Raw genomic sequence first — 57671 nt, forward strand, 5'->3', positions numbered from 1 at the left:
TTTGTTCCCGTAAACCAATACAAAAGAACTTTTAGGTTCGTTTTTCAATACCGATTTTAAGATGGATAATACGGGAGTGATTCCGCTTCCGGCTATAAAAGCGGCATAATTTTTTTGTCGGCCAACTTGTGGTTCAAAAATAAATTTTCCTTCCGGTTTTCCTACTTCAAGCACATCTCCAGCTTTAAGCTTTGTGTTAGCAAATTGAGAGAAAGCACCGTTTTTCACTGCTTTCACAGCAATTCGTAATTCCCCGCTGTCAGGAGCCGAGCAAATAGAATAGGCACGACGAATTTCCTCGCCGTCAAGTGTTAATCTTAAATTGATATATTGACCGGCAACAAAAGTATAATTCGCTTTTAATTCCTCGGGTACGTTAAAAAGTACGGAAACAGCGTCTTTGGTTTCGCGTTTTACTTCTTTTATTATTAGTTTTAAAAAAGATGGCATGTGATTATTTTTTTACAAAGATAGGAAACACATTAGGTTTCTAAAAATCAAAAGGATTGAAAATTTACATACCTAAAATGGTTATGTATAAGAATCTTATGTATATTTGATTTTTGAAATAAGAAATACCACTAAACTTGCAACGACTGAACCATGAAAAATTCTCAATTATACAAAGGAAGTCTGAATACCATTATTATGAAATTGCTGGAAGAAAACGGCAAGATGTACGGCTATGAAATCACCCAAAAAGTAAAAGGGATTACCCAAGGCGAGTTGAACATCACTGAAGGCGCTTTGTATCCGGCGTTGCACAAACTCGAGGCCGAAGGTTTACTGGATGTCGAGATTGAAAAAGTGGATAACCGCATGCGTAAATATTACAAACTCACGGAAAGCGGTCAGAAAGAAACAGTAAACCGACTTTCAGAACTGGAAGATTTTATTAGAAACATGCAAAGCTTAGTGAACCCAAACCCAAAACTGGAATTTTAATTTTTTGAAGATGAAACTAACTACTGAACAAATCGCTCAAATAGAAGAAACTTTGGTTTTTAATGGACTGATTTACGACGACATTAAATTAGAAGTAACCGATCATATCGCTTCGGAAATAGAAGAAAAAACAATCAATGAAGAAGTTTCATTTGAACTTGCTTTTAAAGAAGTTTTTGAGAAATGGAAACCGGAATTAAGACCAGCTTCCTATGGTTTATGGCTCGGTCGTAGTTATTCTGGACCCAAAATAATAATGGATAAAATGGCTAGGTATACAAAATCGAGATTTTGGTATATTACTTTAGGTGCAATTCCTTTGACTTTAATTGCAACAGCTTTTATTCACTTTTTTAATACCGAAACATTCATTTATTTTTTTACAAAAGCAATAAGAATTCTTTTTGCAACAGAAGTTTTTTTGGTAACAATAGCCTGGATAATAATTTGGAAATATAAGAGCAAAACCACTTTTAGTTATCTCTTTAAAAAAAGAAGTGTTCTAGTGTTTTTCCAACCTTTGTTGTTGGGTGTAGGATTAGTTCCTATTAAACTTATGAATATTGATGCAGATGTTCAAATGGGATTTATATATGTATTTTTTATGATCCTTTTGTTTTTCATGATTGATTTTGTTTTGGTATTTCAGCATATACGTGTGATTAAAAAACAATCTCTTTCCAAATCATGAAACTAACCGCCCAACAAATAGACCAACTCTACCTTTTTACCCGTCAGCATTATGTAGAATGGTATGATTTACAAACGGAATTAGTCGATCATTTGGCCAACGCTATTGAAACCGAATGGGAACAAAACCCCAAACTTACTTTTGACGAAGTTTTAAATAAAGAATTCAGGAAGTTTGGCGTTTTTGGTTTTATGGATGTGGTAGAAAGTCGTCAAGCTGCATTAGGAAAAAAATACAATCGCTTGGTATTTAATCATTTTAAAGCATTTTTTAGAGTACCAAAAATTTTATTAACAATAGGAGTCACCTTTTTACTTTTTAAGATTCTTAAAACAAGCATGTATAACAACTATATTTTCATTGCCATTTGTATTAGTTATTTCGGATTTATTTTTTTTGAATTCTATAAGATTAAGAAAATTAGAAAGATACAGAAAGAAACAAGTAAAAAGAAATGGTTGTTTGAAGAAATTATCAACCAATATGGTGTTTCTTCAGGAGCTTTTTCAGTTCCGTTTTATTTTTTTATTCAAATAAGCAGTCGTGCAGAAAGGTATTTATTAAATGATTACTGGCTTTTCTCTGTAAGTTTGATGTTGGTACTTTTTGGAATTTTAAATTATATTTTATTCAAAATTATCCCTTCTAAGACTAGAGAATACCTATTAGAAACCTACCCGGAATATAAATTAGAAAAACTGTAACGTTTTCTTATTTTGACTACATATTATAAAACCAAAATAACCAAACTATGATTCAAAAATTTCTTTATCTCGAATGGAAAGCATTTATCAGATCAGCTTCCTTCGCTACTAATTTGGCTTTGAAAATCCTGATGGGTCTCGTCGCCGTTTATTTCATTTTAATTTTCTTAGCATTAGGAGTCGGGGCATTTTATATTTTAGAGAAAATGAATCTGGATCCAATCGTTACCGTGAATCAATTCTTGATTTACTATATACTGATGGATTTAATCATCCGATTGCTGTTGCAAAAAATCCCCGTGATGAACATTCGTCCGATGTTGATTTTCCCCATAAAAAAATCCACTATTGTTCATTTCTCTTTAGGAAAAACCGTTTTGTCATTCTTTAATTTGGTGCATGGTTTTTTCCTGATTCCGTTTAGTATTGTTTTAATTATCGAAGGCTATGATGTAGTGTCAGTGGTCCTTTGGTATACTGCGCTGTTTTCACTGCTGTACATCAATAATTTTATAAATATTGTATTGAGTAATAAAGACAATTTATTTGCGATTTTCTTAGCAATAGCATCCGTTTTAGGAGGATTACAGTATTATGGACTGTTCAATATCACGGATTATACGACTCCGTTTTTTAATGCTATTTTCAATACGTATTGGGCTTTTGCCATTCCGGTATTGGCTTTAATCGCCATATATTATGTCACTTTCCAATATTTCAAAAAGAATTTATACCTCGATGCGGGATTGTCGAACAAACACGATGTTGCCAAAACAGAGGAGTTGACTTGGTTGAACCAATTTGGAACCATCGGAACCTTTTTGAAAAATGACATTAAACTAATAAAGAGAAACAAACGATCTAAAACCACCATAGGATTGAGCGTTATGTTCCTTTTTTATGGCTTTCTTTTCTTTACCAATGCAATTGAAGTATACAATAACCCTATGATGCACATTTTTGCCGGAATTTTCGTTTCGGGTGGATTTCTTATCACTTTTGGACAATTTGTACCCAGCTGGGACAGCGCCTATTACCAGTTGATGATGACGCAAAATATTCCTTATAAAGGCTATTTGAGTTCTAAATGGTGGCTGATGGTAATCGCGACAATAGTTACCACAACTATTGCTTCTTTCTATCTCTATTTTGGATGGCAGATTTATTTGACAATAGTGGTTGGTGCAATTTATAATATTGGAGTCAATTCCCATTTGGTTTTATTAGGTGGCGCGTATACCAAAACGCCAATCGATTTGAGTTCCGGTAAAGGTGCTTTTGGAGATAAAAAAGCATTCAATGTAAAAACCATGCTTATTTCACTGCCTCAATTAGGATTGCCCGTTTTATTGTATTGGTTAGGTTCTAAATTAGGCAATGCCAATGTGGGATTAGCACTAGTGGCGTCGATGGGAGTTATAGGATTTGCTTTGAAAGACAAGGTTTTTTCTTTGATTGAAAAAATTTACAAATCCGAAAAATACGCCACAATTGCAGCTTACAAACAAAAGAGTTAATCAAAATCGATTAAAAACAAATTAACAAATAACCGAATTAACCATAAGAAAATGATACAAGTAAACAACCTTTCAAAAACATACAACGGAACAACCGTATTAAAAATAGATAATTTAGAAATAAAAAAAGGCGAAAGCTTTGGATTAGTGGGCAATAATGGAGCCGGAAAAACCACTTTTTTCAGCCTTTTATTGGATTTAATCCAGCCTTCAACAGGGAATATTGTCAACAATGAGGTGCAAGTAAACACCAGCGAAAACTGGAAACCATTCACCGCTTCTTTTCTTGATGAAAGCTTCCTGATTGGCTACTTAACGCCCGAAGAATATTTTTATTTCATAGGCGATTTACGCGGACAAAACAAAGCCGATGTCGATGCTTTATTGGCCACACACGAAGAATTTTTCAACGGAGAAATACTTAAAAACAAAAAATATTTACGCGATTTATCCAAGGGAAACCAGAAAAAAGTGGGCATCATCGCCACTTTAATCGGGAATCCTGAAGTGATAATTTTAGATGAACCGTTTGCTAATTTAGATCCAACGACACAATTTAGATTGAAGAAAATCATCAAGGATTTAGCAGACAATCCTGATGTTACTGTGCTGGTTTCCAGCCATGATTTATTGCACACCGTTGAGGTAAGTGACAGAATCGTTACTTTACACAAAGGCGAAGTGGTTAAAGACATTCAAACTTCTGAGGAAACATTAAAGGAGTTAGAAGCATTTTTTGCGGTTTAAAATTCAATGTAACAGTTATAGACAAAACAGTTTACCGCTAATTCGTCAACTGTATTTATTAATTTGAGTGTTTAATCAGAGAATTAGCGGTTTATTTTTAGTCTGTCAAATCAAAAGGTATAGCATTCAAGCCTGTAAGAGTTTAATTTGGGCGTGACCCGGAAAAAAAATCCGGGTCGGGCTTTCACTCTCAATCTTTTTTATTCTTAAAAAAAAGAATAAAAAAGGATTTCCGTTACATCCCTCACGCGCGCATGTGACTCAAATAAACCCCGATAATTTTCACGATATCAAAAAGAAACGTATTTTTACCAGTAAGTATACTAAAAAGCATATTTAAAAGTTAATTGATAAAAACGTTTTCCATTGAAAGTCAATAGATTTAAACAGTTATTTTTCTTCTTATTTTTCGTTTTTTTAGTAGCCTGTTCTACTAAGAGAGATACTTTTATGTCCAGAAATTCCCATGCCTTAAGTACAAAATATAATATTTTATACAACGGTCAAGTAGGTTTGGACAAAGGGGTCAAGGAAATAAAATCCAACAGTGATGATGATTTCTGGAAACGTCTGCCGGTAGAAAAAATGCAAATTGTAGAAGACTTCACTTCCACCGCAACACCAAAAAACACGAATTTTGAATTGGCTGAAGCCAAAGCTACCAAAGCCATTCAAAAACATTCCATGAACATTGGCGGAAGAGAGAAGAACACTCAAATTGACGAAGCATATCTTATGCTTGGTAAATCCCGCTATTACGACCAACGATTTGTTCCGGCACTTGACGCTTTCAATTATATTTTGTACAAATATCCCAACAGCAGCAAGATTTATGAAGCTAAAATTTGGCGCGAAAAAACCAATATGCGTTTAGGAAATGACGCTTTAGTAATAAAAAATATAAGTAAATTATTAGAAGATCATGAAGTAAAAAAACAAGTTTTTGCTGATGCAAATGCGCTTTTATCAGAGTCTTTTTTGAATTTAGAAGAAAAAGACAGCGCAGTTGCTAAACTAAAATTAGCCATAGAGTTTACCAAAGTAAATCAGGAAAGAGCACGATATCGTTTTGTTTTGGGACAATTATATCAACAATTAGGATACAAAGACAGCGCCGCTAATGCGTATCAATCAGTGATAGACATGAACCGAAAAGCGGACAGAAAATTTGTCATTCAGGCGCATGCTAAAAAAGCAGAGTTATTTGATTATCAAAACGGGGATTTCAATTCCTTTACAAAAACATTTGATAAACTGGCCAAAGACAGAGAAAATCGACCGTATAAAGATTTAATTTTTCATCATATGGCGGTGTTTTATGATCAGAAAAACGATCAGAAGAAAGCCTTAGATTTTTACAACTTATCCTTAAGAACAGATTCAAAAGATTCCTATTTAGTAGCTTCAAATTACCGAAATTTAGGAAATATGTATTTTAGAAATGCTGAATATCCTACTGCTGCAAAATATTATGACAGTACATTGGTAAAACTCAATGACAAAACCAGAGAGCATAATAAAATTCAAAAAATTAGAAATAATCTGGATGAAGTGATTTTGTATGAAGGTCTTGCCAAAAGAAATGATAGTATTTTGAATGTTGTTTCATTGAATGAGAATGATAAAATTGCCTATTTTGAAAAGTACATCGTTAAACTAAAAGAAGAGGATGAAATCAAGAGAGTTTTAGAAGAAAAACGAAAAGAAAAACAAGAAAATATAGAAAGAAATAGTACAACCAGTTCTATTGATCCGGCTTCTAATCAGGAACCTGGAAAACCGGCAAAAAAATCAGCATTGCTGCCGCCGGCGATTACTAATGTTTCCTCACAACAAGCGGGTAGTATTTTCTATTTTTATAATCCTACTACCGTAGCTTTCGGAAAAATAGAATTCAAAAAAATATGGGGTGACAGAACCCCGAATGGCAATTGGAGAATATCATCCAGCACCGGAAATCCAACTGCGGTGGATCCGTTGAGTGATGATAAAGAAACTTTTCAGAAAGAATCAACTGCGGATAAAATGGTGGAGCAGCAGTACACCACGGATTTTTATTTGAAACAACTTCCAATAACACAAACGGAAATAGACAGTATTGGTAAAGAACGTAATTTTGCCTACTACCAATTGGGAATTATTTATAAAGAAAAATTCAAAGAAAATAATTTAGCCATCGCTAAACTGGAACAATTATTTAACAATAATCCAGAGGAAAAACTGGTTCTTCCATCGATGTATAATTTGTATAAATTATATCAAATCACGGATGCAAACAAAGCAGAAGAGATGAAAAAAAGAATATCGGCTCAATATCCGGATTCTCGTTATGCACAAATTGTAAACAACACAAGTTCAAATATGGCTTCTGTAAATGAAACGCCAGAAAATGTGTATACTAAATGGTATAAATTATACGAACAAGAACAGTTTGTTATGGTTTTAGAGAACTCAGACGCTTTGATTAATCAGTTTTCGGGAGATGAAATTGCATCAAAATTTGAACTGCTTAAAGCAAACGCCATTGGAAAACTGCAAGGAGTAATGGCATACAAAAATGCCCTGCAAGGAGTGGCTGATAATTATCCAAATAGCGAAGAAGGCAAAAATGCCCAAGAAATCTTGACGAGTCAAATTCCGTTTTTAGAGAAAATGGAGTTGAATACAACCGATTCAAATAATTGGAAAATTTTATATCGAGTAGGTTCACGAGAGGATAAAAATACAAAAGCAATAGAGGAAAAAATCAAAACGTTTATTGCTGCTGAAGACCTTCAGGGACTATATTATTCCTATGACATTTATACTGAAAAAGAAAATTTCATCACGATTCACGGAATAAAATCAGAAGTTTACGCTAAAGACATTGTATTTGTATTGAAGGATAATGTAAAATATAAATTGGTCGATCCTGCTATCGTGGTTTCGGGTGAGAACTACAAAGTGATTCAAATCAAGAAAAATATGGACACTTATTTGGCGCCAAAAAATCCATAAATATGTTTGATAAAAAGCAAAAATCATACACTGATCTTTTGGGTAAAACCAATAGAATTGTTGAAGGAACTACTATAAAAGGCGATATTATTTCGCATGCTGATTTTAGATTAGACGGAAACTTGATAGGGAATTTTCAGTCTGGAGGGAAAATAGTCATCGGCCCAGCCGGAAGCGTTATTGGAGATATTGTGTGTAAAAATGCGGATATTGAAGGAAAATTTGACGGAAAAATTCAAGTAACCGAAGTGCTGAATGTAAAATCAAAGGCAAGTATTCATGGAGAAGTTACCACGGGAAAACTATCAGTAGAGCCGGGTGCTGATTTTAGCGCTTCGTGTACAATGAAGACAAATATAAAAAATCTAATCCAGAACGATGGACAGCAATCCCAACAAAAAAAGAGCGAATAAATGGCTCGCGCTGATTAACATTCCGATTCAAATGGGAGCGATCATCTTTCTGTTTTCCTATTTCGGAGACTGGTTAGATGAAAATTATCCCCATCCAAAAGTATATTACAGTAAAGTTTTAGTAATGGTTGGCGTTGCACTGGCTTTGTATAATGTGATACGACAGGTAAACGAAATCAATAAAATGCAATAATTTTTCAAAAGAAAAATCAATAAAAACGAGCTATAAACGTCTGGATGGTCGTGTAAATTAAAATATCTTTGCGCCTTAGTGCCATTACGGCAAAAAACAAACACAATGAATTTAAAAAATTACAAACCACTTCTGCCTTTATTGGCACTTGCGGGATTGGCTTATGTTGTTCATCGGGTTGCTTTTTATGTATTAGACATAGATGATGCGACTTTTTATTATTCGATAGAAACCCTTTATATGTTGTTTCTGGGATTGTCTATTATGGTATTTGTGGTCTTGTTAAAAGTCAAAGAACGCAGTTTTGATAACGTGGGCATGTCGTTTCTTTTAAGCACCAGTATTAAAATGATTGTTTGTTATCTGATTTTAAAGCCTATATTGCAGGCTACAACACAAAACAATGCAATAGAGAAAAAGAATTTTTTTATGATGTTTATTCTCTTTTTAGCAATTGAAACCATATTAACAATACGTATATTAAACGAAAAGCAATAAATATGTTATTCAAGGAACAAATCCATCAAAAATAATTTTTTATATTCTTTTGAATATTAATAAAAGATGTACATTTGCACCAAATTTCAGAAACGTAATAAATTAAGATAATTAACTGTTATGGTGATTTCAAACAAACCACTTAGATTTATAGTAGCGACTTTAGTAGCCTGTCTTCCTTTAATGAGTTTTGCAAATCCTGAACAGGATTCTGTGAAAGTAAAAACAGAAGTTGCTCATGAAGTAAAAACAGAAGAAGCTCATGAAGGAGCTCATGCTGAACCAACAGATGTAAAATCTGAGATTAAGGAATTTATTAATCATCACCTTTTGGATTCTCATTCTTTTACCTTAAATGCGGATAAGGAAACAGGATCACATAATGGTTTTTCATTGCCTATTATTCTTTGGGATAATGGTTTGCAAGTATTTTCTTCTTCAAAATTTCATTATGGTGAAGAAACTGCAGAACATAATGGAAACTTCTATGTATTGCATCACGAAAAAATATACAAAACGGAGGCGGATGGAGCTTTGACAGAAGAGCACGGTCATCCAACAAATGTTAAACCATTGGATTTATCAATCACTAAAAGTGTTGTTGGTATTTTATTTGTTGCAATTTTAATGTTTTTCTTGTTTAAAGGCTTGGCAAAATCGTACACAAAAAACGGAGGAATTGCTTCTGGAGCCGGACGTATATTTGAACCTATCGTTTTATACGTTAGAGACGAAATTGCAATACCAAATATTGGGGAAAAGAATTATAAGAAATACATGAGTTATTTATTGACGATATTTTTCTTTATTTTATTTCTAAATATCTTAGGATTAACTCCACTAGGATTTAACATAACAGGAAATATTGCGATAACAGCATCACTAGCTTTGTTGACGTATTTAATCACAACTTTCTCGGCTAATAAAAATTATTGGGCGCACATTTTCTGGATGCCAGGTGTGCCAACACCTATGAAATTTATTTTGGCTCCAATTGAATTATTGGGAACAATCATTAAACCATTTTCATTAATGATACGTTTGTATGCTAACATTTTAGCAGGACACGTAGTTTTGATGAGTATCATCGGTTTAATGTTTATTTTTAAAAGCTGGATTGGAAGCAGTTTGTCATTTGGATTGGCATTTGTGCTAATGATTCTTGAAATATTAGTGGCTTTTTTGCAAGCGTATATTTTTACAATGTTATCTGCACTTTATTTTGGAGCAGGAAATGAAGAGCATCATCACGAGGAAGCTCACCATTAAGTCGAAAGTCAAACGTCGAAAGTTTAAAAGTCAGCTTGACTTTATGACATTAGACTTTACAACTTTAGACTATTAATAAGAATGTTTAATTTTTAATATATATATTATGCAAATTCCAACTATTGTAGGAGCAGGATTGATTGTTATCGGAGCAGGTTTAGGTATTGGTAGAATTGGTGGTTCAGCAATGGACGCTATTGCTCGTCAACCAGAAGCTTCTGGAAAAATCCAAACAGCTATGCTTATCGCAGCTGCACTTATTGAAGGTATTGGTTTCGCTGCGTTATTCGCATCTTAATTAAAGCTTAAAAAACAATAGTTGCAACGGTTGGTTGTGACTATTGTTTTTAAAATTAAAACATTAAAAATTGCGATTAAGCAATTCATACTTTAAAATTTATAATTAGATATAATGGATAAGTTAATAAATGATTTTTCGTTTGGTTTGTTTATTTGGCAAATAGTAATATTTGTTGGATTGATATTCATGTTAAAAAAATTCGCTTGGAAACCAATTCTTGATGCAGTTAATGATAGAGAAGAAGGAATTAAAAATGCATTACTTTCTGCTGAAAATGCTAGAAAAGAAATGCAAAATCTTCAAGCTGACAACCAACGTATTTTGCAAGAAGCAAGATTAGAGCGTGACAACATGCTTAAAGATGCTCGTGAAATGAAAGAAAAAATGGTTGCTGATGCTAAAAGCGAAGCGCAAGTTCAAGGTCTGAAAATGATCGAACAAGCGAAAGCAGCAATTGAAAGTGAAAAAAATGCAGCAATGGCTGAATTGAAATTACAAGTTTCAACGTTATCATTGAGTATCGCAGAAAAAATATTGAAAGACGAATTATCTAACAAAGAAGCTCAAACTAAATTAGTTGAGAAAATGTTAGGTGACGTAAAGTTAAACTAACAATTATGGCAAGTACAAGAGCAGCAATTCGTTATGCAAAAGCAATTCTAGACTTAGCAAACTCAAAAGGTGTTGCCGAAGTTGTAAATAACGACATGAAATCTATTGCTTCGACAATTAATGGTAATTTGGAATTGAGTACTTTTATTCAAAATCCGACCATGAAAGTGGAAGTGAAAGAGAAAGCACTGTTAGAAGTTTTTGCAGGTATCAATGGTGTAACTCAAGGGTTGTTTCATTTGTTATTTGAAAACAAAAGATTCGAAATTCTAGAAGCAATTGCAATAGAATACAGTAAATTATCTGACATTATGAATGGTGTTGAAGTAGCTCAGGTTACTACAGCGATTCCTATGGATGCAGCATTAGAAGCACAAGTTTTGGCTAAAATTGCAACATTATCGGATAAAAAAATTACAATAGAAAATATAGTAGATGCTTCAATCATTGGAGGATTTATTCTAAGAATAGGCGACAAGCAATACAATGCTTCAGTAGCCAACAGATTACAAGTATTAAAAAGAGAGTTAAGTAATTAGTTTTATTGCACATTTAAGTGTCTAAATTATAAATTAAGATGGCGGAAATCAAACCTGCTGAAATTTCAGCAATATTAAGAAAGCAAGTAGAAGGTTTTGAATCTGGTGCTACACTAGAAGAAGTAGGAACAGTACTTCAAGTTGGAGATGGTATTGCTCGTGTTTACGGGCTTTCTAATGTTCAATATGGAGAGTTAGTTGAATTTGACAATGGATTAGAAGCTATTGTTTTGAATCTTGAAGAAGACAATGTAGGTGTGGTACTTTTAGGACCATCTACAGGAATCAAAGAAGGTTCAACGGCAAAAAGAACGCAACGTATTGCTTCTCTTAAAGTAGGAGAACAAATGGTAGGTCGTGTAGTAAACACCCTTGGTTTTCCAATTGATGGAAAAGGACCAATTGGTGGAGATTTATACGAAATGCCTTTGGAAAGAAAAGCTCCTGGAGTTATCTTCCGTCAACCAGTTACTGAGCCATTACAAACAGGTATCAAAGCAGTAGATGCTATGATTCCAGTTGGTCGTGGACAACGTGAGCTAGTTATTGGTGACCGTCAAACAGGTAAATCAACTGTTTGTATCGATACCATCTTAAATCAAAAAGAATTTTACGATGCTGGGAAACCAGTATTCTGTATATATGTTGCAATTGGACAAAAAGCGTCAACTGTAGCAGGAATTGCTAAAATGTTAGAAGAAAAAGGAGCAATGGCGTACACCATTATTGTTGCTGCTAATGCTTCTGATCCAGCTCCAATGCAAGTTTATGCTCCTTTCGCAGGTGCTGCAATTGGAGAATATTTTAGAGATTCAGGTCGTCCGGCTTTAATTGTTTATGATGATTTATCTAAACAAGCTGTTGCATACCGTGAGGTTTCTCTTTTATTAAGAAGACCACCGGGACGTGAAGCATATCCTGGAGACGTTTTCTACTTACACAGTAGATTATTAGAACGTGCTTGTAAAGTAATTGCAGATGATGGAATTGCTAAAGACATGAACGATTTACCAGATTCATTGAAATCAATTGTAAAAGGTGGTGGTTCTCTTACTGCTTTACCAATTATTGAAACTCAAGCTGGTGACGTTTCTGCATATATCCCAACAAACGTAATTTCGATTACAGATGGTCAAATTTTCTTGGATGGAGATTTGTTTAACTCTGGGGTTCGTCCAGCAATTAACGTAGGTATTTCGGTATCTCGTGTTGGAGGAAATGCACAAATTAAATCAATGAAAAAAGTAGCAGGTACTTTAAAACTAGATCAAGCACAATTCCGTGAATTGGAAGCGTTTGCTAAATTTGGTTCTGATTTAGATGCCGTTACTTTAAATGTAATTGAAAAAGGAAAAAGAAACGTTGAGATCTTGAAACAAGGTTTGAACGATCCTTATACTGTTGAAGATCAAGTTGCGATTATCTATGCTGGTTCTAAAAACTTATTGAGAAATGTTCCTGTGAACAAAGTAAGAGAATTTGAGAAAGATTTCTTGGAGTTCTTGAACAATAAACACAGAGCTACTCTTGATGCGTTGAAAGCAGGAAAATTAACAGACGAAATTACAGATGTAATCGAAACTGTAGCAAAAGAATTATCAGCAAAATATAACTAATTTAGTGAAAAGTGAAAAGTGAGTAGTTTTGGCTATTCACTTTTCACGACTCACTCTTCACTACAAATAAAATGGCAAATTTAAAGGAAATCCGTAATAGAATTACTTCCGTTTCATCTACGATGCAAATTACATCGGCAATGAAAATGGTTTCTGCAGCAAAGCTAAAGAAAGCACAAGATGCAATCACAGCAATGCGCCCTTATGCCGAAAAATTAACGGAATTATTGCAAAATCTTTCTGCTACACTTGAAGGTGATGCAGGTGGAGAGTTTACTACACAACGTGAGATCAAGAAAGTATTACTAGTTGTAGTAACTTCAAATAGAGGTTTGGCAGGTGCCTTTAATACCAATGCAATTAAAGAAGCTAAAAACCGTGCTGAATTTTACACAGGCAAGCAAGTGGATATTTTTGCTATCGGTAAAAAGGGAAACGATGTTTTGAGTAAAACACTTTCAGTGGTTGACAATCAAAGCGCTATTTTTGACGATTTAACTTTTGATAATGTAGCTAAGATTTCAGATATGTTGACTGAGAAATTCGTTTCTGGTGAATACGATAAAATTGAGTTGATTTACAACCAATTTAAAAATGCTGCGACACAAATCGTTCAAACCGAACAATTTTTGCCATTAGCACCAATAAAATCCGATGTTCCAGTTTCAACAGGAGATTATATTTTTGAGCCTTCAAAAGAAGAAATCGTGTTGACTTTGATTCCAAAATCATTAAAAACACAATTGTACAAAGGAATTCGCGATTCATTTGCTTCCGAGCACGGAGCGCGTATGACAGCAATGCACAAAGCAACTGATAATGCAACGGAGTTGAGAAATCAATTGAAATTGACTTATAATAAAGCACGTCAGGCTTCTATTACTAATGAAATCTTAGAGATTGTTGGTGGAGCTGAAGCATTGAACGGATAAGAAAAATTTATTCAAATATATAAAGAGCCACGCATTGCGTGGCTCTTTTTTTGCTTAATTTTATAGTTTAAAACAATACTAGGAAGAATGCAATTAGAAATTAGAGAACTGACCACAGTAGAGGAAATGCTTGCTAACATTAAAGTAATGCGTTTTCTATATCCTACATTTACTTTAGAAAAATACGAATCGTATCTGGTCGAAATGATTCCGCATAATTACAAGCAAGTAGCCGTTTTTGAAAATGAGGTTTGTGTGGCGGTTACTGGATTTTGGTCTGGAACAAAACTTTGGTCTGGAAAATACATAGAGATTGATAATTTTATAGTTCATCCGGATCATCGTTCTAAAGGGTTGGGCAAAATGATGACGGATTATGTTGATGCGAAAGCCAAAGAAACTGGATGTACAATGATTGTTTTGGATGCTTTTACCGGAAATTTTACCGCTCATCGTTTTTATTATAACCAAGGATATGTCCCAAAAGGATTTCATTTTCTTAAAATTTTAAACGAAGAAGGATTAAGCTAAATAATAAAAGTATGAAAGGGTATAAAACAGTTGTTTTCTTATTTATAATTGCAATTAGCCTGACATTTTGTGCCATGAAACCAGAACTTCAAACGGAATTTCCTCAAGAAATAAAATCAGTCTTTTATCAGAAATGGGAAGACGGTAAGGAAAGCAACGGAACTCATTTTTATATTGAATTCAAAAAACCGCTTGCGGCAAACATCAAACTGGAGAAAATCTATTTTCAGAATCAAGAATCCGCTATAAAAGGAACTGCCAAAAATACCTTTGTAGCCCATTTTTACAGTGAAAATAAAAAAGAAGATTTGATTATGCACAGAGATTCTGCCAAAGAATATGGCAACAAAGCGCCAGTTATTCAAAAAACTAAATTTGATTTGAAGTCTAACGAAGCAGTATTAGAATACAAGAAAGACGATAAAACCTATTTTTTCAAAATAATAAATCCCAAAGAAAAACCTATGGGCACTTATCCACCAATAAAATAGCAAAGGTAAAATGAATTAGTTTCTGTAGTTGATTTTTCTGTTCCAAAACAAATATTCACTTCAGATGATTAAACCAAAGAATTCGTTATTTTTGTTTTTATAAATAGTAATAGACACATCATTTTGGGATTATATAAAAATCTTTTTAAACAGACTGCCATTTATGGATTGGCTACGGTCATACCAAGAATGTTCAGTTTTATACTGGTTCCATTGTACACAGATTTGCTTCCAAAAGCTGAATATGGGAAGGTTTCTATCATTTTTGCTTGGATGATCTTTTTTAATGTCATTCTTGCGTACGGATTTGAAACTGCTTTCTTTAGGTTTTATAATAAAGAAACAGACAAGAAATCAGTAGTGGAAACAACGTCCGTTTCGCTTTTTTGGACATCCATTTTGTTTTTATTCCTAGCCTTATTATTCCGAAATAAATTAGCCATTTGGTCTGGAATTGATGCGCAGTATATTACATATACCATCTGGATTTTAGTTCTTGATGCCTTGGTGATTGTTCCTTTTTCTAAGTTAAGAGTGAATCAGCAACCCATAAAATATGCCCTAATCAAAATTGGAAATGTTGCAATCAACCTGGTTCTAAACCTTTTCTTTTTGAGCTATTTACCGGTTATTGCACAATCAAATTCGGACAGTTTTTTAAGTTCTTTTTACTTAGAAGATTTTCAAATAGGTTATATTTTTGTTTCTAATATCGTTGCGAGCTTAGTTACTTTCCTAATACTTTCTCCTAATTACCTTTTGCTGAAATGGCAGTTTGATTACAAGCTTTGGAAACGAATGATGCAGTATGGTTTGCCTATTATGGTAGCCGGAATTGCATTTGCCATCAACGAACAATTTGACAAAATTTTGTTAGGGAAATTACTGCCTGCTAATATTGCTGAAGCCGAAGTAGGGGTATATTCGGCGTGTTATAAACTCGGGTTGTTCATGGTTTTGTACCGTACGGCATACACTTTAGGAATCGAACCTTTTTTCTTTAGCCACGCTGATAAGGAGGATGCGCCTCAAACCTACGCCACGATTACCAAGTATTTTGTCATTTTTGGCTCTTTTATTTTACTGTCGGTAATCGTTTTTTCGGATGTTTTAAAACGCATCATGATTCGGGATGAGTCGTATTGGGAAGCCATGAAAGTGGTGCCGTTAATCATTCTGGCTAACTTTTTCCTTGGTATTTACACGAATCTTTCCGTTTGGTACAAATTGATTGACAAAACCCACATTGGCGCCTATATTTCCATAGTAGGAGCCATAATTACACTCGCGTTAAATTACCTTCTAATCCCAACAATGAGCTATTACGGCTCAGCAATTGCCACGATTGCGGCCTATGGAAGCATGATGTTTATCTCCTACTATTTCGGAAATAAATATTATCCCATTCCGTATGACACTAATAAAATTGCCATTTATCTGGTATTATCTATAGGGTTTTCGGCAGTTTCATTTTATGGCTTCAGAGAAAATTATTATGTCGGAATCACATTATTACTCGCGTTCATGTATTTCATATACCACAACGAAAAAGAATTATTAACCAAAATTTTGAACCGAAAAAAGAGTTAGAATTTAACCTAATCATTTTTAGGAGCTATCTCCTGCTATCCGTTGCAATCTTTTTTCGGTAAAAACCTAAAAAAAGGATTTTCACTGCTATCAGGGCTAAAAAAATAAACAATGACAATAAACATAATCAACAAATCACAACACGCCTTGCCAAACTATGAAACCATAGCTTCAGCAGGAATGGACTTAAGAGCCAACTTGATAGAATCTATAACATTAAAGCCACTAGAAAGAGCAATTGTAAAAACAGGTCTTTTCATAGAATTACCTATCGGTTATGAAGCACAAGTACGTCCAAGAAGTGGACTGGCTGCCAAAAAAGGAATTACAGTCCTCAATTCTCCAGGAACAGTAGATGCAGATTATCGAGGCGAAATTGGTGTGATTTTAGTAAATTTATCCAATGAAGATTTCGTAATTGAAAACGGAGAACGTATCGCACAACTGATCATCGCAAAACATGAACGTGCCGAGTGGATTGAAGTGCAGGAACTAACAGAAACTTCTAGAGGCGAAGGTGGTTTTGGAAGTACAGGAGTAAAATAGTTTACAATATTCAGTCTCAGCTAGTAGTTCAAACTGAGCACAATCGAAGTGCTTTTAAAAAAATAAAAAATAAAAAATAAAACCTTGTGCACCTAGTGAAAACCTTGTGCACTTAGTGGTTAAATAAAAAATAAGATGAAAATAATTGTCCCAATGGCCGGTCGTGGTTCACGTCTTCGCCCACATACATTAACTATTCCTAAACCATTAATTCCTATCGCAGGAAAACCAATCGTTCACCGTCTGGTAGAAGATATTGCTGGCGTATTGAATCAAGATATTGAAGAAGTAGCCTTTATCATTCACGAAAGTTTTGGCAAAAAAGTAGAAGAGGAATTAATTGCTATCGCACAAAAATTAGGTGCCAAAGGAACTATTTATTATCAAAATGAAGCTTTAGGAACTGGTCATGCTATTATGTGTGCAAAAGATTCTTTGAGCGGACCCGCTGTTATTGCTTATGCAGATACTTTAATTCGTGCCGATTTCGATTTAGATCAAAATGCCGACAGTGTTATTTGGGTAAAACAAGTAGATCATCCGGAAGCTTTTGGTGTAATCAACTTAAACGAAGCGAATGAAATAGTCGAACTGGTGGAGAAACCAAAAGAATTTATTTCGGACCTTGCCGTTATTGGAATTTACTATTTTAAAGATGTTGCCGTTTTAAAAAACGAACTTCAATTAGTATTAGATAATAATATTATTCACGGTGGAGAATATCAAATTAACGACGGAATCAAGCAAATGATGGCAAAAGGCATGAAATTTGTTCCGGGTACAGTAGACGAGTGGATGGATTGTGGAAACAAAGACGTTACCGTAGAAACAAATTCCAGAATGCTAGGTTTCTTGCACAATGACGGAACACATTTAGTGGACTTTGATGTCAAGTTAGAAAATGCCACAATTATTCCGCCATGTTATATTGGGGAAGATGTGGTGTTGATAAACGCAACAGTTGGCCCTAATGTTTCTTTAGGAAAAGGATGTCATGTAGTAAACAGCAGTATTAAAAATAGTTTGGTACAAACGCACTCTCATATAAAAAATGCGAATTTAGATAATGCAATGATTGGTAATCATGCCAGTTTTGATGGTAACTTTACAAGCATCAGTATTGGTGATTATTCGGTTTTAGAATAAAAACGGTTCAATTCTTGTATGATTTAAAACACTTCAGGATTAAAACAACAGAATGAAAAAAAGCGCTTTAATACTTTTATTTCTGGTTTTGCACTGCAATTCAGCTTTGCTGTTGGCACAAACGGAACCCGAAGAAATTAAGCTCGATACTGATCAGTTTCAGGAATTTTTTTATGAATCATTGCTTCAAAAAGGAATCGAAAATTATGATAAAGCGGTAGTGGCTTTGGATAAATGCATTAAGATTAAACCGAATGATGCCGCTGTGTATTATGAATTAGGAAAAAATTATTTAGCATTAAAGGAATACAAAAACGCGTATTCCTCATTTGAAAAAGCCACACAAATTGATCCAAAAAACAAATGGTTCTGGGTGGGAATGTATGATGTGAGTTATGAAACTAGCAACTATAACCAGGCAATAGTAGTTATTAATAAACTGATAGAATTTGACGAGAAGTATAAAGAAGATTTGACATCGCTTTATATGGGAACCAAACAGTTTGACAAAGCATTGGACTTAATTAACGAGTTAAACGAAACATTTGGAAAAACGGACAGACGGGATTTATACAAAAGCCAGATTTTATCTGAAGGGAAATTTCAGAATTTAGAAGTTTCAAATTTGTTAGAGCAAATGGAAAAGAATCCAAAAGAAGAATCCAATTATATTAGTTTGATTTTTTTGTATTCTAAAAATAATGAAGAAGCAAAAGCTTTTGAAATTGTCAAAAAGCTGGAAAAAGCTTTGCCAAATTCCGAATGGGCCCAAGTGACGCTGTTCAAAAATTATTTGGATACTAATGACGGACCAAAAGCGATAAACGCCATGAATGTGGTTTTGGCCAGTGTCAAAATAGATTCTAAAATAAAGCACAGAATACTGAATGAGTTTTTAATTTTTGCAGATAAAAATCCTCAATACACAACTGATTTAGAGAAAGCGATTTCGTATTTCGATACTGACAAAGAAGTTAATGTAGCTAAGGAAATAGGGAAGTTTTATCATGCGAAAAAGCAATGGGTAAAAGCGATTAAGTATTATGAACAAGCATTAAAAAACGGTTCAGGAGATGATATAGAGACCAATTTGCTTTTGCTTCAAACGTATGCAGAGGCAAAGCAATTTGAATTAGTAGCTAAAAAAGCGTCGGCAATGGTGGATACTTTTCCAACACAACCCCAGTTTTATTACTATTCAGGCATGGCGAATAATCAATTGAAACAATTTAAAAAAGCCAAGGATATGCTGGAAATGGGCTTGGATTATTTAGTAGAAGACAGAGCATTAGAAATAAATTTCAACATCCAGTTGGGAGAAGCGTACAACGGGTTAGGGGATTTCAAGAAAAAAGAAATGTATTTTTCCAAAGCCAATCAATTATTAAAAGAAAAAAAATAATGAAAAGAATAGCAATAGTAGTATTAATAACTCTTTTTATGGTATCGTGTAAATCGAAAGCCATTGCCGTTGCAGCCAGTAATGCGCCAACAACGGAGGCGGGTTATATGACGTCCAAAAAAATCATAGAAAATCATTACAACAATAAAAATCAATTTTCTACATTATATATTAAGTCAAACGCCCGTTATGCTGACAACAAACAAACTCAGAATGTTACGGCTGAAATTAAGATCAAGAAGGATGAACAAATTTTGGTAAGCATCCGTTTTCTTGGAATCACAATGGCGAAAGCATTGATTACGCCAAAATCCGTTAACTATTATGAAAAAATAAACGGCAGTTATTTTGAAGGCGATTTTAGCAGTTTAAGTCAATGGCTGGGAACTGATTTGGATTACAGTAAAATTCAAAATATGTTATTGGGTGAAGCAATTGATGATTTGACGAAAGGGAAATATCTAGAATCATTATTGGAACAAACGTATCGATTAGATGATACTTCGAATACAAATACGAAAAAATCTTTCTTTTTGGATGCCGATAAGTTTTTGGTTAAAAAACAAGAAATCACTCAAACTGCCGAAGAGCGAATGATAAAAGTGGCTTATGCTGACAATATAGTATACAAGGAGGTAACTTTGCCTACAAGTGTTCAGATCAATACTTTTCAAAAGAAAGGCAATACCGAAATTAATCTGGATTACAACACGGTAACTTTCAATGAAGAACTTTCTTTTCCATATAGTGTTCCAAATGGGTACAAAAGAATTATAATTAAGTAAATTAGCAAAAATATTTTTTTAATATGCCAAAATTTCTCCTTAGCCTAATCTTTATCTGTATGACTTCATTATTATGGAGTCAGGAATCCCAACAAGAAAAATTAGAAGAACGTAAAGCTCAAATTCAAAAAGAAATTAGAGAAAATGAAAGGTTATTACAAACCGTAAAGAAAAAAGAAAAATCTGCGGTTAATGTAGTAGTGATTCAAAGCACTAAAATAAAACTTAAAGAAAAATTAATAAACACGACCGAAAAGCAAACTAAATTGCTTAGTAATGACATGTATATCAATCAAGTGCAAATCAATAAACTTAAGAAAGAATTGGCTGTACTTAAGGATGATTATGCTGAAATGATTGTAAAATCATATAAAAGCCGTTCAGCAGAAAGTCGTGCCATGTTCTTATTGTCTTCTGAGAATTTTTTACAAGCGTATAAAAGAGCGCAATATATGAAACAATATACTGGTTTCAGAAAAATGCAGGGTGAGGAAATAAAAACGAAGTCGAACAAGCTTACGGATTTTAATCAAAAACTGAACGTACAAAAAACAGCGAAACAAAAACTGATTGCTGAAAACGAAAAAGAACGACTGTCACTCGAAAAAGAGAAAAAAGAGCAATTGAAGTTGGTAAGTGTTATCAAAAAAGATAAGAATAAGATTTCCCAAGAAATTAGAAAAAGACAACAAGAGGCCAGAGCGATAGATAGTCAAATTAGAAGAATAATTCGTGAGGCTATTGCGGCTGCCAATAGAAAAGCGGCCTTAGAAAAAGCAAAAGCAAATCCGAGTGCTCCGGTTTCTAAAGCTGCGGTTTCATCATCAAAAATAGAATTAACTCCAGAATCTAAGATAATTGCAGACAATTTTAGAGCCAATAGAGGAAGGTTGCCTTATCCTGTAGAAAAGGGTTTCATCTCACTAGGATATGGCAATCAACCCCATCCACAGTTCAGCACAATAACGGTTCATAATAGCGGTGTTGAAATCACGACGGATCAAGGCGCGAATGCCAGAGCAGTTTTTGGCGGGGAAGTAACAAGTGTAATAATTTTGTCACCTGTAAACAAAGCCGTAACGATATTGCACGGGGATTACTTTACGGTGTACCAAAATTTAAGTTCAGTATCGGTCAGTAAAGGGGATAAAGTGAGCATTAAACAAAGCATTGGAAGAATAAAAACCAATGGAGATACTGGAAAAACAATTCTAAAGTTTATGATTTCTCAAAACGCAACGCTGATTAACCCCCAAAGTTGGTTGTCACCAAGATAAGAACGGATATTTCACATAAAAAAAAGCACTATTATATTCCTTGGAATACAATAGTGCTTTTTTTATGAAAGGGATTTCTAGTTATGAAAGGCTTAGAAATAATGGAGAAAAGATTTTATTTGAAACCATTCATCAACAGCTGTGTTCTTAATTTTATTACAACTGATTTAATTTAGGAGAACCAATATCATTTGATTTTAAAACAGGGTAGGTTTGCCAGACTATTCGGTTTTATTAAAGGAAGAATTAATAGAGTTCATCATTCCTTCAGTAGTCCAAGTTCCGGAAACAATAATGCGTCTGATGGTGTACAATGGATCTACAGGATCTCTTTTGGTAGACAATATATAGGCCATTTTATAATCACTCTTTTTTATTTCAGGAATTGCCGCCGTATTCCATAAACCAAACGGATATGCAAAATCAGTTACCGGTTTTCCAATAATATCCTCCAGTTTTGCTTTAGGTTTTACCAATTGTGTATTCCAGTCGTCTCCTGCATATTTAGTTACCATATGATGGTCCCAAGTATGTGCGCCTACAATATGCCCGTTGTCAGATAAGCTTTTGATTTGCTCTTTACTCATATATCCAGGACGGTTAATAGAAACTGTCATTACAAAAAACACGCCTTTGAAACCGTATTTTTTCATTTCGGCTGCGCCAATGCTAAATTGTTCTCCTCTAGTATCATCAAAGGTTATCATAATAGGTTTTGCAGGTAATGGACCATCATAGACTAAATAGTCATACAATTGTTCCGGCAAAATAGTTTCGTAACCGGCATCGGCTAAGGCTTTCATTTGTTCTGCAAAAGCGGGAGGTTTTACGGTGTACACTTTTATGTTTCCACTTGCGCTGCTGCTAAAGTCTTTAATGTTATGATAGCATAAAATGGGGACTTCTTTTTTCGAAATAATGGTAGTGGCGTCTGCCATGACTTTTTTGGTCACGACTTTTTTTACGGGTGTAGTAATAAGTGGCGTTTCGGGAACTATTTTACGAGGTTCTGATTGACAGCCGACCAATAATATAAATCCACCAAAAATAAAACATAGAATATTTTTCATAAATCAAATAGTAATTATTGGTACTGAATGTAAATTGGTTTTGGAGTGAATTTTACTAACTCTTCCGGGCTGTACATTTTCCAATCCTTTTTATTGTCGTTTTTATAAAATAATTTAAAACCGGCAAACTGTACGGGTTCTCTATAAATATAACTCATATAAGAATCTTTTTTTAGTACCTTACTTCCAAAACCATCCATGTCCATTACGATTTGAACTTCAGGAACCTTTTTAATTTCTTTGTAATTTTTCACCATTCCTTGTGTGAAACGGTGTATTACAAGCACCTTTGGAGTCAACTTATTTTTGCGTACGATGTTTGCCAAAATGTCAATGGCGTCATTAATATCCGCGGCAGTAAAATGCCCAATTTTAGAACCCGGACGCTCTCCATTTTTCATCGAAAATTCGGGATCAATTCCTAAATGAACATTAGGCATGGACAGATAGTGTTCCAGTTCGGCTACTTCTGCTTTAACTGTGCTGTGTCCTACCTGAATGTCTAAAAAAACCAAGGCATTAATCGGTTTAGCCCAACTTATAATAGTGTCTATTTGTTTAAAAGGCATGCGCATGCGGTGCATGTTATTTTTTCCCGGAGCGCCTTGAGCGGTAACGGCAATGTAATGCAAAGCAGGAATTGCTTTAACAGTAGAATCAGCTGCTTGCCATTTGGCTATTTCGCCTTGTAGCTTTGCCAGCATTTGTTTTCGGGGAAGTTCACCCAATATCCCCATTCTTGTAGAATATAAATTTCCGTAATACGCAATAATCCGATTGTATGGTAATAATGCGCCAGGCAAAGGGTAAGGCGCTTTTACAGGCCATCTGCCGGTAGTGTCATTGTTGCTTAACGCCAACATTCTTTTGTTGAAGTCAACAGTATCAATTGTAAGGGTTGTAGTTTTTTCTGTGGTATCCGTTTTTACGGTATCCGATTTTTCTGTACCGGTTACAGCATCGGCTGCTTTCCCCTTTTCACAGGAAATATTTAAGAGCAGTAATGGAAGTGTAATAAATGCAATAGCTGATTTTTTCATAAATTAATTTTATTAATTTTCAATGTAAAGATAAAGTATTTTTAGAAGTGTGATGTCAATTATAATAGTGTTTCGGTCGGCTAATTTTTATATAATTCACGGATTTGAATTTTTTTCAAACTACCTTAATTCGAACTTCAAGTTTCTTCCAATTTAATATTCAAACGAAATGTACTTCAGTTAATTGTTCAGCTGTTAATTTTAATAAAAAGGCAGTTTGCTTTTATCACAATTTGAGAATAGTTTTTGGAAAATAAAAAGAAATAGCTAACTTTATAAAAGTTTTTACTCACCTAAATACCAAACAATTGTTCAAAAAATCCCTTTATTTTCTTCTCTTTCTATGTAGTGCTACTGCTATTTTTGGACAAATAAAAAAAGATACTATTGCACTTTCTGAAGTCACGTTGAAGGGTTCACCTATCAAAAATGCACTTCAAAATGTTGCCTCCTCCGTTTCGGTGATTACTACAGCTGACATCAATAAAAGTGACGGAATTATACTGACTCCGGTTTTAAACAAAATCCCTGGCGTTACGATGCAACAAGGCGCTTTGAATACCAACAGAATTACTATTCGTGGCATTGGCGCGCGATCTCAATATGGAACGAATAAAATAAAAGCCTATTTTGATGGGATCCCATTGAGTTCCGGGGAAGGCGAAACTACTATTGATGATATAGATTTGGTTTCAATCGAAAAAATTGAGATTATAAAAGGGCCAAACTCCACAAGTTTTGGTTCCGGTTTGGGCGGAGTGATTCAGCTGTTTTCAAGAGAAACACCTTTGTTGGAATCGTTTGGAAAATCAACGATCACTTTTGGAAGTTTTGGGTTGTTGCAGCAACGTCTTTCGGCAGGATACAGCGATTCTAAAACGAATGTATACACAAGTTTTACGGATTTGCAAAGTGACGGATTTAGAGCCAACAGTTCTTATAACAGAAAATCATTTAATCTCCAAGGCAAACAAAAAATGGCGCCCAACGGCAGTTTGTCATTTTTGGGAATTTTCACCCGATTGAAAGCTTTTATTCCAAGTTCAATAAATGAGACGGATTTAAAAAATAATCCTGAAAAGGCAGCCAGTACTTGGGCGGCAGCACAAGGTTTTGAGTCGTATGATAAATTCATGCTCGGATTGGGATACGACCATCAGTTTTCTCAGAAATGGTCCCTACAAACCAGTGTTTTTTCTAATTTTAAAGAGGCGTACGAACCCAGACCTTTTGATATTTTAGATGAAAAAACAAGTGCTGCAGGTTTTCGTTCCAACGTAAATTATAAAAACCGATTGTTTTCTTTGCCATTTGAACTGAGTTTTGGCACCGAATTATTAACGGAAAAATATCAATATTCATTATTTGAAAACGAATACCAATCACAACCGGGTCAAGGAAGTATAAAAGGTGACGAATTTAGCGCCATTAAACAAAACCGGAATTACATCAACTACTTTTTACAAATGGAATTTTGGATTTCAGAAAAGCTGCATCTGGAAACTGGAGTTGCATTAAATACAACCAAATATTCGGTAGAAGATGTTTTCGAAAATAACTCTGGCGGGCAAAAGATGCCATTTACTTTTGGAAATGTTTGGTCGCCAAGAGTTGGTTTATCTTACAAAGTAAGCAATGGAAAAAACATATTTGCATCAGTAAGCAAAGGATTTTCGGTTCCATCAGTTGCAGAAACATTGACTCCCGTGGGTCAAATAAATACGGATTTGAAACCAGAATTGGGTTGGAATTATGAATTGGGTTTCAAAGGAAATTGGCTTAAAAATAAAGTATACACGGAAGTAACGTTTTATACCACACAAATCAAAAACCTATTAGTGGCACGACGCACCGCCGATGATCAGTTTGTAGGGATTAATGCAGGGAGCAGCTCGCATACTGGGTTAGAATTCTTGGTTAATTATAAGCTGTTGGAATTAAACAAACTTCAAATTACGCCTTATTTTTCAGGAGCGGTGAATGATTTTAAATTCAAAGAATTTTTGGATGGTGATGCGAATTATTCGGGAAACCAACTTACGGGAGTTCCTGAAAAGCAATTTAATTTTGGGGTAGATTTAAACACAAAAAACGGATTTAGTATCAACTCATCTTTCCGAACGATGGGTAAAATTCCGTTAAACGATTCCAATACAAAACACAGTGAACGGTATTCGTTGCTTGATATTAAAACTACTTATGTTTTTACGATTCTTAAAATCCTAAAAACAGAGTTGAATGCTGGAGTTAATAATGCATTGGATACCAAATATGCAGCTAACATTTTGCCTAATGCAGTAGGATTTGGTACTGCTGCTCCACGTTATTTTTATCCCGGAAATCCTGTAAATTTTTATGGAGGTTTTTCAGTGTCTTATGTTTTTAGGTAAGGATGCTAACCCAAATTTTATTTTTTAATGGCGGCTACCTCTTTCTCTGTAACGATTTTGGTTTGTTTATTACCCCAAGAAGTCATCACGTAGTTCATCACATCAGCTACTTCCTGATCAGAAAGGCCCATCGCCGGCATGTTGCTATTGTACTTTATTTTGTTGACAATTATTTCGCCGCTTTGTCCAAATTTTACGGCAGTAATACTCTGATTACGCTTGTTTTTTAGCCAATCGGAGCCTGCTAGAGGCGGAAAAGTTTTAGTGTCTCCTTTGCCGTTCACACCATGGCATTGCATGCAAAAATCAGCATAAATTTCTTTTCCGGGTGACTGAAGTTTTGAAACAACAGCGGTTTCAGTATTCAAGTCAATATAGTTGTCTGTGGAAAATGGGTTTTCGAATGAGAAGCTTCCAAATACAAACACTCCAAATCCTAAAAATAATTTCGTTGTCAACATAGTTTAATTAGGTATGATTTTGAGTATTCCCTTTCCTTCGACGCCCATATAGATATAGCCGTCCGGACCTTGAGCCACATTGCGCACACGACCAATATCGGTTGCAATTTTTTGTCTGCCGATAACTTCATTGCCTTTCAGTTTTACCAATTCCAGATATTGGAACTTTAAAGAGCCTACAAGCAAATGTCCTTTCCAGTCCGGATATTTATCACTGGTAACAAATGCCATTCCGCTTGGAGCGATAGAAGGCAGCCAATAATAAATTGGTTTTTCAATCCCTGGTTTTTCGTTTTCTTTACTAATGGTTGTTCCGTCATAATCGATACCATAGGTAACAACTGGCCATCCATAATTAGCCCCTTTCTTGATGATGTTGATTTCATCTCCACCTTGAGGACCGTGTTCATGTGCCCAAATTGCTCCTGTTGTGGGGTTTTTTGCTATTCCTTGCGGATTCCGATTTCCGTAAGTGTAAATCGCTTCTTTTACTCCAGCCTGACCCACAAAAGGATTATCTTTAGGAATACTACCGTCATCATTTAATCGGTATATCTTTCCGCCATCGCGTTTGATGTCTTGGGGATTTACAAAATGTTCGCCACGCTCTCCTATTGAAAAATACAGATAGCCATCATTATCAAATACAATTCGGGAACCAAAATGCTGCCCTTTAGTGGTGTTGGGAGTGGCTTTGTAAAGCGATTCGATTTGTGTCAGACTTCCGTCCAATAGTTTTGCTCGAATGAGTTTGGTGTGACCGCCGGTGCCATCCCCTTCATCCGAAGCATACGTCATATAGATCCAGCCATTTTTTGCATAATTAGGATGTAAAGCAATATCTAATAGTCCGCCCTGTCCACGAGAATATACTTTGGGAACATTTTTAATTTCAGTTTTTGCGCTATTTTTGATATGATACAGAATTCCGCTTTTTTCAGTTACCAACATTGAGCCGTCAGGCAACCAAGTCATTCCCCATGGAATAGCAATATCAGAAGCTACGGTTTTGAGCGTATAGTTTTTTGCTTCGTCTTTGATAGCAAGATCATTTGGTTTTACTTGTGCCTCGCAACCGAAAGAAAGGAATGAAATAATCATAAGAGAGGCTAGTGCTGTTTTTTTCATGAGTATGATTTTTAATCTTTTTTTAAAAGAAATCTTCTTAAAGATAGTAAAAGAGGAATTAAAAATTCAATCAAGCATTTAATTTTGCTTAGAATTAACAAAATAAAGCGATTGGAATCCTGTTTTTGTAGCGAGAAATGAACTCAAAATTTAGAATTGCACATAAAAAACCACCTAAATAATTAGGTGGTTGAAATGTAATTTACTTATTTCTTAACGCTGTATTTTGCGGTTCTAGCGTCTTCGATTACCCCTTTCCAGTTTAATCCAAAACCAAAATCATACACATTTCCAGCAGCATCTTTATAGGGTGTCATGTCGTGAGGAACGTCTTCCAATTGTTTTTCAACAGTTGTCATGTTCAATGGCATTTGCAAAGGCAACAATCCGGAAGGTTCTGTTTTACCCGAAACAATATCCAACAAAGCTTCTATTTGTACGCCAAATTCTCCCACGATGGCATCTACTTCTTTTTCAAATTCCCCAAAAACCATTGGATTAGAAATATTCACAGACACTAATACCGGCTTTCCATTCATGGCTTTTTTAGTTTCCAGAATGGTGTTTAAATCCGGATACGAATTTGATTTTGATATTTTATTCCAATACGAACGGTTGGTAATCGTTGGGTCAATCACAGGATCTCCAGCAGCAATACTTTGCGCTCTGGCATCGACTGCGGTATAGTCTTTTAATTGCAAACTAATGGGCACATATCCATTTCCACCGGCTTCTCTATCGGCTCTACTGTATCCTCCGCTTATCGGACTTTTGATAAATACAATGGCGAAATCTGCTTTAGCAGGATCATCCGTTACCGTATAATATTTTTTAATCAATTCTAAATTAACCGGATATTCAATTTTTTCTGATGATGGTTGACCAAAAAAGTTGATTCCCGCAGGAGTAACTCTTTTTGGGATATAAACTGTCTTTCCTTTTGCAATTGGCAACGTTTTATTTTGATTTTTAATCATCACAACAGACTTCAATTGCGCGTCGTATCCTGCTTTCATAAAATAAGGTTTCCCCACAATAGCTTTGGTCTCCATAGGGTCTAAATAGGAGTTTTCGAACAATCCCACTCTGAAAATATTCAAAAGTAAACGAACCGCTGATTGCTCAAAACGCTTGCGCATGAATGGTTCACCGTGTTCTTTTATTCCCATTTGGTACGCTTCCAGCACCGGATTAATATCATTATTCCCGCCAAATTGATCGACCCCTGCCATCAAAACTTTATAATGTCTTTCGGCAATACTTAATTTTTCAACACCCCAAGATTTCCCAGAGAAAACATCAGGAGTAGGGCCTTCATCTGCAGTAATCAGCCAATCCGTACAAACGACTCCTTCATAACCGTATTGATCTCTTAATAAATCCGTAATGATGTATTTACTGAATCCGTTTCCAACATTCTCACCGTATTTTTTATCCTGACCATACGAAATTGTGTAATACGGCATCACTGCTGAGGCTTTTTTAGTACTGCCATTCAATTTAAAGGCACCCTCTGTAAAAGGTTTTAAATGGGTTTCGAAATTATTTCCCGGATACACTGCAAATTTTCCGTATGCAAAATGACCATCACGACCACCTTCTTCCGGACCTCCACTTGGCCAGTGTTTGATCATCGCATTGACACTTTGATTTCCCCATCCTTCATAAGCAGCAATCGATTTTGGTGATGTTTGAAATCCATCCACATAAGCTCTTGCCATATCTGTTGCCAGTTTTGGGTCTTCGCCAAAAGTACCCACAAAACGATTCCATCTTGGTTCTGTTGCCAAATCAATCTGTGGCGATAGCGCTGTGGTGATTCCCATGGCTCTGTATTCTTTGGCAGCAATCGCACCAAATTGTTCCGTGATAGCGGCATCAAAAGTAGCAGCTAATCCTAATTCTTCGGGCCATTGTGATATAGCTCCACCAGAACCTGCATTGTATTCGGCATCTTTATTGGCTCCATTTCTTGGGTCAGAACTATTGTTGGAAGGGATGCCCATTCCAATACCTTCTACTAATGCTTGTATATTATTATTCCATGTTGCAGTAACTATTGGACTTTCAACAGATGTCATTAGTACATGGCGTAAATTATCTTTGGTTAAAAATGCAATTTGTTGATCAGACAAATCAGATGATTTTGCACCACTTTTAGAAAATGGTTTTTCATTATAGGTTCCGGTAAACATTCCTGCTTCCTGTGCCGGAATAGCTTGATGCCTGCTGTATAACATTAATCCGGCCATTTGCTCTACCGTCATTTTAGAGGCAAGATCTTTGGCACGTTCTGCTACCGGTTTTCTCCAATCTTCATAAATATCTAACTTCCCATTTTTGTTGAGGTCTTTAAAAGCCAAGCCGTCTGCTTGTATGATTTTAATTCCTGATTTTGGAGAATATCCTAATGTTTGTCCTCCTTGGTTTTGAACAATGTTATGGGAGTCTTTAGGCGTTTCTGTCCATTTTTTTTGGGCATACGTTTGCGTTCCAACAAGTAAAAGTAACGCAGGTAATACAATTCTTTTTTTCATGTTTTGGTTCTTGTTTTTGGTAATTAAATATTTAAATTATAGTGGTTTATGTTTTGTAATATTATTTTTAAAGGGCAAAATTGTAATCGACACTCTTTTCTGTTGCTGTCGAGTTCACGAAAAGGATTTCAAATATAATAAATATGTGTCATATCAACGCAATGAGATAAAAATATTTTCTAAAAAAAGATGGAAACTCTTTAAAAATAAACTATTTAACGCTGGTTTTCACTTTTAATGTAATCTAGTGGTTTTTCAATTGCACCGAATTAAAGGGAAGTTTTTAATCGTCTTATTTTAACCGTTTTTTTAACCGTGTATTAACAAAAGGAGTTATGGAGGAGATTTTAAGAAGACAAATTGAGGAAAGTGTGCAAATAACGGATGGTGAATTTCAATTGGTACCCTCTTGTTTTTCGGTTGGTAAATGTAAAAAGCACCAATGCATTTAGGGTTAATCTACAATACAATGGAGATTGATTCTTCTTGTTTGTTCTGTTCTTTCCTTGAACAAATAGGATTTTAAAATTGTCTGTTGTCATAACTTTTGGTTTAAGTTAGACGTACAATTAGTTACGATAAAAAAATTGTTGCCTTTTAGAAAAAGAGATGTTGCCTAATATGTTGCCTTTTTTTGTAAAATAAGTTGGCAAGTTGGCAGAAGTCAAAAATTCTCTCTTCTCTACTGAATCATCATGAAGTCTTGCTTTCACTACCGCCTTAAAACAAAAAAGACCTTACATTTCTGTAAAGTCTTTTTAAAAAGCTCCCTCTCTTGGGCTCGCCCCTCGGGACAGATTAGCAGTTAAATCAAGACTTGACGTTGTTTTACTTCTATTATGATGGCCAATTTGATGCCTATTGTATTAATTTAATGTTTGTTTGTATACAAAGATAATGATGAATCTTAATTCTGATTTATTAAATGAAGATTATTTTTTAGCGAACTAGTTTTCCTTAATTTCTTCTAAAATCCTACCCCACCTTCGCAAACCCACTCACAAAAGTTTCTACAAATCCAATAATCTTACTCAAGATTCTATCACCTGTTTTCTTACGTTCCAATACTTTGGGTTTTTCACCTTCTATTAAGTCCAAAAGTTCATCTCTTAAAGGTTCACGTTCGGCAAAGAGGTAATTTTCTATTAGCTGTTCTGTTTTTTCTTCTGATAAGTTTTCTTCTTGTACCAGTAGTTTGAAGGCTTTTATCTGTTCTTCATTCCAGTATTTTTCAAATTGGTCTGGTAGGTCTTCTGTGTCTTCTATTGCGGGAAGGTTTTCTAGTATGAAACGTTCTATCAGTTCACGTTTGCTTCTCAGGTTTGCTTCTCCTGTCAGTAAATCAATGATTTCTTTTTGCTTCTTGGATTTCTCTTTTGGGTCGGCATTTTTTAAGCTTGCCAATAGTTTTAGAATATAAGTAACGTTGATTTCATCACGGTGTATTAATTCCAATTCAAAATCTACGTCTTCCAGTATGGAAACTTTTTCTTTACTATGGTCATTCTTTACTTTATCGTATAAATCGAGATACTTGCTTTTATAATCTTCAAAAAGTTGCTCGTCCATATCCAAATCTTCACCATTGAAATCGGAGAATGTGGCCAGCACGTTTTTGATACGCATTAGTTCCCGGAACGCTTTGATGAATTCTAATTCCTCCTTTTCACTTTGTAAATCATTTACGCTGTTTACCGTTGGTACAATTTTTAATAGTTCATTGACTGCTTCACTGAATTGTTGCACGTAATCCTCGTAAGGTTGCATTATAATCACGTCTATTGCGTCTTTATTAGAAAAGAGTGCAATAGCATCATCAGTTGCTTTTTTGAGGTTACGGAACACTATAATGTTTCCCTGTGATTTTTGTTCGTTCAGGATTCTATTTGTTCTGGAATAGGCTTGAATCAATCCGTGATGTTTCAAGTTCTTATCCACATACATCGTATTCAGGTTTGGACTATCAAAACCAGTTAAAAACATATTGACTACTAGGAGAATATCAATCTTTTTGTTTTTTACGTTTTTAGAAATATCATTGTAGTAATTATAGAATAAAACGCTGTCTTTGGTAGAGAATTTAGTGCCAAACATGGTATTATAATCCACAATAAATGCATCTAGCTTTTCTCTGGAATGCGAGTTTAAACCATACTTTTCAGTTGGTTCTGCTGCTATATCTAATTCTTCAGGGATAAAACCATTAGCATCTTTATCATCTTCATTGGTAGCATAACTGAAAATAGTTGCAATTTTTAAATTGTGTTTTCCTTCTTCTTTTTTGGCTTGAAGGATTTCATAATATTTAATCAGGGTTTCCACGCTACTCACACAAAACATTGCGGTGAATTCCCTGCTATGGGTTTTACGATTGTGATTGTCAATGATGTAATCAGCAATTTTGTTTAAACGCAAAGGAGATTCCATTAATTCCTTGGTATCGATGTCTTCTACTTCAATGTCTATGTTAGTTTTGCTGTCGTCTTTTTGTTTGTAACGACCCACATATTCCACGGAGAACTTTAAAACGTTCTCGTCTTTAATGGCATCTGTAATCACATATTTGTGCAAACATTCGCCAAACAACTCTTTGGTGGTGCGTTTCCCTAATTCATTCTTTACCGCATTATCAGCAAAAATTGGCGTACCGGTAAAGCCAAATAATTGAATATTATTGAAAAAAGATTTTATGCGAGTATGTGTTTCCCCAAACTGAGAACGGTGGCATTCGTCAAAAATGAATACAATTCGTTCGTCTTTTAGTTTATCCATTTTACTTAAATACTGCTTTTTACTAATGGCTGTATTTAGTTTTTGAATGGTGGTTACAATGAGTTTAGTGTCATCCGAGAACTGATTTACCAATGCTTTTGTATTGTCTGTTCCGTCGATGCTTCCTTTGCTAAAGCTATTGAATTCTTTTGTGGTTTGGTAATCCAAATCTTTTCGGTCTACCACAAAAACCACTTTTTTGACTTGTGGTAAATTCATTAAAATCTGACTGGCTTTAAACGAAGTCAAGGTTTTTCCGGAACCAGTAGTATGCCAGATATAGGCATTTTTGTTTGTGTTCTTTACCGTCTCAACCAATGCTTCTACCGCATAGTATTGGTAGGGGCGAAGCACCATTAGTATTTTGTAGGCTTCACTCAACACAATGTATTTGCATATCATTTTAGAGATATGGCACGGATCTAAAAAGTCCGTGGTAAAACCATTCAATATATTTGTCAGGCGATTGTTGGCTACATCCGTCCAATAGAAGGTTTGCTTGAACGACTGATTGCGGTTGTTAGCGTAGTATTTTGTGTTTACACCATTACTGATTACAAAAATCTGAACGTACTGGAATAAGGCTGAATTCGCTCCAAAGGAATGGCGTTGGTAGCGATTGATTTGGTTGAACGCTTCTTTAAGTTCCAGTCCACGGCGTTTGAGTTCTATTTGTACCAATGGCAATCCATTGATAAGTAGCGTTACATCGTATCTGTTTTTATAAATGCCATCGATAGATACTTGGTGCGTAACCTGAAATTGGTTTTGACACCAATGCTCCGTATTGATAAATTCAAAGTATAAATCCTCTCCATTATCTTTCAGGATGTGTTGTCTTTCTCGTAGTGTTTTTGCTTTTTCAAAAACAGATCCTTTGTTTAAAATATTAAGCACACGGTCAAACTCTTTGGCAGTAAACTCTTTCTTGTTATGCTTTTCTAGTTGTACTTTTAGATTGGTAAGCAGTTCTTTTTCGTCAACAATAGTTACGCCCGCATAACCCATTGTTTGTAATTGGGCTACTAATTGTTCTTCCAGAATTTGTTCAGGTTGTTTTGCCATTAGTTAAAATATACTTGATAATTTTCTTCTATCTCTTTTACTTCTTCGTCTGTAAGTGTGCCAAACTCTTTTTCTTTGGCTCTTTTGGATAAAGAACCGTTGTTTTGTTCTAGGAATCGAATTAGCAAAGCCACCATTTTATCAGGCATTTGATAGTTGTTGTCTAGCCACAATTTCATAGCATCGTATTTTTGTAAATACGCTACTTCTTCGGGTATTATTTTGTGAATGGTGTAATCTACACATTCGCTTAAGAACTCTGCTTGTAGCGTAGCATCAAAATAACGATAGAAATCTATGGTGTCGTTCAGTACGTTTACGTTATTATCCTTGGTTTTCTCCCATTCAATAAAGTCCAATAGCGGATGCGAATAGTTTTCTAATACTTTTCGATAATCTTCTATTCGTTCTAAAATAGAAGCAGATACTGGAAAAATTATCCCTTGCGGACTGTATTTCATTGCGGACAATAAATGGTGAATTATGTAGCGGTGTATTCTGCCGTTTCCATCAACAAATGGATGGATGAACACAAATCCAAAAGCGATTGCAGTGGCGGTTAATAAGGGATGAAATCCTGTGGTTTCCATTTGTTTGGAAGCTTCCAGCAATCCGTTCATCAGTTTTTCAATATCTGCCTGTTTCGATGAAATGTGTTCTGGAATTGGTTCACCAGTAGTTCTGTCATGTTCACCAACAAACCCGCCTTCGGTACGATACCCCATGGTTACAAACTTGCTGTTTTCAATTACAATTTGTTGTAGTCGATACAATTCTTCTTTGCTTAATGGTTTGCTTCCAGCTTGTCCAATGGCTTTTCCCCAGCGAAGTGCTCTGTTTTGTGTTGGGTTTTCCCCTTCAATGCTAAACGAAGCTTTGGAATCTTTCAACAATAAAAAGGAGGAGGTTCTTAAAAGTACATCCTTGTGTATTCCTTTAATAACGGTGTTAATGTTTTCCGTGCTGTTTTTGTCAAGGTAACTTTCCAGTTTTGGGGTTTTGAAGATTAACGGACAAAAATCAACGGTTCCAGGTAGGTTGTTCTTGATGCGGTGGCGACTTGAATTGATGGGTACAGGCGAAGCGAATTGCAGTTCTTCATCTACCAGCGGAATAAAGTTTTTTATGGTCAGGTCTGGAATAGGGAGTTGTTCCTGCAACAGCCATTCGTATAAAAACCATATTTTTCGGCTGTATTGTCCAGTTGGTTCGCTTTGTATTATGTTTTTAATTTCTTCTTTTGAAACAGATTGAAACAGTTTTTTAAAGAATAACAAGTTTATTCCTTCGTATTTTAATGCAAAAACGAGGTGCTTGTACAGCGTATCTTCAATAGCATTTCGGGAAGAAAACACTTTCCAGTTCTCATTTTCATAACTCCTTCTTTTCTCACTAATAAGCGACAATCTGTTTGGAAAAGGCATAGCCAATCCCAGTCCTTCTATTATAGCACCGTAACCCACTAATATTCCCTCTTCAGGTGCTTTGAGTCCGTGAAATACACTTGTTTTAAGTGAAAAACGCTTATTATTCATAGTATTAGTGAAAAATGGTTATTCAAATATAATGGAAAAATAGGTTTTTTGTTGGAAAAATAGGTTTAATATTTATTATTTAAGGAAAAACAGGTTTTTTAATTTTGGAAAAACAGGTTTTAGTTGTGAAAAACAGGTAAAAAACAACAATTTTTCGGAAAAACAGGTATGCAATCATACAAACATTCCCTGTAACAATCCTTTTTTCCAAACTTCCGTATTCGTTAGCTGTGCCTGACAATGATTGATTTTGTCATCAATGGTAGAGAGAAAAGTAGCGATTTTGGTTTGTTCTTCTAAGCAAGGAATTAGAATATCTATTGGCGCAAATTTAGAAATCCAATGTCTTTCATGTCCTCCAATTTCATAATTCATAATTTGCATTGCTTCGTAAATGAATTTAATGTCAATACCCTCGCGAGCAACTAATATTTTCATTGCTGAAGATTTTGCTTTAAACGGAAAATCAACAAATTGTGTTGCGGTTGTAAAATCATCAAATATTATTACTGGCAAATTGTTTTCAAAGATTCCATTTGTCTCATTTGTATATCCTAAAATGAATGTCTTACCTGCGGTTAACACAGGTGTGGCAAATGAATTGTCGTATTCTGTACTTGAAACCAAATATTTAGTGGGTTGTAAATAATCTAAACATTCCCCCAACTTCTTCTCCTCCCAATCCGCAAAAGCATTCCCATTATCTTGTCTGAACCTTGATTTATGGGATTTTCCTGATTGTCCAGATTTTTGTTGGATTGAATTATCAAAATCCTTTTCATCCTTTAAATCAAGTGAATCAGGGTTCGGACTGAATATCTTTTGCATCACGCCTTTTTTGTATTGCTCTAAAAGGCTTTTCTTTTGCTTCAAGGCTTGTAATTTTTCATCTACTTTCGTTAGGAATGTGGCGATTTTTTGTTGTTCTGGGAGGGTGGGGAAAGCAAGAGACATACTTCTAATACTTTGAAAGTTTAATCCTTCCCGACCACTTCCCGTTTGTAAACTGGTAAATATATTTTGACCTTTTTCAGAAGAAAATATTGGTTGTATAAAATAAGGTTCATTTTCTTTATTCAATCTAATAATACAAACGTGTTGATTAACATTTCCAACAGTGAAATTGTTAGGAACTACACAACTTCTACCTAAAGATGCTCCTGTAATATTTAATAGAATATCGTTTGCCTTAACAACACTATTTTTCATTGTGTTATTAATTTTTTCTGTTATGAAAGTTGAATTTTCAAAAGATAATTTGCTGTCTAAAACATTTTGACTTCTAATAAATAAAATCCCTTTTTCAACATAAACAGATTCACCTCCTAAAGGAGTTTTTCCACTGTTCACTTTTTCTGTTATTTTACCCAATTTCTTCAATTCCCATTCTCCTTTAAACTCAGGAAAACGCAAAGTGGGTGTTTTTTTTAGTTTTTCCATCATCATTGTTTCAATAGATTAAGAATACGCACAACTTCTTCATTCATTTTAGAAAAAGCAAAACATTTTTTGCCCAAATCTTTAAGCGATGCACCAATATGATAGAGTTCAGTTTGATCAATGATTATAAAGCGGTCGTGTGCCACTGCCAGTTCGTGTATTTTTATGTCGGGATATTGAGTGTTGTGTTTTAGCAAGTCCGTTGCCAGTTGCTTGCCAATGGTTTTGGTATAAATAGTTGCCGTAGTGCCAGGTTCTCTTTTTGCGAGCAATTTCAACACGGTATCATCTACATAATTATCAATCAATTGTATGGAAGTTTTTGCACTTCGTACCAAATCAGAAACAAAAGTCCAGGCATCAAATACCTGACCATCAAAAAACAATCCTTTTTCCGCAATAGTACTTTTACTTTCCAAAGCCTTAAATACTTTGTCAAACTTATCGTCATTTTCAATAAGTCTGCTTTCAAATTTATCCAAACGTTGAATTAAACCCGCATTTTGACTCAGCACTTTACGCATTTCTACAAAAGCATCCATTATCAAAATACTTATTTTTATGGCCGTTTCACTTCGCAAAACAGCCGAAAGCATGGCTATACCTTGTTCTGTAAAAGCATAAGGCAAATATCTGCTGCCACCGTGTTTCCCACTTGAGGTCACAATTTGTGACCTCAAGTTTTTAAACCGGTCACAATTTGTGACCAGTTCCATGTTTTCCGTTTCGGTTAATTGAAATCTGAATTTGTCAGGAAATCTTTCAATATTTCGTTTAACAGCCTGATTCAAAACTTTCGTATCCACTTGATACAATTCGGCTAAATCACGGTCTATCATCACTTGAATTCCTTGAATGGTAAAAATTCTATTTTCTACCTCATCATTTATATAGGGTTTTACTTTTGTCATTTTATACTTATTTAATTGTGGCAAAAGAACTTTCTATCAGAATTTTTAATTATACCGAATTCAGTACGATTTAAATCTGGATTATAAAAGACTTCCCAATCTCCATTAAATTCAACGGCAGTTGTTAAGTAATCCTTAACAACTGAATTTGATTCTAACTCCTTCTCTTTTAATATTTTAGATATGTGCATACTGATGTTTGGCACAGAGGTGTCAAAAAGTTCTGCCAATTGATTTTGGTTCATCCAAGCATCACCGTCTCTAGTAAAAAGTGCTACCTCAGCTTTGCCGTCAACTGTATTGTAAATAATAATGTCTTGTTTTTCCATCTTAAAAAGGGGTTGCAATATTCAATTGTTTACAGAAATCAGCAAGGATTTTATCGGTATTGGCAATTTTTGTGTCCAGTGCTTTTATATCATTCGCAATAGCGTCAATGTCAATGCTGTCTTCCGCTTCAAATGTATCTACATAACGCGGAATGTTCAGGTTGTAATCGTTGGTGGCAATTTCTGCCAATGTAGCACGTTTGCTGTATTTATCTTCCTCGGTACGATTGCGGTAGGTTTCAATGATTTTATCAATGTGTTCTTCTCGTAATACGTTTTGGGTTTTTACCTTTTCAAAATGTTGGCTGGCATCTATAAATAAAACATCTTCCGGGTTTTCACGGCATTTTTTATACACCATAATACACGTAGGAATGCTTGTGCCATAAAAAATATTAGCAGGCAACCCAATCACGGCATCCAGATAGTTGCGGTCTTCAATCAAGTATTTACGAATGTGTTGTTCTGCTCCACCACGAAACAAAGCTCCGTGTGGTAATACTAATGCCATAGTTCCGTTTTCAGCCAGATGGTGAATCATGTGTTGTACAAAAGCAAAGTCAGCTTTACTGCTTGGTGCTAACTTACCGTACTGGCTAAAGCGGTCATCACTTGTAAACAAAGGATTTGCGCTCCAATTAGCAGAGAAAGGAGGATTAGCAACAATAGCTTCAAATTGTTTGTCTAAATGTTGTGGGTGTTCCAAAGTGTTTTCCTGTTTAATGTCAAATTTGCGATAATGTACATCGTGCAAAATCATGTTCATTCTCGCCAAGTTATAAGTAGTACGGTTCATTTCCTGTCCGTAAAAGTTAGACACTTCACTTACTTCTTTGGCAACACGTAATAACAATGAACCAGAGCCACAGGTAGGATCATAAACGGATTTTAGTTTGCTTTTGCCAGTGGTAACAATCTTAGCTAATATTTTACTGACTTCTTGTGGTGTATAGAATTCACCTGCTTTTTTACCTGCTCCACTGGCAAACTGTCCAATGAGGTATTCGTAGGCATCACCTAAGACATCGAGTTCTGTGTTTTCGAGTTTAAAGTCAATTTGGTCTAAATGAAAAAGGACTTTTGAGATAATGTCATTTCTCGCTTCAGGTGTTTTTCCTAGTTTAGTACTATTCAAATCCATATCCTCGAAGAGATTGTCAAAATCATCTTCGCTCTCTGTACCCATCGTACTTTGTTGGATATTAATCAGGATTTTTTGCAGGTCTTCTATAATAAAACTGCTCACGCCTTCCACATCGCTATTTCCACGTTTGGCAATTTCGCTAAAGAGTTCATTGGGTTTCAGGAAGTATCCTAATTTGTCTAATGATTCTTCTCTAATGGCTTCAATGTATTCCTTTCCTTCGGGAGTGGTATCATCAATAGTTCTGAATTTTAATCCGTCTTGTTCCAGAATAGAATTGGCGTAAAGCTCCATTTTCTCAGCGAGATACTTAAAGAAAATAAATCCTAATATGTAATCCCTGAATTCATCTGCATTCATTTTCCCACGAAGGGTATTGGCAATATTCCAAAGTTGTTGTTCTAACTGTTTTTTCTGGTCTTCTGACATTCTATGAGGCTCTATTATTTTATCCGCTAAAGTATTGAAAAATTAATTAGTACTATTGAGGAAATCCGTATAAGAGTAGGATTTTTACAGATTTCTAAGCCATAAGTTGGTTTATCTTAGTTAGAGTGCAAATTCCAGTGATATTGACAATTTGGCTGTAAGGATAAATTATTGAGAAGGTAGGAAAAGAATAGGTTGATTACTATTAAAATGAAAAAAGACGGCTTTCACCGTCTCTTCCTTATTAATCTTGATATTTCCAAAGAAATCCTGAAGAACTCTTTCTTTCTCCTCTACAACAGCGTGAGATACAGGTTTTGGATAGTCCAGTAATCCTACTTGCTTCTGAAACAGAGCTATATTTAGCAATAATTACCCCATCTAAAGTAAATTGAGTGACTTGTTTCTTCCTGTTAACCGTAGCAGGTTTAAAGGTCTTGTTTAGGGAATAGGACCAATAACTTCCTTTCCAAAGAGTAGCGGTTGTACATGCGTTAGAAACCCTTCGTTTATCATAATTCAAGGTTGTTTCTATCTCCTTTAAGCTACTGAAGGAATTTATTAAAACACCCGCTTCATTGAACTGATAGATTATTTTTTTGAATCCTCCCCCAGAATCAGAATTGTATCCTTGTTCTTTACTATTGTATTGCAAGATGTATTGCCTTTCCTTTTCGGCAAGTTCATTTGTTGAGTTCGCAGAATCAATTTGCTCCCATTTAAATGCATCAGCTCCATATGTAGCGATTGCTTCTTGAAAATGACCTCTTGTACCCTTATTTGCTTTTTGAATATGGTCTGCCTTACGCTCTTCTATTGACCTTGTCGTTACCCCTATGTAGGATTTTCCTGTTTCTTGATTAGTTACTTTGTAAACTATTTTCATCTTCTTTTGCATCATCCTTCTTCATTTTTAGTTGATATTTACCTTTTTCAGAACTTTCTATTTTGCCTTCGTTCCTCAATTTCTCTAAAGATTTAAAAAGCGTGTCTCTGGCCATAGTTTTTGGGTCGTTCAGTACAAATGTTTTCATTAAATCGCCACTCCGTACAGTCTGACTACCCAGACTACTCTGACTTTGAATATAGTTAAATATTAAATCTTTGTTTGTCGAGTCTTCCCTGTAATCAATTTTAACTTTACTGTCGTATAAAACACTTTTTTCTATTTCACTTATATTTTCAATCCATCTATCCTTATCGATTTTGTAAACAGTAGCTACAGAACTATTAACTTCAACATATTTATTGAATAACATACAAGAGTATTTATCCTTACTATTAGGAATATTAGCAAAGCCTAGTGCGTACTCAAACTCTTGAAGAATTACTCTGCTTCCTGCAATGTTATCCTGTTCGATAGGTCTATCGTTTCCTTTAGTATTATGATGTATAAGAATTATGGTTTTTTTAGAGCTTACAACATACTCTCTGAATTTCTTTACAAACTTAACACACTCTTTACTCGATTCAATTTGTCCTTGAAACAAGTGAGTAAGACTATCTATAATAACAATGTCTGCGTTAGATTCTTCAATGCAATCTCTAAGTGTTTTCCAATCTTCATCAGAGTCAACAGATTGAATAAATTCTTCTTCAGGTGTTAAATAATTTTCAGCAAACAATACCATTTCTTGAGAATTTAATCTAGATATCTGTTTTTTAAGTCTTGAAGACCTCATTCTTGGATTTTCCTCTAAGTTAACAAAGAGTATTTTTTTTGGTCCTCCTTTAATTTCTTTACCATAAAAGGAAGGTCTGCCTATGGCGAGTGAAATAGCGAGATTCTCTGCGAAAGTTGTTTTTCCAGTTTTACTTACTCCAACTAAGAGTCCTTTTGAGCCTTCTACTATTCCGTTCCATATTTCTGCCGGTTCTGGTTCATTTTTGAACTTCGTAATTAAATCGATTGCCCTAACTACTAATTTTGGCTTTACATTTAATGAATTACCATTTTCATTTTCCATTTTCATTTTCCATTTTGAGTTATTAATTTATTTAGTCTGACTAGTCCGACTAGTCTGACTACTCTGAGTGGACATATAAAACTATCGTACTTACATGTCGTTTTTATTAATTTAGCTATCTCATCTTTTTTATCATTTTAGTTTGTAAATCCTACTTTTCTTTCAGTAGCGTTTACAAAGATTCAAATAAATAAGAGGTTAAAATGGGGGTGTAGTATAGGTGCAGTATAAAATTGGCGCTAATATGAGGTATATGGGAAAGGAAAAGAAAGAGAATAATTTAAATATTTTGTTTGCGCAGTATAAGCAATATTTTATTGTCTGGATTTCTCAGTTTGAAGATGCTTTGTGAAGTATTTGTTCACAATTAAAGAATTCATTTTAACCTTAGTTGCTTCAGTTACTTTATAAGTCCTTAAATCTTTAGAATTAATTTTTTCAATTGACCTCTCCTTGATTTTTAAGAAACACTTGACAGCGATACGCCATTTTTGATCTCCGTTATCTTCAAATTCAAATTCAGAAGTGTTAATTATCTGTATAAAGTACTTGAGCTCACTTGTGGTGCCAATCCATTGAATTAACTTTTCAATAGGTTTGTTTTGAAAAACATACTCAAAATCTAGTAATTCTGTTTGCTCGTCAATTAGTTTTTCTTTTTTCAACACATTAAAAACAGTACGTATTCTATTATACTTTGTACCGTCTTTGTACTTGAACGAATTGTTTTTTGTGTTTTTGTTTTTGAAATTTAAATAATCATCGTTTAATTTTTCAATGGCAGTGTTTAATTCTACGATGTATTGCTTGAATTCAGGGTCTTTAAAGAAGTCTTTGAGTACTTCTTTAAGTCTTAAGATAAAGTGTTGACAAATGTTGTTTCTTTCTAATTCCGTTAGCTTTTCAAACTCATTAATAACTAGTTTCGTTTTTGACTTAAACTTTTGTAGCTTAAAGCCATTAAAAGTTATGGTCTCAGTATGAGTTATAGTGTCTGAGGAAGTTTTTAGTGCTGTAGTAAATGAAAAATCAACTAATTTTTCAAAACCACCATCGCACTCCCTGTTATTTAAATTGCAATACTCCTCATAGAATTCTTTTACTAAATAATCCGGCTTTTTAAATTCCTTAAGATCGTCGATTAATTTATCAAGTTGCATGGTGCTTGTAGCATTAAAGTTTTAGTCCTACAATATTAATCGTTTTTTAATGAGATAAAAAATGGAGAGAAGAATCTCTCCGTTTTCAATTTGTACAAAAACCTTTTTTAAGTGGTTCTTTGATAAAGGAGAAACCGTCTCAAAAGATTGGGTATTCAAAATTCAGCATAACTCCTTGTTTTATAATAGTTACTCTATAGATTCCTCAATAAGGATTTCAAAAGAGTGGTAATGGTAAGCATTCCCGTTTATTATGAAAATTGTTTTTAATTCTGTTGTTACTTTAACCTCGCTAACCCAAACTAATTGCCCTTTCCTTAGCAGTCCAACGTTGGATAAGACCTTGACTCTGAAAGGGCAAAAAAGTAATTTGAGCACATTGTAATAAGTAATTACATAAAGTTCAGTAGGCGAGCTGTATTGTAGCACATCTGCTAATTCATGGTCTTCCATAATTTCTTCTTTCTCTACTTCCCGTAAAGTGTTCTTTACCTAACAAAAGAGCTATGATTAATAATGTAGGAACCAATTGGGAATGTTGTTTTGGATCGATTTACCTAGGTCATTGATTAGTTCGTATGCGTTGACATTACGTTCTAGGTTATTATCGATGTAAGAGGATTTGTTGGCTTCTGTAAATAAGTTGTACAGATTCCAGAAACTTATCGAACCATCTGGACTTCTTGAGAAGTTTGGACACTGGTAATAGTCTTTCACAATATTGTTTATCTGACTGTCATTCAATGAAATTGGGAAGATTGACTTCTGTGTGTGCTTGTCTAAGTGCGTAAACATTCTGAATTTTCCAATTAGATGCGCAAATTGCGTTTCAGACAACTTGTATTCAATCATTCGCTCCATCATTTTTAGATGATTGTCTCTCTTGTAATTAGAGAAAAGTTCAATCATTTTATCTTCTAACTCATGTATAGAAGAGATCCTTATTTCATTGGAAAAGCCATCAGTACTAATGCACAGGTTGGTACACACCTTATTTTTGAAACCAATAAAGACTTTGAATTTTTCCATCGATTTCTTGCTATATAGGTTCTCCTGATTATACGCTCGGACTCCGCCAATGCTCAATGTAAGCTCATTTCCATTAACAATTTGCTTTGTCGAGGGTAAGTCTATAATGAAGGCACATCGTTCGTAATAAATGGTTTTTTCGTGTTCTTCAAGGTCTTTGGCAGGTTTTCCAATTGCTGATGGAATTCTTCCTTTTACTACGTGGCTTACTCTAATATTAGGTGTTTTCTGAAGTACCCCAGGCAGTAATTTTTGAATTATTTGTTGGCATTTATCTACAAACTGAAAATGGCTAATTGTTGACTCGTTATCCTTTGAGAATACAGGGATTATACAATCTTTTTCCAGATGCTCTAAGCTCACTATTTCAGTATTGGCTTCAATAAAACTACTTGATGGTTTGTTTATTATCTCGTTCTTATCTACTAGATGCTCGTTGATGCTACTATTAAGTACTAATTCCATGGTTCTTTTCAATTAATGGTTTTACAATTTCTTTTTCGTCGACTAGGTGACTAGCGATGTTTTCTATCTGGTTTTTTCTATTCATAATGGCATTGTGAATCTGCTTTTGAAGCGAAGGATATTTTGAATACACATGCTTCAATCCCTCAAGATTCTCACAAACATTGATTTCAGACATCGCTATTTCAACTGAAATCCCCAGATTACACCATTCAATAAGCTTCTTTCCGGTGGATGAATTAATTACGAATTCAGGTTTTCCAGAAAATAACCCAGTTCTATCTTTAGAAGCGGTAACAAGATGATTATCATTTATAAGCTCAAAATTGACTGTCAGCTCATATTCGAAGCCGTCTCTTGTGATTTCCTTCGTACCTAGCTTCATTACTTTAGTCTTACCGTTGCCGTCTTTATCAAGGCTGTAATCCGTTTTTCGTCGTACAGTAGTAATCACATGGCAGTTTGAATTAAGAATTTTATCGATAAAGGCTTGATGACGCGGAGTTATTTTAGCCCAATCTTGGAATCTTCCTCCAAGTTGTTCATGTAGTTCCAAGCAACCTCCTTTTCCAGACCATTCGTGTGTAATGCTGTCAATTATAACTACTTCAATTTCTTCTTTTTCACAAACCTCAATGGCTTGAATATAACGCTCTGGAGCGTATGGCTCATTCAACGACAATACGTTAAAATCGCCTAAGTGGGAGTAGAGACTGGCACTGTTATTTTCAGTGTCAATTATGGCTATTTTAGTCCAATCGTTAGTGATTCCGTAAGCTAATAGTAAGGCTGAATAAGATTTACCAAAGCCACTTGCTCCGCTTAAACCCAGTCTTAATTTCACTTGGTTTCTTTGTGCTTTTTGTAATTTCATACTGATGTTATTTGATGTTGTTATTGGTCGTTATTCGACATAATAAATTATTGTTATAAAAAAAAAGGAACCCCTTTTGGAGTCCCTTAATTACTTATAGTTAGGTGTTTTAGTACACCATTTCATTTTTCAGCACGTTGCTTTCTACGATACTTTCTTCTTCTGAAAGGTATTCGTAACGGTGCGACATTTTGATGATTTCGCCCGTTTCCCGAATGGTAAATTCATAAGGGTCTACTGTTACCTTTTTTATAGTTCCGGGCATTTGAGTTCCTAGTAGTGCCTTACAGGTTGGCTCAGTAAACGTACACGGTACTTTAGTTGTTCGCGCTGTAAAGTACGTCTTTCCGGTTTCTTTACTTTTGACAGATTCGATTCCTCCTTGTACTTCAAGAGCATAGAAGCTTTCCCCATTCTCTCTTTGATATTTTTTGTAATCTACAATTGTAACCATAGTTTTTATAATTTTAAGATTAAACATTGACGGGCATATCCCAAATTATAAAATGAGTAGGGGGTAAAGTGTGGTTTAGTAAGTGTGTGACTTTAAAAAAAAATTAAATTTTTAAAAATTGCTATTATAAATACTATCTTTTTTTAACTTTTCCTTTTCAAGTTCTATGCGTTCAATATTTCGTCTCGTTGCCTCTTTTTTTTGTCTCACGTTCTCTCTTTTATCTGCGAGTTTACCGTCTTTGATTCTTTTTTGTTGATCTGAAAGTTCTTGGTAATGAATCGTTGTTTGAATGAACTCATTAGAATGGTCACAAAGTACATTACAAGGGACACTAACTTCACTTGAATGAACTAACTTGTAAAGATTATTAGATTCAGTCAATTCAATTACTATTCCGTCTTTTATCCAAGTTGCTCCATGATCCTTTACACTATTAAACTGTTCTTCTTTATCTTCATATTCACAAATTGGGCTTCCATATCTTCCTTGTAGAATTTTGTAATAGACTTCATAATAGTATTTAGGATTGTACAAATTGGAATTTTTATTGAATTCCAATACATATTGAAGGTGCATTATTTTTAATTGATTGTTTTCTACAACATGAGTAATTTTAAACTTACAGCCTTTTTCTAGATTTAGGTAAAGGGTGTCTTTGTAGATTTTCATTATCCCCTGTTTAATGTTTTTTTTTGTAACGCTATCAAATTCAGCTTCTGTCATATTTAAATGATAATTCATAAAAAGTATTTGATTCTTCTTTGGGGTAGATTTGCTCTTTAAAGTTATTTCAGTAATTTCATCATAATAATCTACAAAGGAGGCTAGGGTTTTTTTTTCATTTTCATTTTGTTTGCAGCATGTTAGAGTTATTATCAGGAAAAATAAGATTATGTTTTTCATTTTGATGTGGTTTAAAATTTTAAAAGGGCATTACGCCTAAATAGATTAGCTTGTTGTTTTCTTTGACTTCGATTGAAAGCAGAGGGTGTTTGTGGGCAGTGTCATAAAAGTTGTAATGATGGACTTCTTTATCTGTGCCCCATGTCTGCGGTTCTATTTTCAATGTAAATTCTCCTTCTGAACTTTCATGAGCATGATTAAGCATTCCTTTAAAAAATTGATAGAAATCCTTTTTATTAGGCGCTTCTGTCTCTACCTCCGCTGACATTAGAAAAGGTAAAAATGATTCTGGATCGTTATTGATGCATGATAAAATCAATTGAGCCTTAATTTTTTCCATTGATATCGTCTTATTTTCTGGTTTTTAATTAAAACCTTAATTCATTCTGAAGATGTAATTGTTTTCCGGTACTAAATATAAATATAGCTGTCACAATACCCACTTTTAGTGATTTGTTAGCAAAGTAATTGGTTTTCAAATCATTCCATTACGGGTTTCCTCATTCTTTAAAATAAACCGCAATTCTTTTAGATTGGTGTATTACATCACTCATGGATTTTATATCAATCCACAAATCTAATTTAATTTTCGACTTATAAGTCGATATGTGAAGGGATTTTTGATTTAACCGTTTGTTTTCTTTGCTCAATGCAGAAGCATCTAGAACAGATAGAACTTGAATTAGTCAAAAGGATATACAAAGAGTTCCTTGTAAAATTCAATGGCAATAAATCTGAGTTTGCCAGAGCTGCACTATGTTCAGAAACTACCGTAAGAAGAGTCTTTAGAAATGAACAAAGAATGACTGTTGATTTACTATTGAGATTCTGTTTTGCTTTGGGTATAGATGTAAATAAAATTTTTGAAGGAATAAATATTTTAAATGAAAAATGAGCCTAAAACGTGTTAAATGCGTTAGACTCATTCTGTACTATTTTAATTTGTCCTTTAGATTAGCCATCGCTTCACTAACTTTCTTCTGCACTACCTTCCCGTAACTTTCCTGTGTAATAACCATGTTAGAATGCCCCAGTAGTTCTGACACAATTTCCATTGGAACATCATTGTACAGTAAGACAGTAGAGGCAAATGTTTTTCTAGCAATGTGGTGAGTAAGATTTTTTTCAATACCAGTTATAGCTGAAATTTCCTTGAGATAAGAATTGAATTTTTGATTACTTATTGGAGGGAATATGCGGTTACTATCGGTTGAGTAATTCTCAATGATTTCTTGAGCTTTAGGAAGTATTGGAATGGAGATTTGACGTTGTGTTTTTTCACGTTTCATCTGAATCCAGTTAATGTTGTCAAAACCTATTTGGATGTTCTGCTTCTCAAGATGTGCCATTTCATTATAGGCTAGTCCTGTGTAACAACAGAAAATGAATAGGTCTTGAATGGTGCTTAATCTCTTTTGTTGTAATACTGCTTCTTCAAGGGTTTTGAGTTCTTCAGTAGTAAGGAATATAACTGTTTTACGGACTGTTTTAGACTTGTGAAGTATAAACGGATCTCTATCCAAATAGCCTTCTGAAATGGCTTGTTTTATTGGAGTTCTAAGCCTTTGAATGGTTTTGTTGATCGTAATTTGTTCTTGTTTCTTCTCTGTCTTTAAATAGTAATCAAAATCACTTAGAAACTGTAGACTTAGTTCTTTTAAAGGAAAATCTGTTTTTTTAAATTTCCATTTCAGGAATGCTTCCAGATGATTTCCAACGTAAACGAACTTGTTATAGGTGTTGTCTTTGATTTCTAATCCTACGAGTTTTTTGATTTTGGCTAGATACTGTTTGTAGTAGGAAAGGACAAATTCACTTTTCTTTAGTTCTTTGCCAAAGTATTTGTCGTGAATGTCTTCAATAGAAAAAGGATTTTCTTGTAATCTTAAAATCATGTAGATGCTATTGATCTTAGATCTTATTTTATCAAGCTGAGAGTTGTATAGAATTGCAGATTTATGGGATTTTAGAATTACTTGGTTCTTGGTATCCCAATGCTCGGACTCAATATTAATACCTGTGCTAAGCTGTTTTCTGCTCCCATTTAGGGTTAGTCGGCAAAATAATGGAGATTGATTCTTCTTGTTTTTTCTATTCTTTCCTTCAATAAATAGAATTTTGAAATTGTCTGTTGTCATAACTTTTTGTTTTAGTCAGACATGCAATTGGTTACGATAAAAAAAGTGATGCCTTTTAGAAAAAGAGATGATGCCTAATATGTTGCCTTTTTTTGCAAAATAAGTTGGCAAGTTGGCAGAAGTCAAAAAATCTCTATTCTCTACTGAATCGCCGTGAAGTCTAGCTTTCATTACAGCTTTAAAACAAAAAAGACCTTACATCACTGTAAAGTCTTTTTAAAAAGCTCCCTCTCTTGGGCTCGAACCAAGGACCCTCTGATTAACAGTCAGATGCTCTAACCAACTGAGCTAAGAAGGAAACTGTATATTTTTATTCTGGTAATGAATGAACGTTTTTTGGTGTTTATTAGTGAGATGTGTTTCACTTGTAAAGCGGTGCAAAGATAGGGCTTAATTTGATTTCTGCAAGCAAAAATAAAACTTTTTTCAATTTTTTTTACTTCCCTACAATTGCCTTGTAAATGTCGTTTCCGTTAGCGAATAATAACAGTGTTATAAGTAATACGAAACCAACCATTTGCGCATTCTCTAAGAATTTATCACTTGGTTTTTTACCGCTGATGATTTCATATAATAAAAACATTACATGGCCACCATCAAGTGCTGGGATAGGCAATAAGTTCATTACACCAAGCATTATCGATAACAAAGCCGTGATGTTCCAGAAAACTTCCCAGCTCCATGTATTAGGGAAAATATTGTAAATAGCAGCAAAACCGCCTACTTGTTTGTAAGCACCCGTACTTGGACTGAAAATCATTTTTAATTGTTTTCCGTATCCTATTAATTGATCTTTCCCTTTTGTAATCCCTACCGGAATAGATTCTAAGAAACCAAATTCCTGCTTGCTTACTTTGTAGTAGCCCAATTTTTCAAGTGAAGCTATACTTAATCCGCCTAATTGCACACCTAATGCTGCATCTTTGTTTACAAAAACCTGAAGTTGCTCTTCTTTTTGATCACGAAGAACAGTTGCAGAAATGGTTTTGTTTTTGTTGTTTTCCAAAACCGTTTTTACCTGGTCAAAATATTTTGTTGGTTGTCCGTTAAGCGCAAGGACGATATCCTTTGGCTGTAATGAAGTGTTTTTCGATCCATCAGTAACAGATCCTATAACAAAAGGTCTTCTGATATCCAGCAATGTGCTTTTTCCCTGTTTTGATAATTGGTCCACAAAATTATTAGGCATTTTGATAGCTCGCTGAGCTCCATCTCTTTCTATCAACACCTCTTTTGCCATGATAACTTTCATAGTAAGATCATTATCAAATTTGACGATTTTTTCACCATCTACAGATACAATGTGATCGCCAGTTTTGAATCCGACAGTATTCATAACTGGACTCTCGATCAAAAGACCGTCTTTCAAATCTTCATTAGCGATATAGGTATCGCCATAAGCAAATGCCATTCCGATATAAATGATAAATGCCAAAATGAAATTTACAGTAACGCCACCCAACATAATAATCAAGCGTTGCCAAGCCGGTTTAGATCTAAATTCCCAAGGTTGCGGTGGCAAAGCCATTTGTTCCTTATCCATACTTTCGTCAATCATTCCGGAAATTTTCACATAACCACCCAAAGGCAACCAACCGATACCGTATTCAGTTTCGCCAATTTTCTTTTTTAGAAGGGAATATTTAACGTCAAAAAATAAGTAGAATTTTTCGACTCTGGTTTTAAACAGTTTAGCAGGGATGAAATGTCCTAATTCGTGAAGTATAATAAGTAATGATAAGCTCAATAAAAATTGAGAAAGCTTGATAACTATGTCCATTTTTTAATTTTAGTTCTTTTACAACTCACAAAAGTAAGGTTTTCTATTTGTTTAATTTACAATAATTGTTCCATAAGATTTTAAATATTTGTTAATTAATGGAAATTCAATCTCTCGTTTCGCTGGTGTCCCTTAACTTTACTTTTTTTAAAATAAAATTCTATTTATCTTCATTTAAATAATATACTTAAATCAATACTATGCCATCTCAATTATTTTTACCACTCCAAATAAAAAGCATCACGCTCAAAAATAGAATCGCTATTTCTCCCATGTGCCAATATTCTGCTCAAGATGGCTTTGCCAATGATTGGCATCTCGTACATCTGGGAAGTCGTGCCACCGGAGGAGCGGGATTAATCATTCAGGAAGCGACAGCGGTTTCTCCCGAAGGCAGAATTTCTCCAGAGGATTTAGGACTTTGGAAAGACGAACATATCGAAAAAATGCAACAGATTAATCGTTTTATTATCAGCCAGAATTCAGTTCCCGGAATCCAATTGGCGCATGCCGGAAGAAAAGCAAGTGCCGCAGCTCCCTGGGAAGGCGGAAGAAAATTAGACGAAACACAAGGCGGTTGGAATACCGTGGCGTCAAGTGCCGTGGCATATCATGACAACGAAAAAGCGCCCGTAGCACTGGACAAATCAGGAATCCAAAAAGTAATTGCTGACTTTAAATCAGCCACAAAAAGAGCCGTTCAAGCGGGCTTTCAAGTGTTGGAAATCCATGCCGCTCACGGGTATTTGTTGCATCAATTTCTATCGCCTTTGTCAAATTTCAGAACGGATGAATATGGCGGAAGTTTTGAAAACCGCGTCCGTTTGACACTCGAAATAGTGGAAGCAGTTCAATCAGAATGGCCGAACAACCTGCCTCTATTCGTTAGAATTTCGGCTACAGACTGGGCGGAAGGCGGTTGGAGCATCGAAGAATCAGTACAGCTTTCGAAAATACTAAAAGAAAAAGGAGTGGATTTAATTGATGTTTCTTCGGGAGGATTAGTCTCACACCAACAAATTCCTTTAGGTCCAAATTACCAAGTTCCTTTTGCGGAAAGCATAAAAAAGGAAACTGGAATGATGACAGGCGCAGTTGGTTTAATCACCGAAGCCATTCAAGCCGAGGAAATTATTGCTTCAGGAAAAGCAGATATAGTATTATTTGCCAGAGAATCGCTTAGAAATCCGAATTTAGGGTTGAAATTTGCCGAGGAACATCATGCGAATATCCAATGGCCAAAACAATACGAAAGAGCCAAAATTAAATAATTCAATTCGTGTTTGACGTAAATAAAAATTAAATGCAAAAAATTAAAACTGCTTTGCTTTCCTACGGAATGTCCGGAAAAGTATTTCATGCTCCCTTTTTAAACTTCCATCCCGGATTTGAACTCCTTGGTTCTTGGGAAAGAAGTAAAAAATTAATACATCAGGATTTCCCTTCGGTGAAAAGTTACGCCACGATGGAAGAGATATTGGAAGATGATGTTGATCTGGTGGTAGTCAATACGCCTGTAGAAACACATTACGAATATGCCAAAAAAGTTTTACTGGCCGGGAAACATGCTTTGGTCGAAAAAGCATTTACCACAACCGTTACCCAAGCGCAGGAATTAGCGGCTTTGGCCAAAGAAAAAGGATTGAAACTGGCCGTTTTTCAAAACAGGAGATGGGACAGCGATTTCAAAACGGTGCAAAAAATTATTTCGGATAATGTCCTTGGCGAAATTGTGGAAGCCGAATTCCATTTTGATCGCTACAATCCGATTTTAAGTCCAAAGCAACACAAAGAAACGGCCAATTCTGGTGCTGGAATTCTGAAGGATTTAGGTCCTCATTTAATTGATCAGGCGTTGTGTTTGTTTGGTTTACCCCAATCCGTTTTTGCGGATATCCGCATCACAAGGGAACATTCCTTGGTAGATGATTACCTTGATGTTTTACTGTATTATTCCAACTTTCGTGTCCGATTAAAAGCGGGGTTTTTTGTACGCGAAGCCATTCCGTCTTTTGTGGTTCATGGTAAGAAAGGTTCTTTCTTGAAAGCGCGTGGCGATGTACAGGAAGACGAATTAAAACTAGGTATGAAACCAAATCTGGACACCTGGGGAACTGAATCTTCAGACAAAAAAGGTTTTTTGCACACGGAAATAAACGGTGACATTGTAAAAGAATACATACCAACACTTCAAGGAAATTATTATGATTTTTTTGACGGTGTTTATAATGCTATTTTAAATGATAAACCAGAGCCAGTAACGGCACAAGATGGCGTACATGTGATGCAAATTATTGAAGCCGCTATTCAGAGCAGTGCCCAGAAAAAAGGTATTGATTTGCAAAATTAACCGCAAATTTGCGAATTTTAAAGTATAAAAATGAATTCGCAAATTCGCGGTTATCACTTTTTAGAAGTTGTAATCTGTGTTTTTTATAAACAATAACGTTGTATTTTTAGACACATGCGTTATTTTAACGCAATGAACGATTGCTTTTTGTAATTTTGTCAAATTAAATTTAAAAACTCAATTGTCTTGATCGATCTCAATTTTATATCCCGATTTAAAACCAAAGCCAAATACAAGAAAACGTATAAAAATGCTAAGGTTTCTTATCTGAACAGAATCCGTTGGGCGGTTTCGATGTTCTATTTTGGAATGGGTTTGTGTTTTGCCACTTGGGCCAGCCGAATACCTGATATAAAAACAGCATTGCATTTAAGCGAAGGCGATTTAGGAACTATTTTGTTCGCTTTACCATTAGGACAATTAGTGATAATGCCTTTCTCTGGAAAATTAGTTACCCGTTTTGGAAGCCATCGAATCTTGATATTTTCCCTGTTATTTTATATTTTTAGCCTGACAAATTTGGGATTAGCTGTTCAGACTTGGCAATTGTCATTGGGATTATTCGTGTTTGGAATCTTTGGTAATTTATCGAATATCGCTGTTAATACTCAAGGTGTTTATACCGAAGTGCTGTTCAAGAAAACCATCATGTCCTCTTTTCATGGAATGTGGAGTTTTGCAGGATTCACAGGCGCTCTGGTAGGATTGGGAATGTTAGCCTTTGAATTAACACCCTATATTCACTTTCTTATTGTTGCCGGAATCGTACTTTTGATGATGGCTTTCAACTATAAATTTTTAATAAAAGCGAAGGAAACTATCAAAACAGAAAAGGAAAAATTCTTTTCAAAACCGGACAGCGCTCTAATTTGGCTAGGAATAATCGGGTTTTGTTGCATGGCCAGTGAAGGCGTGATGTTTGACTGGAGCGGCGTTTATTTCAAAGATGTCATCAAGGCACCTGGACCATTAGTCATTTTGGGATACACCTCATTTATGATTATGATGGCGGGCGGACGATTTTTAGGAGACGGTCTCATCCATAAATTTGGCCGAAAAACAGTCTTGCAAATTAGCGGTGTCATGATTTCGGCAGGACTTTTTACAGCGGTATTTTTCCCTTTTGTCATTCCTGCAACTATTGCATTCATGTTTGTCGGATTGGGAGTTTCCACCATAGTACCCACAGTGTACAGCGTTGCCGGAAAAAACCCAAACGTTTCTCCAAGCGTAGCGTTAACCACAGTTTCTAGTGTCAGTTTTCTGGGATTTCTAATGGGTCCGCCAGTTATTGGGTATATAGCTGAGTTGTCGAGTCTGCGATTTTCATTTGCATTCATCGGTGTTTTTGGGATTCTCATTGCATTCATGGTTTCCCGAATCAAAGCAATCGAATAAATATTTTTTATTAGGAGCACAACAATTCCTTTTCCATAAAAGACAATCACCCGCTGTTCGCAGTATCTTTTTTAAACGCAACCCTTTTAGAGTTCAAAAACGCTGAAAGGGTTCAAGGCGTTTATAAAAAGGATACTTGCTGCCATCGGGGCTACTCAATACGTTTGTTTTTTCTAATAATTTTTTCAAATCGAAGTTATTAAAGCCAATTGAATTAAATTATTTTTATTGAAAATCAATAAGTTACTATTTTTTCCGTATATTTAACATTATAATTCTTTCAAGAAATAGTTTGATTGTATGCTGGATTTTAAATACCACTTTTTTCAGTATTAAATTATTAGGATTTATACCATCTTTCCAAAATTCATTTTTAATTATTTCCAAGTTGTTATTCCATTTCGGATGACGCTTTCTATGCTTTTTGTTCAACCGTTAAAAGGAATTTTAACGATTGAACTTCTCGCTAGGAATAAAAAAAATAAAAATCCTCTAGACCAAAATTTCAGTAATTATATACCATCATCATAATTTGAATATATGAATAAATTCTACATGATTTTTTTCTTTTTCGTTCAAATAGGATGCATTACGGCACAAAACAAAACGGGATTTTTTGGAAAAGTAATGGACTCCAAAACGCAAAATCCGTTAAGTTTTGTAGTCGTCAGTATTCAAAATACGACTTTAATGCAACTCACTAAAGCAGATGGTAATTTCAGTTTTGATACCGTTCCCACAGGAAATGTTTTATTTTTGGTACACAGTCAAGGTTTCAAAGATGCATTGTATCCTATAGAAATTACCCAAGGTAAAATGCTGGACTTAGGAACTATAACTTTAGAAGAAGACCAATCCGTAGAACAACAAAGTAGTTTAATAACACTTATAGAAAGTGATTTTAGTGATGACAACAGCAGTTCCGAAAGTACTTCTGGATTGTTACAATCCTCCCGTGATGCTTTTTTGCAAGCAGCGGCTTTCAATTGGGGACAAGCTCGTTTTAGAGTTCGCGGATTAGACAGCGAGCATTCCACAATGATGATCAACGGCGTTTCCATGAATAAAATCTATGATGGCAGACCCCAATGGAGCGAATGGGGTGGATTAAATGATGCGCTCCGCAATCAGGAATTCACACTCGGAACCACACCTTCGGATTATACGTTTGGCGGAATTTTAGGAACACAGGAAATCAACACGCGAGCCTCTATTTACAGACCCGGCTCCCGAATTTCATTTTCAGGGACCAATACTAATTACAGTTGGCGCACGATGGCAACACATGCTTCCGGAATGAATTCCCGCGGTTGGGCTTTTGTAGTTTCGGCAGGGAAACGCTGGGCACAAGAAGGCTATTTTGAAGGAACAAATTATAATGCGAATTCTTTTTTTATAAGTCTCGAAAAAAAACTAAACGAGAAACATTCCTTGAATCTAACGGCAATGTACACGCCCAATTCCAGAGCTAAAAATTCCCCAAACACAGCAGAAGTAACCCAACTGACTAACGTGAAATACAATTCGTATTGGGGTTTTCAGGACGGTGAGAAGAGGAATGGACGCATAAAAACTATTGAAGAACCTACGATTATGCTGAATCATTATTTTAGAATCAATGATAAAATCAATCTGAATTCGAGTGCGATGTATCAATTTGGAAAAATTGCCAACAGTAATATTGATTATCAAAATGCGAATAGTCCGGATCCAACATATTACAGAAAAATGCCCAGTTATTACAGCTCTCTTTATGCCCCGGATAACGGAGAATTTTCGGGTGAATTCACCCCAGATTATGAAAATGCGGAGAAAAGTAAAGCTCAGTTCTTAGCGTATTCCCAAATCGATTGGACGGCTTTATACCAAGCGAATCAAAATCCAGTTTTTGATAGTAGTGGATCTATTTCAGGGTATGAACCGGCAAAAAGTAAGTATGTTTTGTATGAAGATCAAGTAGAAGATCAAACGGCGGTGGCTACAACGAATTTGAGTGCGCAACTGTCAGAAAATATTTTTCTGAATGCCGGAGCGTCTTTCAAAAAACTAAAATCGCACAATTCTCAAAAATTATTGGACTTACTTGGCGGTTCTTATTTTGAAGATATTGATGCTTTTTACAACGGAAATCAATCCCAGTCTGATTTGAATAATCCAGACCGACAAGTAGTCGTTGGTGATACGTACGGATACAACTATAATTATTTTGCCAATACTTTAGCCGCTTTCACACAATTTAAATTCACTTACAATAAAGCAGATTTTTATCTGGCCCAGAATTTTTCAAGTGCTAATTATCAAAGGGAAGGATTATACAAAAACGGAATTTACGAAACCAATTCCTTCGGGAAAAGTGAGAAAGTAGCGTTTGAAAACTTTGGCTTCAAAGCCGGATTCAATTTGAAAATCTCTGGAAAACAATTGGTGACTTTCAATGTTGCACATTTGACCAAAGCGCCTTCTTTGAGAAACACGTTTGCTAATTCCCGTTTGAATAATTCGATTGTAGACGGACTCGAAAGTGAAAACATCAGTAGTTTGGACGCCAGTTATGTCTATCGTTCCCCAAAACTGAAAGCCAGACTGACGGCCTATTATGCTGTAATTAGAAACGCGACTCAAATTTCCTTTTTTTATGCCGAAGGAATTTTTGATGACGGCGCAGGTTATTTAAACACCGACGCTTTCGTGAGCCAGACATTAACGCAGTTGAATAAGAAAAATATGGGTGGAGAGTTCAGTTTGGAATACCAATTAAACCCCACGTTTAAAACCACTTTTTCGGCGGCTTTTGGGGAATATACGTATGACAGCAATCCAAAAGTGACTTTGACAAATGATGCCGAAGCTTCTTTGGAAAATACCAGTCCGGTTTTTGATTTTGGAACGGCCGCACTAAAAAATTACAAACAAGCGGGAATGCCACAACGAGCGTATTCATTGGGAATTGAATACAGAGATCCTAAATATTGGTGGATTAGCGCCAATGTAAATTATCTCACCAATAGTTATATCGATATTTCTCCTATTTCCAGAACCGAAATATTTTATAAAAATCCCGCAAGCGGTTTCAATTTTCCAGAAGCGACGGAGGAAAGAGCCGCAGTACTATTAAAACAAGAAAAATTTGACCCAACGATGTTATTGAATCTCGTGG

General features: G+C 35.0%; 52 protein-coding genes and 1 tRNA gene (2 of these 53 running past the window's edge). 29 read left to right on the top strand and 24 right to left on the bottom strand.

Annotated features, from left to right (window positions below):
* Positions 1–450, bottom strand: partial view of a ferredoxin--NADP reductase gene (locus E0I61_RS02235; RefSeq protein ID WP_132069121.1) — the 5' end (the start) only. The gene continues 603 nt to the left of window position 1, outside the view; only the first 450 of its 1053 coding nucleotides appear in the window; the start codon lies at positions 448–450; its stop codon lies off the left edge, out of view.
* Between the two features lie 153 nt (positions 451–603).
* On the opposite strand from E0I61_RS02235, the gene E0I61_RS02240 reads away from it, so the two are divergent.
* The 23 genes from E0I61_RS02240 to E0I61_RS02350 all read left to right on the top strand — a co-directional run bounded on the left by E0I61_RS02240 (position 604) and on the right by E0I61_RS02350 (position 21742).
* A complete protein-coding gene (locus E0I61_RS02240) occupies positions 604–945 on the top strand; it encodes a PadR family transcriptional regulator (protein ID WP_131990753.1) in 342 nt (113 codons plus the stop codon).
* 10 nt (positions 946–955) lie between these two features.
* Entirely contained in the window at positions 956–1636 is a 681-nt protein-coding gene (locus E0I61_RS02245) for a hypothetical protein (protein WP_131990751.1), read from the top strand.
* The gene (locus tag E0I61_RS02250) at positions 1633–2340 is read left to right on the top strand and encodes a hypothetical protein (RefSeq protein WP_132069123.1); all 708 of its coding nucleotides are present in this window, start codon (positions 1633–1635) and stop codon (positions 2338–2340) included. The genes E0I61_RS02245 and E0I61_RS02250 overlap by 4 nt, the downstream gene beginning before the upstream one ends.
* A gap of 47 nt (positions 2341–2387) precedes the next feature.
* Positions 2388–3857, top strand: coding sequence for a DUF5687 family protein (locus E0I61_RS02255; protein WP_131990747.1), 1470 nt, complete (start codon positions 2388–2390; stop codon positions 3855–3857).
* A gap of 51 nt (positions 3858–3908) precedes the next feature.
* Positions 3909–4604: an ABC transporter ATP-binding protein gene (locus tag E0I61_RS02260; RefSeq protein ID WP_131914628.1), complete on the top strand. Its 696-nt coding sequence runs from the start codon at positions 3909–3911 to the stop codon at positions 4602–4604.
* A 366-nt stretch (positions 4605–4970) separates the two neighbouring features.
* Complete coding sequence (porW, locus tag E0I61_RS02265; RefSeq protein WP_132069125.1) at positions 4971–7601, top strand: type IX secretion system periplasmic lipoprotein PorW/SprE; 2631 nt, start codon at positions 4971–4973, stop codon at positions 7599–7601.
* 2 nt (positions 7602–7603) lie between these two features.
* Complete coding sequence (locus E0I61_RS02270; RefSeq protein ID WP_132069127.1) at positions 7604–8014, top strand: bactofilin family protein; 411 nt, start codon at positions 7604–7606, stop codon at positions 8012–8014.
* Positions 7980–8207, top strand: a complete 228-nt coding sequence (locus tag E0I61_RS02275; RefSeq protein WP_131990741.1) for an AtpZ/AtpI family protein — start codon at positions 7980–7982, stop codon at positions 8205–8207. Before E0I61_RS02270 ends, E0I61_RS02275 begins: the two co-directional genes overlap by 35 nt.
* A 105-nt stretch (positions 8208–8312) precedes the next feature.
* Positions 8313–8705, top strand: a complete 393-nt coding sequence (locus tag E0I61_RS02280) for a hypothetical protein (protein WP_131990739.1) — start codon at positions 8313–8315, stop codon at positions 8703–8705.
* A 120-nt stretch (positions 8706–8825) separates the two neighbouring features.
* Positions 8826–9974: a F0F1 ATP synthase subunit A gene (gene atpB, locus E0I61_RS02285; protein ID WP_132069129.1), complete on the top strand. Its 1149-nt coding sequence runs from the start codon at positions 8826–8828 to the stop codon at positions 9972–9974.
* Positions 9975–10080: 106 nt separating this feature from the next.
* Positions 10081–10272, top strand: coding sequence for an ATP synthase F0 subunit C (gene atpE, locus E0I61_RS02290; RefSeq protein ID WP_007136870.1), 192 nt, complete (start codon positions 10081–10083; stop codon positions 10270–10272).
* A 114-nt stretch (positions 10273–10386) separates the two neighbouring features.
* The gene (locus E0I61_RS02295) at positions 10387–10887 is read left to right on the top strand and encodes a F0F1 ATP synthase subunit B (protein WP_131990735.1); all 501 of its coding nucleotides are present in this window, start codon (positions 10387–10389) and stop codon (positions 10885–10887) included.
* A 5-nt stretch (positions 10888–10892) separates the two neighbouring features.
* Complete coding sequence (gene atpH, locus E0I61_RS02300) at positions 10893–11426, top strand: ATP synthase F1 subunit delta (protein WP_131990733.1); 534 nt, start codon at positions 10893–10895, stop codon at positions 11424–11426.
* A 38-nt stretch (positions 11427–11464) separates the two neighbouring features.
* Entirely contained in the window at positions 11465–13042 is a 1578-nt protein-coding gene (gene atpA, locus E0I61_RS02305; RefSeq protein ID WP_035669021.1) for a F0F1 ATP synthase subunit alpha, read from the top strand.
* A 71-nt stretch (positions 13043–13113) separates the two neighbouring features.
* Positions 13114–13974 carry an ATP synthase F1 subunit gamma gene (gene atpG, locus E0I61_RS02310; protein ID WP_132069131.1) on the top strand — a complete coding sequence of 287 codons (861 nt, stop codon included), beginning with the start codon at positions 13114–13116 and terminating at the stop codon, positions 13972–13974.
* An 87-nt stretch (positions 13975–14061) separates the two neighbouring features.
* The gene (locus tag E0I61_RS02315) at positions 14062–14505 is read left to right on the top strand and encodes a GNAT family N-acetyltransferase (RefSeq protein WP_131990729.1); all 444 of its coding nucleotides are present in this window, start codon (positions 14062–14064) and stop codon (positions 14503–14505) included.
* A gap of 11 nt (positions 14506–14516) precedes the next feature.
* On the top strand, positions 14517–14996 hold the full coding sequence (locus tag E0I61_RS02320) for a hypothetical protein (RefSeq protein WP_132069133.1): 480 nt from the start codon (positions 14517–14519) through the stop codon (positions 14994–14996).
* Between the two features lie 123 nt (positions 14997–15119).
* Positions 15120–16586: a lipopolysaccharide biosynthesis protein gene (locus tag E0I61_RS02325; RefSeq protein WP_132069135.1), complete on the top strand. Its 1467-nt coding sequence runs from the start codon at positions 15120–15122 to the stop codon at positions 16584–16586.
* A gap of 111 nt (positions 16587–16697) precedes the next feature.
* Complete coding sequence (dut, locus tag E0I61_RS02330) at positions 16698–17132, top strand: dUTP diphosphatase (protein WP_131990723.1); 435 nt, start codon at positions 16698–16700, stop codon at positions 17130–17132.
* Positions 17133–17267: 135 nt separating this feature from the next.
* Complete coding sequence (locus tag E0I61_RS02335) at positions 17268–18278, top strand: sugar phosphate nucleotidyltransferase (protein ID WP_131990721.1); 1011 nt, start codon at positions 17268–17270, stop codon at positions 18276–18278.
* Positions 18279–18330: 52 nt separating this feature from the next.
* A complete protein-coding gene (locus tag E0I61_RS02340) occupies positions 18331–19680 on the top strand; it encodes a tetratricopeptide repeat protein (RefSeq protein ID WP_132069137.1) in 1350 nt (449 codons plus the stop codon).
* Complete coding sequence (locus tag E0I61_RS02345; RefSeq protein WP_132069139.1) at positions 19680–20465, top strand: DUF4292 domain-containing protein; 786 nt, start codon at positions 19680–19682, stop codon at positions 20463–20465. The genes E0I61_RS02340 and E0I61_RS02345 overlap by 1 nt, the downstream gene beginning before the upstream one ends.
* Before the next feature lie 59 nt (positions 20466–20524).
* Positions 20525–21742: a murein hydrolase activator EnvC family protein gene (locus E0I61_RS02350; protein ID WP_235832050.1), complete on the top strand. Its 1218-nt coding sequence runs from the start codon at positions 20525–20527 to the stop codon at positions 21740–21742.
* Between the two features lie 221 nt (positions 21743–21963).
* On the opposite strand, the gene E0I61_RS02355 is transcribed toward E0I61_RS02350, so the two are convergent.
* Together E0I61_RS02355 and E0I61_RS02360 are read right to left on the bottom strand one after the other, a co-directional pair.
* Complete coding sequence (locus E0I61_RS02355) at positions 21964–22812, bottom strand: polysaccharide deacetylase family protein (protein ID WP_132069143.1); 849 nt, start codon at positions 22810–22812, stop codon at positions 21964–21966.
* 14 nt (positions 22813–22826) lie between these two features.
* Complete coding sequence (locus tag E0I61_RS02360) at positions 22827–23852, bottom strand: hypothetical protein (RefSeq protein ID WP_131990711.1); 1026 nt, start codon at positions 23850–23852, stop codon at positions 22827–22829.
* Between the two features lie 308 nt (positions 23853–24160).
* Between E0I61_RS02360 and E0I61_RS02365 the strand changes: the two genes are divergently transcribed.
* On the top strand, positions 24161–26242 hold the full coding sequence (locus E0I61_RS02365) for a TonB-dependent receptor family protein (RefSeq protein ID WP_132069145.1): 2082 nt from the start codon (positions 24161–24163) through the stop codon (positions 26240–26242).
* 17 nt (positions 26243–26259) lie between these two features.
* Here the strand turns inward: E0I61_RS02365 and E0I61_RS02370 are convergent, their stop codons facing one another.
* From E0I61_RS02370 to E0I61_RS02460, 18 genes are all read right to left on the bottom strand, one after another.
* Positions 26260–26703 carry a c-type cytochrome gene (locus E0I61_RS02370; protein WP_132069147.1) on the bottom strand — a complete coding sequence of 148 codons (444 nt, stop codon included), beginning with the start codon at positions 26701–26703 and terminating at the stop codon, positions 26260–26262.
* A gap of 3 nt (positions 26704–26706) precedes the next feature.
* Positions 26707–27831, bottom strand: coding sequence for a PQQ-dependent sugar dehydrogenase (locus E0I61_RS02375; protein ID WP_132069149.1), 1125 nt, complete (start codon positions 27829–27831; stop codon positions 26707–26709).
* 206 nt (positions 27832–28037) lie between these two features.
* On the bottom strand, positions 28038–30368 hold the full coding sequence (locus E0I61_RS02380) for a glycoside hydrolase family 3 protein (RefSeq protein ID WP_132069151.1): 2331 nt from the start codon (positions 30366–30368) through the stop codon (positions 28038–28040).
* 347 nt (positions 30369–30715) lie between these two features.
* Positions 30716–30910, bottom strand: a complete 195-nt coding sequence (locus E0I61_RS02385) for a hypothetical protein (RefSeq protein ID WP_131990702.1) — start codon at positions 30908–30910, stop codon at positions 30716–30718.
* Between the two features lie 433 nt (positions 30911–31343).
* Complete coding sequence (locus E0I61_RS02390; protein ID WP_132069153.1) at positions 31344–34205, bottom strand: type I restriction endonuclease subunit R; 2862 nt, start codon at positions 34203–34205, stop codon at positions 31344–31346.
* A complete protein-coding gene (locus tag E0I61_RS02395) occupies positions 34205–35740 on the bottom strand; it encodes a Fic family protein (RefSeq protein WP_132069155.1) in 1536 nt (511 codons plus the stop codon). The genes E0I61_RS02390 and E0I61_RS02395 overlap by 1 nt, the downstream gene beginning before the upstream one ends.
* A gap of 174 nt (positions 35741–35914) precedes the next feature.
* Positions 35915–37180 (bottom strand): restriction endonuclease subunit S, encoded by a 1266-nt coding sequence (locus E0I61_RS02400; protein ID WP_165930167.1) that lies wholly within the window; start codon positions 37178–37180, stop codon positions 35915–35917.
* A gap of 2 nt (positions 37181–37182) precedes the next feature.
* Positions 37183–38091, bottom strand: coding sequence for an ORF6N domain-containing protein (locus E0I61_RS02405; protein WP_132069159.1), 909 nt, complete (start codon positions 38089–38091; stop codon positions 37183–37185).
* A gap of 11 nt (positions 38092–38102) precedes the next feature.
* A complete protein-coding gene (locus E0I61_RS02410; protein ID WP_235832051.1) occupies positions 38103–38420 on the bottom strand; it encodes a hypothetical protein in 318 nt (105 codons plus the stop codon).
* Position 38421: 1 nt separating this feature from the next.
* The gene (locus tag E0I61_RS02415) at positions 38422–39993 is read right to left on the bottom strand and encodes a type I restriction-modification system subunit M (protein WP_132069161.1); all 1572 of its coding nucleotides are present in this window, start codon (positions 39991–39993) and stop codon (positions 38422–38424) included.
* A 244-nt stretch (positions 39994–40237) separates the two neighbouring features.
* Entirely contained in the window at positions 40238–40894 is a 657-nt protein-coding gene (locus E0I61_RS02420; RefSeq protein ID WP_235832052.1) for a GIY-YIG nuclease family protein, read from the bottom strand.
* Entirely contained in the window at positions 40854–41960 is a 1107-nt protein-coding gene (locus E0I61_RS02425; RefSeq protein WP_165930168.1) for an AAA family ATPase, read from the bottom strand. The genes E0I61_RS02420 and E0I61_RS02425 overlap by 41 nt, the downstream gene beginning before the upstream one ends.
* A gap of 314 nt (positions 41961–42274) precedes the next feature.
* The gene (locus E0I61_RS02430) at positions 42275–43120 is read right to left on the bottom strand and encodes a hypothetical protein (protein WP_132069165.1); all 846 of its coding nucleotides are present in this window, start codon (positions 43118–43120) and stop codon (positions 42275–42277) included.
* A gap of 510 nt (positions 43121–43630) precedes the next feature.
* Positions 43631–44614: a DUF3871 family protein gene (locus E0I61_RS02440; RefSeq protein ID WP_132069169.1), complete on the bottom strand. Its 984-nt coding sequence runs from the start codon at positions 44612–44614 to the stop codon at positions 43631–43633.
* Positions 44598–45458 carry an AAA family ATPase gene (locus tag E0I61_RS02445; protein ID WP_235832053.1) on the bottom strand — a complete coding sequence of 287 codons (861 nt, stop codon included), beginning with the start codon at positions 45456–45458 and terminating at the stop codon, positions 44598–44600. Before E0I61_RS02445 ends, E0I61_RS02440 begins: the two co-directional genes overlap by 17 nt.
* 139 nt (positions 45459–45597) lie before the next feature.
* Entirely contained in the window at positions 45598–45942 is a 345-nt protein-coding gene (locus E0I61_RS02450) for a hypothetical protein (protein ID WP_235832054.1), read from the bottom strand.
* Positions 45943–46053: 111 nt separating this feature from the next.
* Positions 46054–46848 carry a hypothetical protein gene (locus E0I61_RS02455; protein WP_132069175.1) on the bottom strand — a complete coding sequence of 265 codons (795 nt, stop codon included), beginning with the start codon at positions 46846–46848 and terminating at the stop codon, positions 46054–46056.
* Positions 46849–46867: 19 nt separating this feature from the next.
* Positions 46868–47188, bottom strand: coding sequence for a hypothetical protein (locus tag E0I61_RS02460; protein WP_132069177.1), 321 nt, complete (start codon positions 47186–47188; stop codon positions 46868–46870).
* A gap of 309 nt (positions 47189–47497) precedes the next feature.
* On the opposite strand from E0I61_RS02460, the gene E0I61_RS02465 reads away from it, so the two are divergent.
* Entirely contained in the window at positions 47498–47743 is a 246-nt protein-coding gene (locus tag E0I61_RS02465; RefSeq protein ID WP_132069179.1) for a helix-turn-helix domain-containing protein, read from the top strand.
* A 37-nt stretch (positions 47744–47780) separates the two neighbouring features.
* On the opposite strand, the gene E0I61_RS02470 is transcribed toward E0I61_RS02465, so the two are convergent.
* The 3 genes from E0I61_RS02470 to rseP all read right to left on the bottom strand — a co-directional run bounded on the left by E0I61_RS02470 (position 47781) and on the right by rseP (position 50766).
* Positions 47781–48986, bottom strand: a complete 1206-nt coding sequence (locus E0I61_RS02470) for a site-specific integrase (protein WP_132069181.1) — start codon at positions 48984–48986, stop codon at positions 47781–47783.
* Between the two features lie 224 nt (positions 48987–49210).
* A tRNA-Asn gene (locus E0I61_RS02475) sits at positions 49211–49284 on the bottom strand.
* 138 nt (positions 49285–49422) lie between these two features.
* Positions 49423–50766: an RIP metalloprotease RseP gene (gene rseP, locus E0I61_RS02480; protein ID WP_132069183.1), complete on the bottom strand. Its 1344-nt coding sequence runs from the start codon at positions 50764–50766 to the stop codon at positions 49423–49425.
* 200 nt (positions 50767–50966) lie between these two features.
* Between rseP and E0I61_RS02485 the strand changes: the two genes are divergently transcribed.
* From E0I61_RS02485 to E0I61_RS02500, 4 genes are all read left to right on the top strand, one after another.
* Positions 50967–52037 (top strand): NADH:flavin oxidoreductase/NADH oxidase, encoded by a 1071-nt coding sequence (locus E0I61_RS02485; protein ID WP_132069185.1) that lies wholly within the window; start codon positions 50967–50969, stop codon positions 52035–52037.
* 32 nt (positions 52038–52069) lie between these two features.
* Positions 52070–53116 (top strand): Gfo/Idh/MocA family oxidoreductase, encoded by a 1047-nt coding sequence (locus E0I61_RS02490; RefSeq protein WP_132069187.1) that lies wholly within the window; start codon positions 52070–52072, stop codon positions 53114–53116.
* A gap of 186 nt (positions 53117–53302) precedes the next feature.
* Positions 53303–54514: an MFS transporter gene (locus E0I61_RS02495; protein ID WP_132069189.1), complete on the top strand. Its 1212-nt coding sequence runs from the start codon at positions 53303–53305 to the stop codon at positions 54512–54514.
* 540 nt (positions 54515–55054) lie between these two features.
* A protein-coding gene (locus tag E0I61_RS02500) for a carboxypeptidase-like regulatory domain-containing protein (RefSeq protein WP_132069191.1) crosses the window boundary here: on the top strand, positions 55055–57671 show its 5' portion. The gene runs 221 nt beyond the window's last position; 2617 of the gene's 2838 nt are visible here — the first part of the coding sequence; the start codon lies at positions 55055–55057; the stop codon falls past the right edge of the window.

The sequence above is a fragment of the Flavobacterium ranwuense genome (assembly GCF_004349315.1).
Taxonomy (GTDB): domain Bacteria; phylum Bacteroidota; class Bacteroidia; order Flavobacteriales; family Flavobacteriaceae; genus Flavobacterium; species Flavobacterium ranwuense.

Coding starts and splice junctions, on each gene's coding strand:
- E0I61_RS02370 (WP_132069147.1), bottom strand. CDS start 26,703: ATGTTGACAACGAAATTATTTTTAGGATTTGGAGTGTTTGTATTTGGA.
- E0I61_RS02340 (WP_132069137.1), top strand. CDS start 18,331: ATGAAAAAAAGCGCTTTAATACTTTTATTTCTGGTTTTGCACTGCAAT.
- E0I61_RS02430 (WP_132069165.1), bottom strand. CDS start 43,120: ATGCAACTTGATAAATTAATCGACGATCTTAAGGAATTTAAAAAGCCG.
- E0I61_RS02375 (WP_132069149.1), bottom strand. CDS start 27,831: ATGAAAAAAACAGCACTAGCCTCTCTTATGATTATTTCATTCCTTTCT.
- E0I61_RS02255 (WP_131990747.1), top strand. CDS start 2,388: ATGATTCAAAAATTTCTTTATCTCGAATGGAAAGCATTTATCAGATCA.
- atpA (WP_035669021.1), top strand. CDS start 11,465: ATGGCGGAAATCAAACCTGCTGAAATTTCAGCAATATTAAGAAAGCAA.
- rseP (WP_132069183.1), bottom strand. CDS start 50,766: ATGGACATAGTTATCAAGCTTTCTCAATTTTTATTGAGCTTATCATTA.
- E0I61_RS02345 (WP_132069139.1), top strand. CDS start 19,680: ATGAAAAGAATAGCAATAGTAGTATTAATAACTCTTTTTATGGTATCG.
- E0I61_RS02280 (WP_131990739.1), top strand. CDS start 8,313: ATGAATTTAAAAAATTACAAACCACTTCTGCCTTTATTGGCACTTGCG.
- E0I61_RS02270 (WP_132069127.1), top strand. CDS start 7,604: ATGTTTGATAAAAAGCAAAAATCATACACTGATCTTTTGGGTAAAACC.
- E0I61_RS02335 (WP_131990721.1), top strand. CDS start 17,268: ATGAAAATAATTGTCCCAATGGCCGGTCGTGGTTCACGTCTTCGCCCA.
- E0I61_RS02245 (WP_131990751.1), top strand. CDS start 956: ATGAAACTAACTACTGAACAAATCGCTCAAATAGAAGAAACTTTGGTT.
- E0I61_RS02350 (WP_235832050.1), top strand. CDS start 20,525: ATGACTTCATTATTATGGAGTCAGGAATCCCAACAAGAAAAATTAGAA.
- E0I61_RS02485 (WP_132069185.1), top strand. CDS start 50,967: ATGCCATCTCAATTATTTTTACCACTCCAAATAAAAAGCATCACGCTC.
- atpH (WP_131990733.1), top strand. CDS start 10,893: ATGGCAAGTACAAGAGCAGCAATTCGTTATGCAAAAGCAATTCTAGAC.
- E0I61_RS02415 (WP_132069161.1), bottom strand. CDS start 39,993: ATGTCAGAAGACCAGAAAAAACAGTTAGAACAACAACTTTGGAATATT.
- atpB (WP_132069129.1), top strand. CDS start 8,826: ATGGTGATTTCAAACAAACCACTTAGATTTATAGTAGCGACTTTAGTA.
- E0I61_RS02360 (WP_131990711.1), bottom strand. CDS start 23,852: ATGAAAAAATCAGCTATTGCATTTATTACACTTCCATTACTGCTCTTA.
- E0I61_RS02275 (WP_131990741.1), top strand. CDS start 7,980: ATGGACAGCAATCCCAACAAAAAAAGAGCGAATAAATGGCTCGCGCTG.
- E0I61_RS02450 (WP_235832054.1), bottom strand. CDS start 45,942: ATGGTTACAATTGTAGATTACAAAAAATATCAAAGAGAGAATGGGGAA.
- atpG (WP_132069131.1), top strand. CDS start 13,114: ATGGCAAATTTAAAGGAAATCCGTAATAGAATTACTTCCGTTTCATCT.
- E0I61_RS02295 (WP_131990735.1), top strand. CDS start 10,387: ATGGATAAGTTAATAAATGATTTTTCGTTTGGTTTGTTTATTTGGCAA.
- E0I61_RS02425 (WP_165930168.1), bottom strand. CDS start 41,960: ATGGAAAATGAAAATGGTAATTCATTAAATGTAAAGCCAAAATTAGTA.
- E0I61_RS02400 (WP_165930167.1), bottom strand. CDS start 37,180: ATGGAAAAACTAAAAAAAACACCCACTTTGCGTTTTCCTGAGTTTAAA.
- E0I61_RS02460 (WP_132069177.1), bottom strand. CDS start 47,188: ATGGAAAAAATTAAGGCTCAATTGATTTTATCATGCATCAATAACGAT.
- E0I61_RS02405 (WP_132069159.1), bottom strand. CDS start 38,091: ATGACAAAAGTAAAACCCTATATAAATGATGAGGTAGAAAATAGAATT.
- atpE (WP_007136870.1), top strand. CDS start 10,081: ATGCAAATTCCAACTATTGTAGGAGCAGGATTGATTGTTATCGGAGCA.
- E0I61_RS02390 (WP_132069153.1), bottom strand. CDS start 34,205: ATGGCAAAACAACCTGAACAAATTCTGGAAGAACAATTAGTAGCCCAA.
- E0I61_RS02490 (WP_132069187.1), top strand. CDS start 52,070: ATGCAAAAAATTAAAACTGCTTTGCTTTCCTACGGAATGTCCGGAAAA.
- E0I61_RS02385 (WP_131990702.1), bottom strand. CDS start 30,910: ATGACAACAGACAATTTTAAAATCCTATTTGTTCAAGGAAAGAACAGA.
- E0I61_RS02420 (WP_235832052.1), bottom strand. CDS start 40,894: ATGATGCAAAAGAAGATGAAAATAGTTTACAAAGTAACTAATCAAGAA.
- E0I61_RS02455 (WP_132069175.1), bottom strand. CDS start 46,848: ATGAAAAACATAATCTTATTTTTCCTGATAATAACTCTAACATGCTGC.
- E0I61_RS02315 (WP_131990729.1), top strand. CDS start 14,062: ATGCAATTAGAAATTAGAGAACTGACCACAGTAGAGGAAATGCTTGCT.
- E0I61_RS02465 (WP_132069179.1), top strand. CDS start 47,498: ATGCAGAAGCATCTAGAACAGATAGAACTTGAATTAGTCAAAAGGATA.
- E0I61_RS02395 (WP_132069155.1), bottom strand. CDS start 35,740: ATGAATAATAAGCGTTTTTCACTTAAAACAAGTGTATTTCACGGACTC.
- E0I61_RS02410 (WP_235832051.1), bottom strand. CDS start 38,420: ATGGAAAAACAAGACATTATTATTTACAATACAGTTGACGGCAAAGCT.
- dut (WP_131990723.1), top strand. CDS start 16,698: ATGACAATAAACATAATCAACAAATCACAACACGCCTTGCCAAACTAT.
- E0I61_RS02320 (WP_132069133.1), top strand. CDS start 14,517: ATGAAAGGGTATAAAACAGTTGTTTTCTTATTTATAATTGCAATTAGC.
- E0I61_RS02260 (WP_131914628.1), top strand. CDS start 3,909: ATGATACAAGTAAACAACCTTTCAAAAACATACAACGGAACAACCGTA.
- E0I61_RS02250 (WP_132069123.1), top strand. CDS start 1,633: ATGAAACTAACCGCCCAACAAATAGACCAACTCTACCTTTTTACCCGT.
- E0I61_RS02470 (WP_132069181.1), bottom strand. CDS start 48,986: ATGACAACAGACAATTTCAAAATTCTATTTATTGAAGGAAAGAATAGA.
- E0I61_RS02240 (WP_131990753.1), top strand. CDS start 604: ATGAAAAATTCTCAATTATACAAAGGAAGTCTGAATACCATTATTATG.
- E0I61_RS02380 (WP_132069151.1), bottom strand. CDS start 30,368: ATGAAAAAAAGAATTGTATTACCTGCGTTACTTTTACTTGTTGGAACG.
- E0I61_RS02355 (WP_132069143.1), bottom strand. CDS start 22,812: ATGAAAAATATTCTATGTTTTATTTTTGGTGGATTTATATTATTGGTC.
- E0I61_RS02440 (WP_132069169.1), bottom strand. CDS start 44,614: ATGGAATTAGTACTTAATAGTAGCATCAACGAGCATCTAGTAGATAAG.